The following is a 42,115-nucleotide window of genomic DNA, read 5'->3' as shown; positions in this document are numbered from 1 at the left end:
CGGCGATCTGGACCGCGGTCGCGCCCGAGGCCGTGCGCACCCGCCGAATCCACACCATCCAGGCAGCCTACTGACCCAAATTAGTGCCTAGCAGGGGCACTAAGCGGAGACATCACCCCAGCTCAAGGCACCGCCACCCTACAAAACTGACCAAAGTGACCCAACTCAGGTCATGAAACTTGTACTTCTTTCTCGTGAGGCCCGGCGCTCCGAGCGCGCCGACAGTGTCGAAGACACCGAGAAAGCGAAAGCCGGGTTCGTCGGAGCCGCGGTAGGTCGAGGCACGGAACTCCTCGATCTCGGTGGTGGTGGTGCCGTCGCGAGGCCGTCGACGGTAGATCTCCATTGCATTCAACAGGCGGTTTTGCACGACGCCCGGCGGGTTCAGCAGACCGATTCGGGCGATCATCCCGACCAGGCTTCGCGCGGTGTATGCGCCACGGCTGAAACCGAAGACGAAGATCTGATCGCCCGGCCGATAGTTCAAAGCCAAGAACCGGTAGGCGCCGATGATGGCATTGTCCAAGCCCACCCCGAACGCGCCGCCAACGATACGATCAGCGAATCCATTGGTGCCCACTCCATTGGAGGAGAAGACCAACTGGTTTGTGCCATCGGTGGCTTGAGTCCGTACCGCGCGGGCGATCTTCTCGATATTGGACACCAGCGGGTCGTCTGAACGCTTCCAGGTGCCGTCGCAGCAGATTACGAGCCGTCGCATAGCGTGTTCTCCCGTCCTCTCCAGGACCAGCATCCGCGCTCAAGCCACTGTCGTCGCAAGTAGTGCGCTACCCGAATCTGCCTGGCGTTTCGACGGAGTCTGTGCACAGCGGGGAGGGGCATCAGCGTCGCGCCATCCCGGCGGGGTACTAGGTGTTCGTCACTGTGCCAGTTGGGGGAAGGGCTCATTGAGGGTATGGTTCGCCAACTGACCGACGGCGAACGTCGCCGCCTGGTCCGCCATACCGTCGACCGCGTACTGCTGGTGCGGCGCGCTGGAACCGGACGGCGGGGCACCCGAGCAGACGGTGTCGCCGGGTGCGCACAACTCGAGGGCTCTGGAGGCATATGCGGGCCCGACATCGATGTCGAGGGCACCGTACTTGACTGCCGACCAGCCCGCCGGCATGCCGAACAGCACCACCGCGGCGACATTGTCGGCGACGTCGGCAGGTATCGGAAGGGGAGCGGCTCCGGCGGGCACGCCTGCGGGCAGCACACCTGAAGTGGTCAGCGCCGTCACAACGGCGCCCTGTGAATATCCACCCAGAATCATGTGGGTGTTCGGGCATGCCGAGACCACGCCGCGCAGATGGTCGGCCTCGTCGCGCACGCCTTCGGCGACGTTCATCGTGAAGACGGAGCCACCGGTGAAGTTGCTGCTCGCCGGATAGTTCACGCCGTGGACGCCCACCGTCCGGGGAACCACCTGCGCTCGGAGTGCGTCGACGAATCTCTGGCCGACGCCACCGACCCCCGGCGGCTCGGCGGTGCCCCGGGCGAACACGACACCGATGTCGGGGCACGGTTGCGAGCCCGCCACGGGAATCATGATCGGTAACGCGGCCACAGCCAGGGCCATCGCGCCGACGAGGCGCCCCAAGGTCCGCAGGCAAACTGTCATAGATTCCCCCTACCCCTGCACAGAACTATCTCAGAAGCGGACTCCGTGCGGAGCGTTCTCGCGCGCCCGATTCGACAGTGCTCACGATGCTGTGACCGCCGGCCACCGGTAATCTTCATCGGCACCCGCGTCGGGGGTGTTACACCTGGCGTGTCCCATCTCACGACACGTTCAACGGCGCTGCGGTTCCTCGAGCCAGGCCCCGGATTCGTCGAGGCGGCGATGTCGATTCGTTGCCGGAGAACATCATTGGCCGGTGTTGGCAGGTTATCCCGGATTTTCCGGTTGTCACCGCCGGTCAGTGGATCACTTGGGTGGCATACGGATTCCGCCGTCGACCCGGACCACTTCGGCGTTCATGTACGAGTTGGTGATCAGCTCGACGACCATCGAGGCGAGTTCCTCGGGTTTGCCCAGCCGGCGCGGGTAGAGAACCGATTCGCCGAGTTTGGCTTTGAACGCCTCTGACTCCGGCCCTTCGCCGTAGATGGGCGTGTCGATCAGGCCCGGGGCCACGGTGTTCACCCGAATTCCGACGGCGGCGAGGTCGCGGGCCACCGGCAGGGTCAGCCCGACGACGCCGCCCTTGGACGACGAGTAAGCGGCTTGGCCGATCTGCCCGTCGAATGCCGCCACACTGGTCATGTTGACGATGGCGCCGCGTTCGCCGGACTCGGTGAGATCGAGCCGGCTCATCGCCGTCGCCGCCAGCCGAATGCAGTCGAACGTGCCGACCAGGTTGATGGCCAGCACCTTCTTGTAGGCGTCGAGGTTGTGCGCCGACGCGAACTCGCCATCCTTACCGATGGTCCTCTGCGCCCATCCGATTCCCGCCGAGTTGACGAGCACGCGTAGCGGACCGAGGTCGACCGCGGTGTTCACCGCGTCTTCGATCTGAGCGGTGTCGGTGACGTCGACGCTGACAAACACGCCGCCGATCTCGTGTGCCAGCTCCTGCCCACGTTCTGCCTGCAGATCAGCTACGACGACGCGGGCTCCTTTCGATGCCAGCAGCCGGGAAGTCGCGGCGCCGATACCCGATGCTCCACCGGTGACAATTGCACTTGTTCCTGTGACGTCCACGGCGTGAGTGTAGATCAGCGGTGATCCGCCCGAGCAAAGCCGAAGCCGGGAATCCTCGCCACCGGCCCGCCACCTGCCGGGGAATCGCCACGCTCGCACCGTAGGGTGCAGTAGTGGACTTGCTGCTCGGAATCGACATGGGGACGGGAAGCACGAAGGGCGTTCTGGTCGACACTAAGGGCACGGTCATCGCGTCCAAGTCCGTCCCGCACGGGATGGATCTGCCCCGCCCGGGCTGGGCCGAGGTGGATGCCGAAGCGGTGTGGTGGCGGGAAGTGTGCGCCATCAGCGCCGCGCTGGCGGCACAGGTGCCCGTCGGTGCGAGGCTGGCCGCGATGTGTGTCAGCGGTGTAGGCCCCTGCCTGCTGCTGTGCGACGCGGACTTACGTCCGCTGCGGCCGGCCATACTGTACGGCATCGACACCCGAGCCCACGCCGAGATCGCCGCGCTGACACAGGAACTGGGCGAACAGGCCATCCTCGATCGGGCGGGAACCCTGCTGTCGAGCCAGGCGGTCGGGCCCAAGATCGAGTGGGTGCGCAGCCACGAGCCACAGGTGTTCGAGACGGCGACGGGTTGGTATGGCTCCAATTCCTACATCGCCGCCAAGCTGACCGGTGAATACGTGATGGACCATCACACCGCCAGCCAGTGCGACCCGCTCTACGCCACCCGCGATTTCGACTGGAACCACGAGTGGGCCGGACGCATCTGCGGACATTTGCCGCTTCCGCGGCTGGTCTGGCCCAGCGAGATCGTCGGTGAGGTGTCGGCGACCGCCGCACGCGAGACCGGGTTACCGGCCGGGCTGCCGGTGGTCGCGGGCAGCGTGGACGCCTACTCCGAGGCCTATTCGGTCGGTGTCCGCCGGCCAGGTGACCAGATGCTGATGTACGGCTCCACCATGTTCCTGGTGCAGATGATCGACGAGTACCACAGCGACCCGACGCTGTGGACGACCGCGGGCGTGGAGCCGCGCAGCCTGGCGCTGGCCGCAGGCACCTCCACGGCAGGAACCCTGATCAGTTGGCTTCAGGCCCTGACCGGTGGGGTCTCCTTCGACGAGCTGACCGCCGAGGCGCTGGCTGTGCCGCCGGGCAGTGAAGGGCTGCTCATGCTTCCCTACCTGGCCGGTGAGCGGACCCCGGTGTTCGACCCGCAGGCTCGCGGCCTGCTGGCCGGCCTGACCCTGCGTCACGGCAGGGGGCACCTGTTCCGGGCGGCCTACGAAGGGATCGCCTTCGGGATCCGGCAGATTTTGGAACGCTTCGACGACGCGCATTCAGGCACCCGCACCGTCGCCGTCGGCGGCGGGCTGAAAAGTCCGGTCTGGGCGCAGGCGGTCAGCGACGTGACCGGTCGCTCACAGCTGGTGCCCGAACAGGCGATCGGGGCGAGCTACGGCGGCGCGCTGCTGGCCGCCGTCGGCGTCGGCCTAGTACCGCCCGATACGGACTGGGCCACTATCGCCCGGGAAATCACACCCGATCCGCGCAACCGGGCGATGTATGACCAGCTGTACCGGACGTGGGCGCAGTTGTATCCCAGCACCCGTGATCAGATGCATCGCCTTGCCGACGTCGAGTCGATCTGACCGGTCAACCCATCGTGTAGCCGCCGTCGATGGCGATCTCGACACCGTTGATCATGCTGGCGGCGTCTGACGACAGGAACACCACCGCGTCGGAAACCTCGTGGGGAACGGCGAAGCGGCCCAGAGGGATCCGGTTGAGCATCGGGGCTGCCTTGGCGGGTTCGCCCCACACCCGTTGCCCCATCTCGGTGAGCACCACCGTCGGGCACACCGAGTTGGCGCGGATCCCGTGCGGGCCCAGCTCGCGCGCGAGGACCTTGGTCGCCATCACCAGTCCCGCCTTGGATGCGCAGTAGGCGTAGTGGTCGGGGAGCGGGGCGAGCGCAGCCGCCGAAGCCACGGTGACGATCGCGCCCCCGGTGCCCTGCTCGACCATGTGCGCTCCCACCCGCGCCGCGAGCAGTGCAGGTGCTCGCAAGTTGACCGCGATCGTGGCGTCGAACAGATCCGGGTGGGTGTCGACGACCGCTTCGGGGTGCGAGATGCCGGCGTTGTTGACCAGGATGTCCAGGCCGCCGAACGCGTCTGCGGCCATCCGGGCGAGGGTCGCCGGACCGTCCCGATCGGCCAGATCGACAGCGGCCGCGAACGTTCGGATACCGAACTCGTCGTGCAGCGCCTGACCCGCGCGGTTGAGTTCGTCCTGATCGCGCCCGCTGAGCACCAGGTGCGCACCGGCCGAGGCGAACGCGCGGGCGATGTCGGCGCCGATGCCCTTGCTCGCGCCGGTAACCAACGCGCGCTTGCCATCCAGTCGTTGCACGCCGGCATACCTGGCAGCGGCCGCAGTCGTCACGAACCCTCCTCGGTCGAGTTGATCTCGTTGAGCAGTGCCTCTGCGGTGGCGGGATCGGTGACGAGCCGGTTGAAGTAGCCGCCGCGCGCCCCCGCGGTGATCGAATCGACCTTGTCCTTGCCCACAGCCACCGCGATCGTCACCGGAATATGCTGCAGCGCTTCCAGTTCCAGTGCGATCAACCGCTCCATACCTTCGAACGCGACCGGGTCGCCGTTGCGGTCGTAGAAGCGGGAGCACACATCGCCCACCGCGGAGCGAAGCGAGGTCGAGTCGGTGGGTACGAACTGCGGGATGTCGGAGCGGGTCAGAGGAGGGGCGCCGACACCCATGAGCGCGCAGCGGGCACGTGGCCACTGGTGCAGGACACGTTGGATGCTGGGGTCCTCGAGAAGTGACTGGTACAGGGCCGGGCCCGGAAGCGCCGGTGCGAAAAGGTAATTCGCGCGTCCGCCGACCCGATTGGCGACGAGCCGGGTGATCTCGTTGGTCTGGTACCACTCGTAGGGCTGGTCGTTGCCGCCGACCGTCGGTGCCACCACGACCCCGGGTAGCGGGGTGAGCTCGTACTGGGCCAGTTCGTAGACCGTCCGTCCCGAAGAGACCAGCAGGACATCCCCGGGCAGCAGGCCCGCTTCACTGAGAGCGCGGGCCGTCGCGGGTGCCAGCACCCGCCCCATCACGTCGACCACGCTACGGCCCGGTCCGGGCGCCGGCATCGGGGGCGACAGGTACACGGTGTTCAGGTTGAGTGCGCGCGCCAGCCGGTCGGCCAGCTCCTTGGGCTGGGCGTCGGCCGGTGCGACGACCTCGATCCGCACGATGCCCTGACGTTTGGCCTCGGCGAGCAATCGGCTGACCGTCGCCCGGCTGGTTCCGAGTTGCGTCGCGATCTCGGCCTGGGTCGCGTCGTCCTCGTAGTACAGCCGCGCGGCGGTGTAGAGCAACGAGGGGGAGAAGTGACTGCCTTCGCCGTCGGCCGCCACGCCATCTGTTTTCGCAGCGGAGGGGGTGGACTGAGCCGGCCGGGGCATGGCACAGAGTATGACATCGAACATCTGCTCTGAAAAGAATTTTCCTGAACAGACGTTCTGGACAGATGTGCACGGGCTCCGCTACTGTGACTGCGAACACAGATGGAGGAACCAGCGATGGCCGCTCAGATCCCGGAGAAAATGCAGGCAGTTGTCTGTCACGGGCCCCACGACTACCGACTCGAAGAGGTCGCCGTACCGCGGCGCGGGCCCGGCGAGGCCTTGATCAAGGTCGAGGCGGTCGGCATCTGTGCCAGCGACCTCAAGTGCTACCATGGCGCGGCGAAGTTCTGGGGCGACGAGAACCGGCCTGCGTGGGCCGAGACGATGGTGATCCCGGGCCACGAGTTCGCGGGCCGGGTCGTCGAACTCGACGACGAGGCCGCGCAGCGGTGGGGAATCGCCGTCGGCGACCGGGTGGTCTCCGAGCAGATCGTGCCCTGCTGGAAGTGTCGGTTCTGTAAGCGTGGCCAGTACCACATGTGCCAGCCGCACGACCTCTACGGCTTCAAACGGCGGACCCCCGGGGCGATGGCCAGCTACATGGTGTATCCGGTAGAAGCGCTGGTGCACAAGGTTTCCGGTGACATCGCACCGCAGCACGCAGCCTTCGCCGAACCGCTGTCGTGCTCGTTGCACGCCGTCGAGCGGGCACAGATCCTGTTCGAGGACACGGTCGTGGTGGCCGGATGCGGCCCGATCGGTCTCGGGATGGTGGCCGGCGCTCGCGCCAAGAACCCGATGCACGTGATCGCCCTGGACATGGCGGCCGAGAAGCTCGAGCTGGCCAAGGCGTGCGGCGCCGACATCACGATCAACATCGCCGAGCAGGATGCCGTCGCCATCGTCAAGGAGCTCACCGGCGGTTACGGTGCCGACGTGTACCTGGAGGGGACCGGGCATCCCTCGGCAGTCCCGCAGGGGCTCAACCTGTTACGCAAACTCGGCCGCTACGTCGAGTACGGGGTGTTCGGCAGTGACGTATCGGTGGACTGGAGCATCATCAGCGACGACAAGGAGCTCGACGTCCTGGGTGCACACCTGGGACCGTACTGCTGGCCGGCCGCGATCAAGATGATCGAATCCGGCGTCCTGCCCATGGACCAGATCTGCACCCATCAGCTTCCGCTCGCCGAATTCCAGAAAGGGCTGGACCTGGTGGCCAGCGGCAAGGAATCGGTCAAGGTCTCCCTTATCCCGGCGTGAACGAAGGACATTCGATGAGTCGCTTCCCCAACTCTGCGCGCGGACCTCAGTTCTCGCGCAGGCAGATGCTCGCGGCGCTCGGCGTGGCCGGGGCGGCAGCGGCCAGCGTGCCGGTGCTGAGCTCGTGCGGCGTCGGGGGCAAGGCAAGTGCGCCCAACGGCGCCGACGCCGTCACCGGCGGGTTCGACTGGCGCAAGGCCGCCGGATCCACGATCAACATCCTGCAGACCCCGCACCCCTACCAGCTGTCCTACCAGCCGCTGCTCAAGGAGTTCACCGAGCTCACCGGCATCAATGTCAATGTGGACCTGGTTCCGGAGGCGGACTACTTCACCAAACTCAACACCGAGCTGGCCGGCGGCTCCGGCAAGCACGACGCCTTCATGCTGGGGGCCTACTTCATCTGGCAGTACGGCCCTCCGGGGTGGATCGAGGATCTCGACCCATGGCTGCGCAACAGCGCGGCGACCAGCGCGGAGTACGACTTCGAGGACATCTTCGACGGCTTGCGCACGTCCACCCGCTGGGACTTCACGCTGGGCCACCCGCTGGGCACCGGCGGGCAGTGGGCGATCCCGTGGGGCTTCGAGAACAACGTGGTCGCCTACAACAAGCGCATCTTCGACGAGAAGGGCATCACGAGACTTCCCGACAACCTCGACGATTTCATCCAGCTGGCCGTCGATCTGACAGACCGCTCGGCCAACCGCTACGGCATCGCCACCCGCGGATCCAAGTCGTGGGCCACCATCCACCCAGGGTTCATGACGCAGTACACCCGCGAAGGCGCGGTGGACTACACCTGGAACGGCTCCGAGTTGGTGGCGGAGATGGACAGCGACAAAGCCATCGATTTCACGAAGAAGTGGATCGAGATGCAGCACAAGGCTGGGCCGACCTCCTGGACGACCTACGACTACCCCAATGCCACCGGCGATTTGGGTGACGGCACCGCGATGATGGTCTTCGACGCCGACAGCGCCACCTACCCCAAGAACAAGCCGGGGGCGAGCAAGGAGGCCGGCAACCTGGCCTGGTACGCCGGACCAGCCGGGCCGGATGGCAACTACAAGACCAACCTGTGGACGTGGAGTTGGGCGATGAGCGCCAACTCGCGCAACAAATTGCCTGCGTGGTTGTTCATCCAGTGGGCGACCGGCAAGGAGTCGATGAACAAGGCCGTCGAAGGCGGCACGTACGCCGATCCGGTGCGCAAGTCGGTGTTCGACACCACGTTCAAGCGGGTCGCCGCCGACCAGTTCGGCTACCTCGAGGCGTTCGAGACCGTCATCGGAGAGTCGAAGATCCAGTTCACGCCGCAGAAGAAGTTCTTCGACACCACCCAGAACTGGGCGGTGGCGCTGCAGGACATCTACGGCGGAGATGACGCGGCGACGCGCCTGCGCAGCCTCGCCAAGACCAACACGTCCAAGGTCAATCTCTAGGAGCCGCGGCACTCATGACAACTCAGACTTCCAAAGCTCCGTCGACCTCGTCGGATCAGCCACCCACGTCCAGTCGGGCAGACCGACCGCAGGTTCCGGCGTGGCGGCGCAAGCTGCGCCCTTACCTGCTGTCGGTCCCCGCCGTGGTGATCGTGATCGGCATCCTGTATCCCTTCGCGGTCGGCGCGTACTACGCCTTCCTCAACTACGCTGCGGTGAACCCGGATCCGCACTTCGTCTGGTTCGAGAACTTCGCTTCCGTGCTCGGCGACCAGGTGTTCTGGAAGAGCGTTCAGGTCACCGTCACCTTCGCGCTCCTGGCCACTTTCATCGAGACGGTGCTGGGCGTCGGCCTGGCGCTGCTGCTCAACCGGTCCTCGATCATCGGCAAGATCTTCGAGAAGGTGCTCATCCTGCCGCTGATGATCGCCCCGGTCATCGCCGGCGTGATCTGGAAGCTCATGTTCAACCCGCAGTTCGGCGTTCTCAATCATGTTCTGGGACTGGGGAACACCTTCGACTGGCTGTCGGCGTCCAACGCACTGTTCTCAGTGATCCTGGTCGACATCTGGATCTTCACGCCGTTCGTCGCGATCCTGGTGCTGGCCGGTATCCGGTCGCTGCCCCGAGAGCCGTTCGAGGCGTCCGAAGTCGACGGAGCTTCGTGGTTCTACATGTTCCGCAAGCTGATGCTGCCCATGCTGTGGCCCTACATTCTCGTCGCGGTGATCTTCCGGTTCATGGACAACCTCAAGGTGTTCGACCACATCTACGTCCTGACCGCAGGCGGACCCGGCGTGGCCACCCGCACGCTGCAGATCGGCGCCTTCGAGGACTCGATCATCAACCTGGACTACTCGCGGGGCAGCACCTACATGCTGCTGCTGTGGGTCATCGTGTTCATCACCGCGCGCTACCTGGTGAGCGTGCTCGGAAAGGCGCAGCGGCGCGCTGCCGGAGCGGAGTCGTAAGATCATGGCACTCAAACTGTCCCGCGCCGAGCTCCTTCCCGGCCAGAAGCGGTGGTCGATTTCAGCCGTGGCGGCCGACATCGGACTGGTGCTCTGGTTCCTGTTCTCGCTGTTCCCGATCTTCTGGATGCTGATGCTGGCCCTGAAGAACGCCGAGCAACAGACCACCACCTACTTCTCGTTCAGCCCGACCTGGTCGAACTTCGCAACGGTGCTGTCCGACAAGGGCACCCAGATGACCAGCGTCGACTTCAAGGCCTCGCTGCTGACCAGCCTGCTCAATTGCGGCGGCGCCGTCCTCGTGTCGCTGGTGATCGGCATTCCGGCCGCGTACGCGGCCGGACGCTGGCAGTACAAGGGCTCCAACGACCTGATGTTCACCATGTTGTCCTTCCGCTTCGCGCCCGAACTGATGGTCATCGTGCCGTTGTTCGTGATCTACAACCAGATCGGGCTGTTCGACACCAAGGTCGGCATGATCTGGGTGCTGCAGCTGGTGACCATGCCGCTGGTGGTGTGGATCCTGCGGTCCTACTTCCAGGATCTGCCTGAAGATCTCGAACAGGCGGCGCTGCTGGACGGCTACACCCGGCGGCGCGCGTTCCTGATGGTCGCGCTGCCGATCGTGCGGCCAGGCATCGCCGCGGCGGCGCTGCTGGCGTTCATCTTCGCCTGGAACAACTACGTCTTCCCGCTCATCCTGGCCGACAGCAATGCCGGCACGGTGACCGTCGCCATCACGAAGTTCCTCGGCGGCGGCGGGCAGGCGTACTACAACCTCACGGCGGCCGCGGCGCTGATCGCCGCGCTGCCACCACTCATCCTCGCGCTGACCATTCAGCGGTATCTGGTGCGGGGCCTGTCATTCGGGGCGGTGAAGGCCTGATGGCCACGGTATCGATTGCGAACATCCGCAAGACGTACGGGAAAACGGTTGCGGTCGAGGGTCTGTCGCTCGACATCGCCGACGGCGAGTTCTTCGTCATCCTCGGTCCCAGCGGAGCCGGGAAGACAACCACGCTGAAGTCGATCGCCGGCCTGGTGGACGTCGACTCCGGCGCGGTGTCGATCGGCGGAGCCGACATGACGCAGGTGGAGCCCTACCACCGCAACGTCGCGATGGCCTTCGAGAGTTATGCGCTCTATCCGCAGAAGACGGTGGCAGAGAACCTGGCCTCTCCGCTGAAATCCGGGCGCACCGGCAAGTATTCTGCGGCCGATCAGGCTGAGCGGATCGATCAGGTCACCACCACGCTCGGCATCAACCAGCTCAAGAACCGGCTGCCCAGGGAGCTGTCGAACGGCCAGCGCCAGCGGGTCGCATTGGGCCGCGTGCTGGTGCGCCCGGCCGATGTCTACCTCCTCGACGAGCCGCTGAGCCACCTCGACGCCAAGCTGCGCGCGTCGATGCGCGCCGAACTCAAGCAGCTCGGCGCCATGTCGAACACGACGACGGTCTACGTCACCCACGACTACCAGGAGGCGCTCGCGCTGGGTGACCGGATCGCGGTGATGCGCGAGGGCCGCCTCATGCAGATCGGCACCCCCGACGAGATCTGGCGACGGCCCGCGGACACCTTCGTGGCCCGCTCGCTGGGGCAACCCGAGATCAACCTGCTCGACGGGGTGGTCGACGACGGCCGTATCCGGCTGGGGGACGGGTCGCTGGACGTTCCGATTCCGGCTGACGCGCGCTGCGATCGCGGTGACCGCGTCCGGGTCGGCTTGCGGCCCTGCGATCTTCACGTCACCAGCCGGGAGGGTTCGCTACGTGGCCGGGTGATGCTGGCCGAGCGGTTGGGCCGCAACATCGAGCTGACCGTCGACGTCGGCGGCTCCCAGCTGATCGCGCTGACCTCGGGCCGGCACGGTGTCGGCGAAGGAGACACCGTGACGTTGCGGATCGCCGAATCCGACGTGCACGTGTTCGGGCCGGGCGACGGGGACACCAGCCGGCTGAGCGACGAGACCCTGGAGGCGGTTCAGTGAGCGTCACGATCGACAAGACCACCCGGCAAAGCGCACAGAGCCTGACACTGCGCGACCTCGTCAAGACGTATGCGTCGCGCGGGAGGGACACCGTCACCGCCGTCAAGGGCATCAACCTCGACATCGAGCCGGGCGAACTGGTCGCGCTGCTGGGCCCGTCCGGCTGCGGCAAGACGACCACGCTGCGCATGATCGCGGGGCTGGAAACGGTCACCAGCGGATCCATCAAGATCGGTGACCGCGAGATCTCCCAGCTGCCCGCGGCCAAACGCGGCATCGGCGTCGGCTTCGAGAGCTACGCGCTGTACCCGCCGATGTCGGTCCGCGACAACCTGCTGTACGGCCTGAAGGCCCGCAAGGTCAAAGGTGCGGAGAAAATGGTGGCCTCGATCACCGATCGGCTCGAGATGAACGACCTCATGGACCTGCGGCCGGCGGGGCTGTCCAGCGGTCAGAAGCAGCGCGTCGCGTTGGCCCGGGCGCTCGTGCGCAATCCGCCGGTGCTGCTGCTCGACGAACCCCTGAGCCACCTGGATGCGTCCGCACGCAACCGTGTCCGACGCGAATTGAAGGTGCTGCAGCGCGAATTCGGCTACACCACCATCGTGGTCACCCACGACCAGGTCGAAGCCCTCTCGCTGGCCGACCGGCTGGCCGTCATGGACGGTGGCGTGGTCCAGCAGTTCGGCACCCCCGACGAGGTGTTCGACGACCCGGCGAATCTGTTCGTCGCCGAGTTCGTCGGTGAACCGCAGATCAATGTCCTGTCCGGAGTCGTCCGCCGCGACGGGGACCGGGTGCGGGTCGAGGTCGGCTCGGGGGCGGGCGCCCTGGACACCACGGCCACGGACGTGGCCGACGGGACGCGGGTCACGGTGGGAATCCGGCCGCAGGACTGCGGGCTCGCCGCCCGGGGGACCGTAAGCTCCGGTGGTGTCGCGGCGACCGTCGCGTACTTCGAGCACCTGCTGGAATTCGGCCTGGCCACCAGCACGGTGGCCGGTATCGAGGAGGGCATCGTCGTGCAGACCCCCGCCGAGCAGGACTACGAACCCGAGCAGGAGGTGTCGGTGACCGCTCCCGCCGAGCGGGTGTACCTGTTCGACACCGACACCGGACAGCGGCTGCGATGACCAAGCTCTACAACGACCCTGCCCGCTTCACCGAGGACATGCTGAACGGCTTCCTGGACGCCAACGCGCGCTATGTCGTCGGGGTGCCCGGCGGTGTGGTCCGCGCGCACCGCACCCGACCGGGGAAGGTGGCCGTCGTCATCGGCGGCGGTTCCGGCCACTATCCCGCCTTCTGCGGGACGGTCGGTTTCGGGTTCGCCGACGGCGCGGTGGTCGGCAACATCTTCACCTCGCCATCGGCGGAGGAGGCCGCCTCTGTGGCCCGGGCGGCGCACGGTGACGCCGGGGTGCTGCTCACCACCGGCAACTATGCGGGCGATGTGATGAACTTCGGCCTCGCCGTCACTCAACTGCGTAGCGAGGGCATCGACGCGCACTACTTCGCCGTCACCGACGACATCGCCAGCGCCCCCAAAGGTGAAGAGTCGAAAAGACGCGGCATCGCAGGCGATTTCACGGTGTTCAAGTGTGCCGGCGCAGCAGCCGAGGACGGGCTCGATCTCGCGGGCGTGGTCCGGGTCGCCGAGGCGGCCAACGCCGCGACCCGCACGCTCGGGGTGGCGTTCGACGGCTGCACGATGCCCGGGGCGGACCATCGGCTGTTCACCGTCCCCGAGGGCAAGATGGGCGTCGGGCTCGGCATCCACGGTGAGCCGGGCGTCGCCGACGAGCCCATGCCCACCGCGGCTGCGCTGGCCGAGACGCTGGTCGACGGGGTCCTCGCCGACCATCCGGACACCGAATCGAAGCGAATCGCGGTGATCCTCAACGGGCTCGGACGCACCAAGTACGAAGAGCTCTTCGTCGTGTGGGGCACGGTCGCCCGGCTGCTGCGCGACCGTGGCTACGAAATCGTCGAACCCGAGGTCGGCGAGCTGGTCACCAGCCTGGACATGGCGGGCTGCTCGCTGACCCTGATGTGGCTCGACGACGAACTCGAGCGGTACTGGACCTCGCCTGCCGACACACCGGCATACCGCAAAGGTGCGGCAGCCGGCGAGATCACCGGCGCCGCAGGCGAACTCCGCACCGAGGCCGAACTGCAGTCCGCAGCACAGACCCCGGACCTGGCCGAGCGCTCCGACGACGACGGACGCCGCGGGGCCCAGGTGGTGGCCCGCGCTCTGAGCGCGATGGCGGCGATGCTGGCCGACGCGGAGGATGAGCTGGGCCGCATCGACGCCGTGGCCGGGGACGGTGACCACGGCCGCGGCATGGTCAAGGGCTCGGCGGCGGCGTCACAGGCCGCGGACAAGGCGGTGGCCGCAGGCGGTGGACAGGGCTCGGTGCTCACCGAGGCGGGCAAAGAATGGGCGGCCAAGGCAGGCGGGACGTCCGGCGTGCTGTGGGGCGCTCTGCTGTCCGCGCTCGGCACCCGGCTCGGTGACACCGGCCGACCCGACCCGGTGACCGTGGCCGCCGGAATGCGGGACGGGTACGACGCGTTGGTCAGCCTCGGGGGCGCCGCCCCGGGAGACAAGACGATGCTCGACGCGCTGCTGCCGTTCGTGGACGAGCTGCAGCGCCGGGTGACCGACGGGCAGGAACTGCAGGACGCGTGGCGGGCAGCAGCCGACGTCGCCACCGACGCCGCGAAAGCCACGGCGGATCTGCGGCCCAAGGTCGGCCGGGCACGGCCGCTCGCCGAGCGCAGCATCGGCACTCCCGACGCCGGCGCCACCTCACTGGCGATGTGCGCGAGCACCGTCGCCGACAGCCTCATCGCGAAAGGGAAGTGACCGAGATGGCCTCAGGTTCTGGTCAAGGACTGCGCATCGTCGTCGGCTCCGACGACGCCGGATACGAGTACAAGGAAGCCCTCAAAGGTGATCTGCAGGCCGACGACCGGGTCGCCGACGTGATAGACGTCGGCGTCGGCACGGACGAGAACACCGCGTATCCCCATGTCGCGGTCGCGGCGGCGCGCGTGGTGGCCGAGGGCAAGGCCGATCGTGCGCTGCTGGTGTGTGGCACCGGACTGGGCGTGGCGATCAGTGCCAACAAGGTGCCGGGCATCCGGGCGGTCACCGCGCACGACGGCTTCTCCGTCGAGCGTTCGGTACTGTCCAACAATGCGCAGGTGCTCTGCTTCGGCCAGCGCGTGATCGGACTGGAGCTGGCCCGCCGGCTCGCCCGGGAGTGGCTCGGCTACGAGTTCGATCCGCAGAGTGCGTCGGCAAGCAAGGTTGAGGCCATCAACACCTACGACTCGGCGCCGGACGCCTGCTGACGACTATGTGGACAGGTTCCGGCCTCCTGGCTTGACGGCCAGAGAGAAGCTGCGCTACGTCGCCGGGGTGAGCCGGATGGCGGCGATGCCGAGACGCGTTGCTGCCGACTGGAACTCCTCTCTCGTGGGGACGGTGTCGCCGCCGAACTTCAGGCCCATGCTCTGTTGGGCCTTCTTGACGCCGTAGGACGCTGCGATGCGGTGCACGATGTCTGCGACGGCCGCGGGGTCGGTGATGAGCTGACCGTGCATCCGTGTCGTCTTGCCGTTGTGGGTGACCTCGGCGGTGGCTCCGTCGCGGAAGTTGTGCTTCCAGCCCGCCTCGAGAATGACGTAGAGGTCACCGTCGAGATGGTGGGCACTGACGGGCACGGTGAAGCGGCGGCCAGTCTTGCGTCCGGTGAAGCTGACGAGCATGAACTGTTTGAGCGCGCCACCCAGGGGTGTACGCAGCGCGAACCGCAGCGTGGGGTTGACGACCTTGAGCAGCGCTTCCGGTGGATGGGCGACATCGATGGTTTCGGGCATGGGTTTCACGGTAGGACGGTCAGCCCGCCAGGGAAACTAGATCAGCCCGAGCAACTCCAGATCGGTCAGGTATTGACGATCACCGATCGGGTGTTCCGGCCGCTGGTAGTTGTGGATCAGCGGCAGCAGCGAGGCCGTTGCCGCCCCGGCAGGGCTCATGACGTAATAGGTCTCGAAACCGTCGAGCACCTCCGCACCGATGGTGGAGATGGCGTCGGCGATGAATTCGACTGGCAGGACGTCGAAGTCGGCACGCTGTCGGCTGCCGCCCTCGTCGAGCTCGTAGAACGAGTTGCCGGTCAGCGCCAGGCTCAGCATCGGGCGGGTGAACATGTCGACGATGGCGCAGTCGACGCTGGTGAAACCCAGCGTCGCGACCCAGTCCGCGGGGCGGAAAGGATCGTCGATCAGCGCCTGCGCCGGCGCCCGGACCCGCGCCCAGGTCTCGCCGTAGGTGAGGGTCTCGAAGCGGGGCTGTAGGTCGGACGGCCGGATCCGGCTGGGCGGCAACCAGTTGCGCATCACCGGAGCTCGGCGGTCCCCACAAGTACCGACCGCAGGCGATCAGAGATGACACGGTCGCCGCTGATGCGGCCTAGCCTGGGATCAGGTGCGGAAGGAGGCGCACATGAACCGCGCAGATCTGGTGTGTGAAGGCGGGGGTGTCCGCGGCATCGGCCTGGTCGGAGCCGTGCATGTACTCGCCGCCGCAGAATACGAGTTCCCCAGGGTCGCCGGTTCGAGCGCGGGTTCGGTAGTGGCCTCGTTGATCGCGGGACTTCAAGCCGCAGGGGAGCCGTTGTCGCGTCTCGACGCGCTCGCGCAGGAGATCGACTACTCCAAGTTCGCCGACCCGACTCTGCTCACGCGGATACCGGTGGTGGGCCCGGCGTTGTCGCTGGCCGCCAACAACGGGCTGTACCGGGGCGACTATCTGGAGAACCTGCTGACCGAGCTACTCGGAGGGTTGGGCGTTCGCACGTTCGGTGATCTGCGTACCGGCGAAGAGTCGGAGCGCAATGCGTGGTCGTTGGTGGTCACGGCCAGCGATCTGTCACGACGTCGGTTGGTCCGCATTCCCTGGGATCTGCCCAACCACGGCCTGGATCCTGACGACTTCCCAGTCGCGCGGGCGGTGCGTGCGTCCTCGGCGGTGCCGTTCGCGTTTCAGCCGGTCGAGGTCGGCGGGGCCACGTGGGTCGACGGTGGTCTGTTGTCGAACTTCCCGGTCCAATTGTTCGACAGCTCCGACGACCAGCCGCGCTGGCCGACGTTCGGGATCCGACTCTCGGCGCCGGCCGGGCGCGCGCCGACCCACGAGATCTACGGTCCGCTGTCGTTGGCGTTCGCGGCCTTGGAGACGTTGATCAGCGATCAGGACGCCGCCTACATCGACGACAGGTGCACGGTCCAGCGGACGATCTTCGTACCCACCGAGAACGTCGGCCCCCTCGATTTCGGCATCAGCGCCGAGGAACGCGACGCGCTCATTCAACGCGGAGTGCGCGCTGCCGAGGAGTTCCTGCGGACCTGGGACTACCCGGCGTATCTGCATGCGTGTCGTGGTGGGCCTGCACCGCCGGAGGCGCCACCGTCTACCGCCGACGCAGGAGCGTGACGCCGGCGAGCACTTCCCAGGCGATGATCGGATACACCGATCCCCGCTCCACGAGGCCGGCCGGTAACACGCGAGAACCGGTGGCGCCGTCGATGATCAGGGTGGTCAGGCACACCAGGCCGAAGGTTCCGAGCGCGAAGCTCGTCCGGATCGCCCAGGAAGGCGCCCGCAGCGCGCGGCCGGCGAACCCCGCCGCGATTACCGCGACGTTGCCGCCCACGATGGCCAACCCCGCTCCCACGACGTGCCAGCGCGCGTCGGGCGCCCCGCTGTGAAACGTGCCCACCAGGACGTTGCCCACCGTATTCGCCACGGCGGCAACCACGAACACCCTCGCCGCCATCGCCGCGCAACCGCGGGCCGACACCACCGCTGCGAGCCCGAACAGGATTCCGTGCACCACGAACGCGCCGACGTTCATCACGTCGCTGACACCCAGATCGCTGATGTAGTCGGCGAGGTAGCTGTAGCCGGGAAAGCCCGCCGCCGCGACGGCCTCGCACACCAGATAGACGGTCGCGCCGAGCACCCAGATCACCGCGGCGGTGCGGGCGGAACCCACTACCAGTTGCCCGGCGAATAGTCCTTCAGGAAACAGCCGTAGAGGTCCTCGCCGGCCTCCCCGCGCACGATCGGGTCATACACACGCGCGGCTCCGTCGACCAGATCCAGTGGGGCGTGAAAGCCTTCGTCGGCCAGGCGCAGCTTTGTCGGATGCGGGCGCTCGTCGGTGATCCAACCGGTGTCCACCGCGGTCATCAAAATGCCGTCCTGCTCCAGCATTTCGCCGGCGCTGGTCCGCGTGAGCATGTTCAGCGCGGCCTTGGCCATGTTCGTGTGCGGGTGTCCGGGCCCCTTGTAGGCCCGGCTGAACTGACCTTCCATCGCCGAGACGTTGACGACGTACTTGCGGCGCGCCGACGAGGCGGCCATCGCCGGCCGCAGTCGGCTGACCAAGATGAACGGAGCCGTCTGGTTGCACAGCTGGACTTCGAGAAGTTCCATCGCATCGACCTCATGCACCCGTTGGGTCCAGCTGTTGACCGGCGCGGTGTCGGGCAGCAACCCGCCCGCGTCGATGGCCGTGCCCGCCGCGATCCGTTCCGGCGAGGCGCTGCGTGCCTTGAGCGCGAGCTCGGTGACCGCGTGCGGGGCGTCCTGCTCAGCCAGGCTCCCGGCGAGAGCCGCGGGGTGGGCGTCGCTGACTCGGTCGAACGAGATGACGTCGACGAGTTCGAGTTCGGTCGGCGCGGTGCGCTCGGCCTCGACGAGGGCTGCGTACGAACCCGGAGACCGGCGCACGGTCTGGGCGGCGTTGTTGATCAGGATGTCCAGCGGACCCTCCGCGGCGACGGTGTCGGCCAGCGCCACCACCTGCGCGGGATCGCGCAGGTCGATGCCCACGATGCGCAGCCGGTGCAGCCAGTCGGCGCTGTCGGGCATCGCGGCGAAGCGCCGCACGGCGTCGTGCGGAAAGCGCGTCGTGATGGTCGTGTGCGCGCCGTCGCGCAGCAGCCGCAACGCGATGTACATACCGATCTTGGCTCGGCCGCCGGTGAGCAGGGCTCGCCGGCCGGTCAGGTCGGTGCGGGCGTCGCGCTTGGCCCTGTTGAGTGCCGCGCAGGTCGGGCAGAGCTGGTGGTAGAACGCGTCGACCACGGTGTGGTGGGTCTTGCAGACGTAGCAGGCCCGGGACCGCTGCAGGGTGCCGGCGGTGGCTCCATCGGCAGTGGACACCAAGGGCAGCCCGGCCGTCTCGTCGTCGATGCGGCCCGGTGCGCCGGTGGCGGTGGCGGCGATGACGGCGCGGTCGGCCGCAGTGATGGCGTCGCGTTTGGCGTGCCGGCGGGCCTTACGGACCGACTTGAAGATGCTCGCCGTTGCCCTGCGCACGGCGACGGCGTCGGGGTGTTCGGGCGGCAACGCCTCAATGTCGGAGAGCACCTGCAGGCAGGTTCTCAGCTTGTCGGGGTCGATGGCGCTCACGGGGGAAGGGTACGGACTTCACCGCTGATCGGCGAATTTCACACGCTACACGCCGCCGCGCCGCAGCATCCGGCCCTGCGGGGTCTTCAAGTCGATTCGCTTGCCGCGCAACCACGTTCCCGTCACGACGCCGGCGAGTGCACGCCCGTCATACGGGCTGATCGGGTTCTTGTGATGCAGTTTGTGTACGTCGACCACGTGCGCAGACTCGGGCTCGAAAATCGCGAAATCGGCGTCGTAACCCAGCGCGATCTTGCCCTTGTTGTTCAACCCGGCGAGCTCGGCGGGCTTGGCCGCCATCCAGTCGATCACCCGGGTAAGTGCCACGCCACGGCGCTTGGCCTCGGTCCAGATCAACGACAGCCCCAGCTGCAGCGAGGCGACACCACCCCACGCAACGCCGAAGTCGCCGTTCTCGACGTCCTTCAGATCGATCGTCGACGGTGAATGGTCGGAGACGATGCAGTCGATTGTGCCGTCGAGCAGGCCCTGCCACAGCAGTTCCCGATTCGACGCCTCACGGATCGGTGGGCAGCACTTGAACGCGGTCGCGCCGTTGGGGATCTCCTCGGCGAGCAGCGTCAAATAGTGCGGGCACGTCTCGACCGTGATCCTGACGCCGTCGCGCTTGGCGGTTGCGAGCATCGGCAGAGCGTCCGACGACGACAGATGCAGGATGTGCGCGCGGGCACCGGTCCACCGCGCGCGCTCGATCACCTCGGCGATCGCCACGTTCTCGGCGCCGCGCGGCCGGGACGCCAGGAAGCGGCTGTATCGGTCACCCTCGGCAGTGGGGGCATGATCGATGGCGCGGGAGTCCTCGGCGTGCACGATCATCATGGAGTCGAACTCGGCCAGCACCCGCATGTCCTTCTCCATCTCGTCGGCGTCGAGATGCGGGAATTCGTCGACCCCGGAGTGCAGCAGGAAGCACTTGAAGCCGAAGACGCCGTCGTCGTGCAGGCCGCGCAAATCCCCGGTGTTGCCGGGGATCGCGCCGCCCCAGAAACCGACGTCGATGTGTAGCTTGCCCGAGGCCGCCGCGCGCTTGGCATTGAGCGCTTCGACGTTCACCGTCGGGGGAATCGAGTTGAGCGGCATGTCGATCAACGTGGTCACGCCGCCCGCCGCCGCGGCGCGGGTGGCGGAGTCGAACCCCTCCCATTCGGTGCGGCCCGGCTCATTGACGTGCACGTGCGTATCGACCAGGCCGGGGATCATGACCTGCTCGTCGGTGAGTTCGACGATCTTCGTGGCGGCGAGGCCGCTGCCCAAGGGCTCAATCGCGACGATGCGACCTTCGCGAATACCGATCTCGCGGGCGACGATTCCCGCCGTCGTCAGCGTGCGTTTGCCGCGGACCACCAGGTCGAGATCGGAGTGGTTCGACTGCTCGCGGGTGTCGGCGGTCATGGATGGTCTCCGTTGCTGCGAGAATTCCTCATCGTGGAACTGGAGCTCCACTTTTTGGTGACTCTAGAGGTGGTGCTGAACGCAGTCAATCGCGCCGAGGGTTGACAGCCGGTGTTCGGATGCGCGTTACTAAGCAAACTTGTGGAATATTATTTCCGCAAGGTGGAATTCTAGCGGCGACGCGGAGCGTCGGCGCTCCGACCGTGACAGGCGTGTCCATGAGCACAGAGTCCACCGGACTGATCGGCGACTCCAGCCGTAACGATCCGACCGCGTTCGCCGGCGTGAGTCCGGATCTGTACAACCCGGATCTCGCACCCACCCAGCGCGAAGGCCGACGGTGGGGCGCCTACAACATCTTCACGCTGTGGGCCAACGACGTTCACAGCCTCGGCAACTATTCGTTCGCGATCGGCCTGTTCGCCCTTGGCCTCGGCGGCTGGCAGATCCTGCTCGCCCTGGGACTCGGCGGAGTCTTCCTCTTCCTGTTGCTCAACCTGTCCGGGTTCATGGGGGAGAAGACCGGTGTCCCGTTCCCCGTGATGAGCCGCATCGCGTTCGGCGTCCGCGGCGCGCAGATCCCGGCGCTCATTCGCGGAGCGGTCGCGATCGCCTGGTTCGGCATCCAGACCTACCTCGCGTCGGTGGTCCTGCGGATCATGATCATCGCGCTCGCACCGTCGGCCGAGACCCTGGACGCGAACAGCTTCCTGGGATTGTCGACACTCGGATGGATCTCGTTCGTCGTGCTGTGGGTGATCCAGGTGATTATCGTCAGCTACGGCATGGAGATGATCCGCAGGTACGAGGCGTTCGCGGGCCCGGTCATCCTCGTCACGATGATCGCGCTCGCGATCTGGATGCTCAACAACGCCGACTGGAGCATCGCGTGGAGCACGCCCGACTCGTTGACCGGCCTCGACATGTGGCTCAAGATCATCGGCGGCGCCAGCCTGTGGGTCGCGATCTACGGCACGTTCGTCCTGAACTTTTGCGACTTCACGCGTAATGCGACATCGAAGCGGGCCATCGTGACGGGGAACTTCTGGGGCATTCCGCTCAACATGCTGGTGTTCGGCGGCATCGTGATCACCATGGCCGGTGCGCAGTTCCGTATCGACGGACGCATCATCGAGGCGCCCGCCGACATCGTGCAGGAGGTGCCGAACACCCTGCTGCTGGTACTCGCGGCGCTGGCGTTGCTGATCCTGACCATCGCCGTGAACCTGATGGCGAACTTCGTCGCGCCGATCTACGCGCTGAACAACCTGTTCCCGAAACACCTCAATTTCCGTCGCGCAGCGTTCATCTCGGCCGTCATCGGTCTGGTGATCCTGCCGTGGAACCTCTACAACACCCCCGCGGTGATCAACTACTTCCTCGGCGGTCTCGGTGCGATTCTCGGTCCGCTCTTCGGCATCATCATGGCCGACTACTGGCTGGTGCGTCGCTCCAAGATCAATGTTCTGGCCTTGTTCACGACCGATGCCGACGGCGAGTACCACTACACGAAGGGAGTCAGCGTGCGTGCCGTCATCGCCCTCGTCATCACCGCTGTGGTGGCGTTGCTGCTGGCGTTCGTCCCGGCGTTCGCGATCGTCTCCGAGTTCTCCTGGTTCATCGGTGCCGGACTCGGTGCGATCGTGTACCTGGCGGTCGCCGACCGTCGTGGACCGTTCACCGATGTCTCCGGTGAGCCCATCGCCGTACCCAGCACGCACTAGGGGAGCGCCATGAGAGTCCTCGTCGCCAATGTCAACACCACGGCCTCGATGACCCGGGCGATCGCCGAGTCGGCGCGCGGCGTCGCGTCACCGGGTACCGAGATCGTCGGGATCACACCGCGATTCGGCGCGGACTCGTGTGAGGGGAACTTCGAGAGCTACCTCGCGGCCATCGCCGTGATGGACGCCGTCACCTCGTACGCCGAACCGTTCGACGCCGTGATCCAGGCCGGCTACGGCGAACACGGGCGCGAAGGTCTGCAGGAACTGCTCGACGTGCCGGTGGTCGACATCACCGAAGCGGCTGCGTCCACGGCGATGTACCTGGGGCACAAGTACTCGGTGGTCACCACGCTCGACCGCACGGTCCCGCTGATCGAAGACCGCCTCAAGCTCGCAGGACTCGACGTGCGGTGCGCGTCGGTACGGGCGTCCGGACTCGGTGTGCTCGAACTCGAATCAGATCCCGATCGGGCGGTCGAGGCGATCGTGGGCCAGGCGCGAGAGGCGGTCGAGTACGATCGCGCCGAGGTGATCTGTCTCGGCTGCGGCGGCATGGCCGAACTTGAGGCGAAGGTGAAGGCCGCGACCGGCGTCCCGATCGTCGACGGAGTCCGCTCGGCCGTCACCATCGCCGAAGGTCTGGTTCGGATGGGTCTGACCACATCGAAGGTGCGCACCTATGCGGCGCCCCGGGTAAAGAAGGTCACCGGCTGGCCATTCCGCGTGTAGGCCAACCGAATCGCCTCAGAGCATGATCTGGCGGTTGACGTCCTTGTAGAGCAGGTAGCGGAAGTTCGACGGTCCGCCCGCGTAGCACGCCTGCGGGCAGAACGCGCGCAGCGCCAGGAAGTCACCTTCCTGAACTTCGACCCAGTCGCCGTTGAGGTGATAGACGGCTTTGCCTTCGAGCATCAGCAGGCCGTGTTCCATCACGTGGGTTTCGGCGAACGGAATGGTGGCGCCGGGCTCGAACGTGACGATGTTGACGTGCATGTCGTACGCGAGGTCCTGGGGGTCGAGCATGCGCGTCGTGCGCCATTTGCCGTCGGTCCCCGGCATCGCTGACGGTGCAATGTCCTGCTCGTTGCCGAATTTCACCGATGCGGTGTGGCCCTCGATGGCCTCGTAGCGCTTGCGGATCCACACGAACGTCGCGTCGGCGTCGCCGTTGTTGTGGGCCGACCAGTCGGTACCCGCCGGAAGGTAGGCGAAGCCGCCCTCGGTGAGGGTCTGCGACTGGCCCGCTGCGTCCACGCTGAGTGCCCCGGAAGTGACGAACAGGAAACTCTGCACCTCGGGTTGCGGCTCGGGCCGCTGCGCTCCGCCGCCCGGCTTGACCTCGACGATCGCCTGGAAGTACGTCGTCGCACCCCCGGCGACCGGTCGGTTGAGGATCCATGCGCGCGTATCGCTCCACTCGGGGAACACCGAGGTGACGATGTCGGAGAGGACGCCGCGCGGGATCACCGTGTAGGCCTCGGTAACGATGGCGCGGTCGGTGAGTAGGTCGGTCTGCGGAGGCAGGCCGCCGCGGGGCGTGTAGTACGGGGCTTTCGTCACTGGTTGCTCCTGGTTGGGCGGCCGAGCGCGATGTCGCGCACGGTGGTCAGGGGAAGATCGGTGGCCGTCTCGATCTCGTCGACGGTCAGGGCGCCGCACACGCCGCCACGATGGATCACGTTGGCGAGCGCGCGCGCGGTGGCCGGCTCGTCCATCACGGTGGAGTCGAGCTGGTGGACGTAGTTGCGCAGGCGCGTGGCTGCGGGTGCGAAGGCGCCACGGTAGAAGGCGTAGGTCGCCAGGTACCGGGTGACGAGCTGGGCGGGGTGCATGTCCCAGCCCTGGTAGATGCCGCGCTCCAGGTGGCGGCGGACCAGTCGGGCGTGCAATTTCCACGCCGTGGCGACGTTGTCGGGGTCACCGACCGGCAGGATGTTGGTCGAGCCGTCGGACATGTGCACACCGGTGCCCGCGACGGCGAGTTGCATGACGTTCTTGGCGTGATCGGCCGCCGGATGCTCCATCGACTGGTAGGCGGCCGCGATACCGAGGGACGCCGAGTAGTCGTAGGTCCCGTAGTGCAGCGAGCTGACGCGGCCCTGGCCGGCATGGATGAACTGGGCAACCGGTGCGCGGCCGTCGGCGCTCAGGATCGCCTGCGGTGTCTCGACCTGCACCTCGAAGCGGATCCGGCCTTGTGGTATCCGGTTGGCGGCTTCGAGGGCTTCGGCGACCGCGACCATGGCCTCGACCTGGTCGACGGAGGTCACCTTGGGAAGGGTGAGGGTGAGACCGTCGGGGAGGCCACCGGAGTCGACGAGCCCGCTGACGAACATGTCGAGCGTGCGCAGTCCGCGTGCGCGGGTGCCTGCTTCCATGCACTTGAAGCGCGTACCGACGAACGGCGTCGAAGTGCCGGCGTCGAGCGCGCTGCGCAGTGCGGCGACCGCTCGCGCGACATCGGCATCCTCGGTCGCATCGTCGAAGGTGCCGTACCCGTCCTCGAAGTCGATGCGGAGGTCTTCGATCGGCTCGGTGCTCAGCTTGTTCTCGACCAGGGATGCGAGAGTCTCTGGCGCGCAGTCGCATCCGTCGCTCGCACCGACGAGCGCGGCCACGGCGTCGAGGCCGCCCGCGTCGCGTGCGGCGGCGAGAGCGGCGGATCCCCACTCCGCCGGCATCGTCGCCGAGTACCGGTTGCCCGGGATGTAGACGGTGTGCACCGGCTGCCGGCGGCCGTCATCGCCGGGGTATCGAGCCATCAGTTCGGCGTCGGTCGCCGCGAGGCGACGGTCGATATCGGTCAGCACCGCATCGTCGAGGCATCGCGTCACGTGTGGCCCCCTATCCGGGGGTGGAGATGAAATTCCACATTGTGGAGTTTAGTTCGCATGCTGCGATAAGTACACGCAGGGTTATCCAGCCCCATGAAAGTTCCATATTGTGGAATGAATTCTGGCCATGTTGAATGGAATGCACATTCGGCGGCCGGGAGTAAATGTATGGCGGAGAAATCAGGCGGTGTGCAGTCGGTCGGGCGCGCATTCGAACTGATGGAGTTGATCGGACGTGCGGGAGGGGAGTGCTCACTGACGGAGTTGTCCGCGGAATCCCCGTTGCCGCCGCCGACGATCCACCGTCTGCTGCGCACACTGGTCGGCCTTGGCTACGTGCGTCAACTGCCCAATCGTCGCTACGCGTTGGGCCCGCGGTTGATTCGGCTTGGCGAAGTCGCGAACCGCCAGTTGGGCGCCGTCGCCGGTCCGGTGTTGGAGTCGTTGGTCGACGAATTGTCGGAGACGGCGAGTCTCGCGGTGCTCGACGGTGACATGGTGATCTACACCGGGCAGGTCCGGTCTAGGCAGATGGCGCGGACGAACAATGAGGTCGGCAAGCGCGTCGGTCTGCACACATCCGGTGTGGGCAAGGCCGTGCTGGCCGAATTGGAGGACGCGCGCATTCTGAAACTGGTGACGCAGTCCGGACTTCCGGCACCTACGAAGAACAGTGCGTCGACCCTTTCTGCGGTGTTTGCGAACGTCGAGCGCGTGCGCGCCGACGGCTTTGCGATTGATGATGAGGAGTTCGAGATCGGTGTTCGTTCTGTCGCGATGGCAGTGCCGGGTGCTCCGACTCCGATGGCAATCGGCATCTCCGGTCCCTTGGGACGTATGGGCAAAGATCTGATCGCCCGCGCTGTTCCCGCCCTGAAGAAGGCGACCGGCGTGATCTCTGAAGCTCTGATCGGGGCGAAAGAGGCGTAGGCGAACAGCCAATACAGCTCGTCGCGCGCGGCGAGGCGGCCGTATCCGAGCACGCGGCCGGGTGCGGCTGGCCATCTGGTGCTTGAAGGCCGTGCGCCGCCGCAGGAGACATGGGAATCTGCCGGCGAAGCGCTGTTTTACACAAGCTAACCGTGTGACTGGGAAGGGTGCTGGGCAAGCGTATTGCCAAGCCCGTCCTGGTCGCGCTTCTGTGTAATCGACTACTTGACCAGTGAGTTTCTTGATGCTTCTGCGCGTCTTCAAACGACGCCCCTCGGTCCCGACAACACCCCTTTCCGATAGCCCACCAGCAAGCCCGTGGCGCGCCTTGCGCAGTTCCAGCATGCGGCTGTGGGTGATCGCCAACACTGTCAGCAACGCCGGCGCCTGGATGCAGATGGTCGCGCAGAACCTCCTGATCCTGCAGCTCACAGGGTCCGTCGCGGTGACCGGCCTCTCCTTGTCGATTCAGGCCCTGCCGGGTCTGCTGCTCGGTGTTTCCGGCGGCGCGCTGGTTGATCGCTGGCCACGGCGCCTGACCGGCGGGTTGGGCCAGGTTGTGATGGCGGTGATCGCCTTCATCACCGCTGCGCTCGCCGCGACCGACATGTTGAATGTTCCGCTGTTGATGGCGCTCGGCCTGATGACCGGCCTCGGGGCGACCGTCGATGGTCCCGCCTGCACCCTGCTCGGCAACGACCTCGTGCCGCGACGCGACGTGCCGTCGGCGATCGCCATCGGATCGGTCGTCGGCAACGTCGGCCGACTGGCCGGCACGGCCGCGGGTGCGCTCGTCGCCTCGATGGGGGTGTCGGTCGCCTACGCGGCCAACGGGCTGTCGTTCCTCCTCGTCGCGCTCACCATTCCGTTCCTCAAACTGGTCCACGAGCCTGGTGGCGACGACGAGGAAGTTCCCGAGCATGGAGGTCGCCGAGATGGGTTGTCGTACCTCGCGAAGAACCGCGTGCTGCTCGCTCTCGCGGCAATCGGGGCGTTCACCAGCCTGTTGGGCCGCAACTACTCGTTGAGCATGGCTGACCTTGTGACGGGACCGCTCGGTGCCACCGGCACCATGTACGGCGTCGTGGCCTCCGCGCTGGCGATCGGGGGGATCGTGGGCTCGATCATGACTGGCCGGGCACAGGCGCCGCAGTTGCGGACGGTCGTATTGCTGTTCACTGCCGCGGCCCTTCTTCAGGTGCTCGGTGGGCTCTCGCCTCTGGTCCTGATCCTGATCGCCGTGGTGATCCCCATGGCGGCGGCTGAAGCCGCGGCGGCGACGATCGCAGCCACCATGCTTCAGACCGTCCCGCCGCGGCACCTTCGCGGTCGAGTGCTGGGGGCTTGGCGAACGGCCAGTACCGGCTGGGGGCTGGCCGGCCCGCCCGTACTTGGGCTGATCCTCGAAACACTAGGGACTCGCACCGGACTGGTTGTCACTGGTATCACCGTTGCGGCCGTGCTCACCCTCGGCGGTGCGGCATACCGGCGTCGCCACGGCGTACCGGACGACTCGATGCCCACGTCGGTCGAGCGGACCCTGGAACTCGTCAGCGCGGTTGGGGTCGAATCTGAACGCGATGCGCGCAAGCAGGGTTTGGCTGCTCGCGCTCCCGAGTTGAGCGCGGCCTGACGCCGAACATATCAATGGTGTCTCAGCTGGAGAAGTGACGCGCTGTGCTCTATGTGACGGTCTCTTCGATAATGCAGTGGGTCCGAGGTTGATTCGGCTTGGCGAGGTCGCGAACCGCCAGTTGGGCGCCGTCGCCGGTCCGGTGCTGGAGTCGTTGGTCGACGAATTGTCGGGCAAGCGCGTCGGTCTGCACACGTCCGGTGTGGCCAAGACCCCTTAACCCAAGCTGGCGATCTCCGACTCGCTGAACCCGAACTCGGACAACACCTCCCGGGTGTGTTCACCTAACATCGGCGGATGCCGGTCCGGTTCGGTCACCGCGGGGTCGAACTGCAATGGGGTGCGTACCAGGGTGGTGGAGCGGGACCGGTTCTTGGTCAGGGTGAGTAGTCGTCCCGTCGGGCCGGGCAGGACGTCGCCCAGTCCGGCGACGCGCACGGCGGCGACACCGCGGGCGGCGGCGACGGCCAGCACCGACTCGACGCCATCTGCAGGCAGGTATGGGCCGCTGTGCGCGCACGGCTCGTCCACCCACACCGCACCGTCCGGACACTGGAGTACCTGGCCGCCGGCGTGGTGATCCGCCCCGGCGATCAGGTCGGTCTGTGCATACAGTTGCGCATCGAGGAGATTGAGCGTGATCACGCTTCCGGATCCGGTAAGCCTGCGCCGCCGGACGGCGGCGAGCACCGCGATCCCGGCGAGTATGCCGCCGGCGAAGTCAGGCAGGCTGACTCCGAGCCTGACGGGGCGATCCGGATCGGTGGCCAGCATCGCCCCGCTGATGCCCTGGATCAGCGGATCGTTTCCCGGCGCAGTGGACAGCGGCCCCGACTCCCCGAATGCGCTTACCGCACAATGGATTAACGCTGGATTGTGCCGCGTCACGGTCTCGGCGTCGAGGCCGAGCCGCGTCGCAGCATCCGGCCGGAAGTTGTGTATCACGACATCGCAGTTCGTCACCAGCCGGGCGACGACCTCTCGGCCTCGCGGGGTTTTGAGATCGAGTTCGACGCTGCGCTTGCCCCGGTTGAACCCGAGAAAGATGGCACTGTCTTCCTCGGAATACACATTGCCCATGGAGCGGCTGATCTCGCCGCGTCCCGTCGGTTCCACCTTGATGACGTCGGCGCCCAGATCAGCCATCAGCATGGTGCACCACGGCCCGGCGACGAAGTGGGTGAAGTCCAGGATCCGCAGACCAGCCAGTGGCGCCGTCATGACGACAGTGGGGCCAGTGACAACGGGGTCCAATCGGGGTGGCACAGCCGCCACGCTGCTTCCACCGTCCAGTAGTTCCCGTAGGGCATGACGTCCTCCTGCGGGAAGCGGGAGAAGCCGGCGCCGGCCTTGTCCTCGGGCAGTCGGCCCCAGCTGCTGTGCAGCACCACCCCACCCGTGGTCATATGGCGAGTGAACAGCGCCTCGGCGATGTCTTGGCCGGCCTGCCGTGCCCACGTCGCAGACTCGGCATCCAGATCGGCCAGCCGCAACAAGGCGTTGGCTGCGATGGAGGCGCTGCAGGAGTCCTGTGGGATGTCCGGGGCGGCGGGGTCGCCGAAGTCATAGAACGGCACGTGTCCTGCGGGTAGGTGGTCGACGTACCACCGCGAAGCCGCCCTGGCGACGTCCAGGAACCGCTGATCGCCGGTGGCCTCGTAGGCATTGACATGACCGTGCATGGCCCAGGACTGACCGCGTGCCCAGGTTGTGGTGTCGTTGAGCGCCTGCATGTTGAACCGCTTGCGCACGGTCGCCGTCTCGAGATCGAATTCTATTGCCTGGTAGGTTGATCCGTCCTCGCGGATGATGCCGCAGTCGAGTAGTCGCCGGGTGTGTCGCAGCGCGTACTCGGTGACCTCAGGATCCTGCGGGTAGGCCCAGTAGAACGGCAACAGGTTCAGTCCGGTGTCGATGACCGCACGATTGACGCCGGCAACCTGCAGGAAAACCCCGAGATGCTCGTCGAAGTTGCGTGCGTACTGGCGCACCGCCCGCAGCCCCAGTTCGGCCAGCTGCGAGTCCCCGGTCAGGCGGGCGCCCAGACACACCGCGTAGAACAGGTCGCTGCCTGCTGCGGAGAAGCGCGGCGGCCGCTCCGACAGCGTCCGCCCCACGATGTTCGCGAGCGTCGAGGCCGCCGAACGTATCTCGTCATCGCCGAAATGGTCGGCGAGCAACCACAACCGGCCGGCCAGGAAACCGGTCCACTGGAACTCCCGCCAGGTGTCGGGCAGATACTCCGACTGGCGCAGATAGCCTCCGGTGTCGTAGGTGAACCGGGGGACCGCACCCGGCTCGCGCAACATGTCGAGCACCGGCTCGGCACCTCGGCGCGCGGCGGCCAGTGCGAGTTCGGCGGCGGTTTGCGGGGTTACCAGGGTGGTCATCTCTACGACTCCTCCAGCCAGGTCAGGATTTCTTCGTTGTGTTGACCGAGTGCGGGCGCGGTGCGTCGGACGTCCGGCCGTTCTCCGTCGAATCGCATCGGCAGACCCACGGTCGGCACCGCGGGCCCGTCGGGGCCGGCCGCAAGTGTGCTGATCAGTTGGTTGTGCACCACCTGGGGGTCGGTGAGTGCCTCGCCCAGTGAGTTCACCGGCCCCACAGGCACTCCGGCGCGCTGTAGCCGCTCGAGCCACAGGTCGCGGTCGGCGGCGGCGAACAGGGGATTGAGGACGGCGATCAACTCCGGGCGGTTGGCCACCCGGTCACGATTGGTGACGAACCGGCTGTCCTCGGCCAGATCGTCGCGCTCCAGTGCGGTGCACAGCAGGCGCCAGAACTTGTCGTTGATGACCGAGAGGTAGAACCACTTGCCGTCGGCGCACTCGAAGGCCTGGTACGGCGCGAACTGCGGGTGCGCGCTGCCCAGGCGGGGTTGTTCCTCGCCGTTGATCAGGTACTCCTGAGCGCGGGGCCCCAGCGCGAAGACCTCGACATCGAGCAGGTTCAGCGAGACCCGGCAGCCCCGGCCGGTGCGTTCCCGGCCGTGCAGGGCCGCCATGATGGCGTAACCGGCCATCATGCCGGCCCCGAAGTCCGGGACACTGACTCCCTGGCGTGCGGGCGGCCCGTTCTCGGCGCCCGTGATGGCCATGGCGCCCGACATCGCCTGGATGATCGGGTCGTTGCCGGGCAGCTCCAAGCCGGGACCGGACTCGCCGAACGCGGAGATGGAGGCGTACACCAGTCGCGGGTTGATCGCCGAGAGGGTGTCGTATCCGGCACCGAGTTCATCGGCCTTGCCCGGGCGCAGGTTCTCGACCACGACGTCGGCGCGGGCGGCCAGCCGGTGCAGTGCCGCCCGTCCCTCGTCGGATTTCAGGTCGAGCGCGATGCTGCGCTTGTTGCGGTTGAGCGCCAAGAACACCGCGCTGCGCTCACCGGCGTACACCGCCCCGGCATCGCGGGACATGTCGCCCTTCGGTGGTCGTTCCACCTTGATGACGTCGGCGCCCAGATCGGCGAGCACCATCGTGCACCACGGTCCCGCGGCCAGGTGGCTGAGATCCAGGACGACAAGCCCGGACAGGGGTTGCGTTGGTTCTGGGGACGTCATTGCCTCTTCCATCGAATATGTGCGGAGGCAGCGTCCCGTCGAACTAGCCGGTCGGATGGAGCGCTGCCGAAATTCCTTGTGCCGCAGTGCGAACCTGGGCGCCGAGTTCGGCCAGGTCGGCGTTGGGATCGAGATTGGTCAGACTCAGTGCAGCGACCGGTTCGCCCTTGGCGTTGAGGATCGGGGCCGCGACACCCCAGATCGCCGGATGGAACTCGTGGCGATCGGTGGCCCACCCGGTGCGGTTGGCCTCGTCCATGGCAGCTTCGAAAGCCGCAGCATCGGTGATGGTGTCGGTCGTGACGGCCACGAAATCGTGCTCGGCCAGCCACTGGCTGCGATACGCCGCCGGAAGCCCGGCCACCAGTGCCTTCCCCAGTGATGTCGCATGCGCGGGCAGCCTGGTTCCGACGTGCGTGATCACCCTCACCGGGCTGCTCGGGTCCTCGACCTTCTCGAGGTACATCACGTCGTGTCCGTCGAGCACCGCCAGGTTGCAGGTCGATTGCGTCTGTCGGGACAGCTCCTCCATGATGGGACGGGCCAGTTCGCGGAGTTCGCCCACCTCCAAAGCCGTTGCAGCCAGGGCAAACAGACGCATGCCCATCCGGTAGCGCTGAGTGGTCTCGTCTTTGACCACCAACCCTCTGGCCACCAGCGTCTGGAGCAGGCCGTGTGCGGTGCTCTTGGGGATGTCGAGGGCCTGTGCGATCTCCATCAGGCGCAGCGGGGTCTTGCGTTCGCCCAGGAGCTCGAACAACGAGATGACCCGATCCACCGAGCGGACTGTGCCGTCCTGACCGACCACCGATTCCGCCTCTCGTCAATACTGTGAGCTGGATCGAGACTAACGTCGCGCCGCGACCGACGCGATGGTCACCCGGCGCGCGGCTCATGTCGCCGTCACCTGGGTCAACGGCGCCTCACCGGCCAGCACGGCCAGCACGTTGTCCGCTGCCAGCAACGCCATGGCGTCGCGTGTCTGCACACCGGCACTGCCGAGGTGCGGCGTCAGCACCGTGTTGGGCAGTGCGGTCAGTCCGTCGGTCACGGCCGGCTCGTACTCGTACACGTCCAGCCCAGCGCCGGCGATGCGCCCCTCCGACAGCGCTGTGACCAGCGCGGCCTCGTCGACCAACGGACCCCGAGAGGTGTTGATCAGCACCGCACTCCGTTTCATGGCGCGCAGTTCGCTGCTGCCGATCAGGTGATGCGTCTGGGGCGTCAGCGGGCAGTGCAGACTGACCACATCCGATGTAGCCAGCAGCTGATCCAGTTCCATCGTCGCGACACCCGCGGCAGCCGCTGACTTGCCCTCCAGGGCAACGACGTTCATACCGAACGCCGTTGCCCTGCGGGCGACCGCCTGCCCGATGCGGCCGTAACCCACGACGCCGAGTTGCAGGCCAGCGAGATCACGGCCCAGCATCCACCGCGGTTCCCAGCGCCACGGCTGTCCGCTACGCAGAAACGCATCTGCTTCGACGATCCTGCGTTCGACGGCCAGCAGCAGTCCCATCGTCAGGTCCGCGGTGGACTCGGTGAGCACGTCGGGGGTGTTGGTCACGATCACCGAGCGCGCGGCCGCCTCGGCCAGATCCACGTTGTCAAAACCGACGGCCAGGTTGGCCACCACTTGAAGCTGCGGCCCGGCGGAGTCGAAGAACTCCGAATCCACCGAGTCGGTCAGCAGTGTCACCGCGGCTGCGGCGCCCGACACCGCGTCGAGTACCTGCGGCCGGGTGGCCTGGGGGCCTGGTCCGATCAGCACCGGCAACCGGCCTTCGGCCAGGCGGGCCATCGCGGGGTCCCCCAGATGGCGTGAGACGAAGACGTGCGGTGCCGTCACAGCAGATCGACCAGTCCGGCGATGCCCAGCAGGCCGGCGAAAATGACGGCGAAGACGGTGAAGTTGGCGAGCAGGTGTTTGATCATGTCGGTTCCTCCTAGAGTCCGAACAGTTGGCCGCCGTAGTACGTGACCAGGCGCAGGGAGAAATATCCGTAGAAACAAGCCGCGAAGATCATCACGCCGAGCCGGAATCCGCCGAGCCGAATGGGTACCGGCAGCGCGCGCCGGTTCAGCACCATGACCAGGATGGTGTAGACGAACATGACCACACCGCTCAGTGCGGCCGAGACCACCAACAGCACCAGCGGCTGGTTGAAGCCCGCCAGGATGATCGTGCATCCGCAGGTCACCAGGATCCACACCGACAGCGCGTAGATCTTGCTTTCTGACCAGCGCGGGTTGTCTTTCAGGTACACGGTTTTCAGCACGTCGGCGACGATGCGGCAGGGGTAGTCAACGTTGGCCAGGGCCGTCAGCAGCAGCCCGCCGCCCCCAACCACCCAGAACAGGGTGCCGAACCAGCCGCCGACGGTTTCCTTGAGCGCCTCACCCATGCCCTGGATGAAGACCAGATCGCCCGACCCGGGGACCTCGCGGTTGAACACCGTCTGGTAGGCGACCATCGACAGAACGAAGATGGACAGGATTGTCAACAGCCAGAACGAGATCAGCTGTTCGACGTTGGCTACTCGCCACCAGCTACGGAAGCGGCGCAGGTTTTCCTCGTCTTGGCGGACCATGCTGCCGGTGGCCGCCGCGGCCACGTCCTCACCGGTGACCGGCGAGACCACACGCGGGATGTGGGCTCCCATGCCGAAGCCCTTGTCTCGAATCCAGTTGCTCTGCGCCAGATTCGACAACGCACCCGCACCGGCGAAGGCGATGGCGCCGAGCACCACGGCCGGGCTGAGACCCTCCGGGATGGCGCCGAGGCCGGTGCCGATACCGCTGACCGCAGTGTGCAGGTCACCCCAGGCCTGCGGTCCGATGGCTGTGGTGAGTGCGACGATGAGAAAAGCGACAACCGCGACCACCTTGAAGGTCTCGATCTTTTCCACCGTGTTGTAGACGACAGGGGAGAGGGTCAACGTGATGGCCATGGCTATGAGCGCTATCACCGCCACCCAGGAGGCGGTCCGGCCTTCATAACCGAGGGCGAAACCCAGGGTGGCCGCACCACTGGTGGCCCAGCCCGGCCAGACGATACAGATGAACGCGCAGACCGCCATGATGGCGCCCCACGGTTTCCACAATCGGACGAATCCGGCGATTGCCGTCTCGCCGGTGGCCAGCGTCCACCGCTCGATTTCCATGTTGAGGAAGTACTGGACGGTGACACCCACGATGGCTGCCCACAGCATCACCAGACCGACCTTGGAGGTGATGTACGGCCACAGGATGTATTCGCCGGAACTGACGGCCAGCGCCGTCATGATGATCGACGGTCCGATGACCTTTTTCAGCTTGGGCGCCTCCGGGATGTCCTTGTAGGGCATCGGCGGCAGGAACTTCGACGGTGGTTCGGGCGCGTAGGTGGTGTCCGTGTGGGACATGGCTTGTCCTTTGTTGGGAGGACCGCCCGGTCGCGTCGTCACAGGCCCGGGGCGAGGTAGACGGTCTTGGTCTGGGTGAACGCGGCCGCACTGGTGTAGCCGATCGAGAATGCGCCCACCCCCGATTGTTTCACCCCTCCGAACGGCACGTGCGGTTGCGAGATCGTCCCGTGGTTTACGTGCACCATTCCGGCACGGGCCTCACGCGCGAAGCGCATCGCCACCGACATGTCGCGCGTGAAAACGACTGCGGCCAAACCGAAATCAGTGTCGTTGACCACGTGAATGGCCTCGTCGACGTCGCTGACTCTGGTCACGGTCAGCACAGGACCGAAGATCTCCTCGCGGGCCACCCGCATCTGCGGAGTCACCTGGTCCAGGACCGTCGGCGCATAGTAGAGGCCGTCGGGGACGGGGCGGACCGCCGAGGTGCGCACCGCACCGTCGGACAGTCCCAGATCGACGTAGCCGCTGACCCGCTCGTACTGGTTGCGGCTCACCAGCGGGCCCACCTGGGTGGCGGGGTCGGTGGGATCGCCGACCACCAGGCCGTCCCACACTGTGCTGACGGCCTCGACGAACCGGTCGGCGATGGCGTCGGCGACGATGACCCGGCTGATGGACGTGCACCGCTGACCGGCCGCCTGCACCGCGGCAGAGGTGATGTGGCCGATCACGGCGTCGAGGTCGTCGGCGGATTCGACGAATGCGGCGTTCTTGCCGCCGAGTTCGAGCTGCACCTGCCCGAGGCGGGCGGCCACGGCCAGGTTCACGGACCGGCCGACGGCGGTGGATCCGGTGAACGACACGGCGTCGACGCGGCGGTCGTTGACCAGCGCGTCGCCCACCGTGGCGCCGTTACCGCACACGACATTGAGCACGCCCGCGGGGATGCCGGCCTCACGCGCCAGATCGGCCAGGGCCAGTGCCGTCAGTGACGTCTCCAGAGCCGGCTTGAGTACCACGGTGTTACCGGTGACCAGGGCAGGGGCGAGTTTGCGCAACGGCGCCACGGCGGGGAAGTTCCACGGCGTGATCGCGGCCACCACACCCAGCGGTTCGAGCTCGGTGTAGATCAGCTGACCGGGGGTGCGACTGGGAATGGTGGCGCCGGACAGCCGGGTGCCTTCGGCGGCGGCGAACTCGGCCTCCATGCGGGCACGGCCCAGCTCGCCGCGCGACTCGGCCAGCGGCTTGCCCATCTCGCGGGTCATCAACGACGCCAACTCCTCGGCGTGCGAGGCGATGAGGGCCATCCACTCACGGATCAGGTCGCCCCGCACGGGCGCGGGCGTAGCCTGCCACTGCCCCGTGGCCGCCACAGCGGCGTTGAGGGCCGAATCAATCTCTGCGGCAGTGGCTTCCGGTACCAGGCCTACCAGGTCGTCAGGGTCGGCGGGATTGCGGCACTCGTGGGTGATGGTGGCCGGTGATGGTCGGTTGTCGATGAAGTTGGCCGGCGTCTTGATCCGCTCGGCGATGGATGTGGTCATGCGTCGATCCTTTCGGCGTCAGTGGCGGGAACGAGGTGAAGCTTGTCGGCCCAGGGGCGTACCCAGTGGCCGTTGTCGATGTCGCGGGTGAAGGACTCCTCGCGAGCGGCGATGGCGCGGGCCTCGGCCACAATGTGGTCGGCGTCGGCGACCGGCACCACCACCACGCCGTCGCGGTCGGCGACGATCAGATCGCCCTGATGAATCACACTGCCGCCCACCGTGATCCGGCCACGAATCTCACCCGAACCGTCCTTCCACGGGCCGTGCGGGCAAACCCCTCTGGCGTACACCGGCAAGTCGATGTCGCGCAGCTCGGGCAGATCGCGGATCACGCCGTCGATCACCACCGCCTTCGCGCCCTTGGTCGCGGCGTAACGCAGCAGCAGTCCGCCTGCGATGGCGCGGTCCAGCGCGCCGCCTGCGTCGACGACCAGAATGTCACCGGGGCGGACCAGATCGGTGGCCCGGTGCACCACGACGTTGTCGCCGGGCTCGGATCGCACGGTGTGGGCCGGACCCACGACATGAGTCGCGTCATCGACACCAGAGAGCGGCACCAATCCCACGGCGCACCCGCTGCGTCCGCGCGCGTCGGAGACGCAGCCGGTGGGCAGGCCGTCGAATAAGGCGAGCACCGCGGGGTCGGGCGGGTCCACCTCGGGATACAACAGGGCGCTGCTCATCGGTCCAGTCCCGGGTTGATGACGGCCTTCATGACGGAGCCGGCCCGGACATCGGCCATAGCCCGGTTGACGTCGGACAGGGCGTACTCCGTGGCGATGCTGCGGACGTCGAACCGTTCCTGGACCGCAGGCAGCAGCTGCACGTAACGGATGTAGTGCCGGGCCGAGAACCCCCAGGAACCATGTACCCGCAGCTGCTTTCGCGTGATGTAGTGCGGATTGATCGGCGTGGCGCCGTTGTCGGTGTACTGGCCGATCACGCTGTACTGGGCTCCCGGGCGGCACAGGTCGATGCCCTGGGCAACCGCCGCGGGCACACCCGCACACTCGAGCACCACGTCGGCACCGAGTCCGCCGGGGGTCAGCGCGCGGACGGCCTCGGCGCGTTCGGCGGCATCACTGCCGTCGGTGACATCGAAGTAGTCGTCGGCCAGTCCCAGCGCTTCGGCCTGTTCCAGCCGGGCGGCGGGCCCGCCGAGCATGATGATCCGCTTGGCGCCGACGAGGCGGGCATAGATCGCCGCGGCGACGCCGACCGGTCCGCTGCCCTGCACCACCACTGTGTCGCCGACCCCGATGGTGACCTCGTCCAGAACACCGTGCACCGCGGTCGGGCCCGCGCAGCCCAGCGGGATGACATCGCGCGGCTCCACCCCGGACGGCAGCTTCACCAGGACGGTGCCGGGCTGGAGATAGATCTGATCGGCCCAGCCGCCGGAAAGGTGGGGGAAAACATCTGCCGACTGGTTGATGCCGTAGATGCGGCGCGAACCCACGCACAGCGTGGGCTGCATCTCGACCAGGCAGTACTTGCAACGCCCGCAGGAGATGTTGTTCAGCCACGACACCGCGTCGCCCGGGGCCAGCGGTTGGCCGAGCACGTCATGGGTGAGTCCCTCGCCGAGGGTGTTGATATAGCCCGTGGCTTCGTGGCCGAGCACCACGGGAACCGGAATCGGCAGCTTTCCTCGCTGTAGATGGAGGTCGGTGCCGCAGATGCCCGCGTAGGCGATGTCGACGATCGCCGACATCGGTTGGGGCTCTGGGACATCGAACATGGCGACTTCGACGTCGGTCTCGAACTTCTGCAAAACCGCGGCACGGCTCTTGGTCATGTACGCCCCTCCAATTTGTTCCTATGTACGAACCCGGTTCGAAATAAGGTACCATCGCTGTGACGCGGGGCACAAGCCAGGAACGCCGGCATCAACCATCACAGGAGGAGGACAGACCTATGTCTCAGTGCATCGACTCAGCTCAGGTACTGCTGGAGGTCGCGAGGCGACATCTCGGCACCGCGGTCGACACGCTGGCGGACAGCACCCGGAACGCCGATGGCCGCGTCGATCAGCAGGCGCTCGACGCCCACCAGGTGGACCTGGCCGACGTGGCACTGGTGGCGTGCCTGCTGGGGGCCGGGGAATCGCTGGCCCGCCGTGCCGCCGCCGGCACCGCCGGGCCGAACGGTGACGCGTTGGCCCTGGGCTTCGCCGGATATGTTGCCGGCGAGGTGCTGTCGAAGTCTGCAGGGCGCCACACGTTGTGGGGTGGCGGGGTGGAGTTCCCGGCCCGCGCGCTGGCGGAGGCCCGCGACGTCGGGCTGCTGACCGCGATTGCCGCCGGGCTACCACCGCAGGGATATCGTGACCTGCCGATCGGGGAGGATCTGGACACCGCACGCGCGGTGTTCCGCGATTTCGCCCGGGATCGGATCGAACCCTTCGCGGAAGCGCTGCACCGACACGACCAGGACATCCCCGATGCGATCATCGGCGAGCTGGCTGCCATGGGGTTCTTCGGGATGGGCATCCCCGAGGAGTACGGCGGTTCGGCTACCGGGGGAGACTCGGCGCACAGCCACGACGACCTGCTGGCCATGCTGGTGGCCACCGAGGAGATCACCCGCGCCTCGATGGGACTGGCGGGCCCGTTTGTGACCCGCCCCGAGATTTTGGCCACCGCGTTGATGAAGGGTGGAGACCCCGCCCAGGCCAAACGGTGGCTGCCTGATGTGGCAGCCGGCGAGAAGATGGTTGCGGTGGCGGTCACCGAGCCCGGATACGGTTCTGACGCAGCAAATCTCACGGTGCGCGCCATCCGCGACGGTGACCACTACGTGATCAAGGGGGTCAAGACCTGGTCGACATTCAGCGGCCGCGCCGAACTGTTGCTCGTGATGGCTCGTACGGGGACTGCCGAACAGCGGCACAAAGGCTTGTCGCTGTTCGTGGTGGAGAAGCCCGCATTCACCGGTCACGCCTGGACCTGGGACAGCCCACACGGCGGACGTCTCGAGGCGCAGGCAATCCCCACCATCGGCTACCGGGGTATGCACAGTTTCGAGATCAGTTTCGATGACCTACGGGTGCCGGCGGACTGCCTGATCGGCGGCGACGACGGACTGGGGCGGGGCTTCTATCTGCAGATGAACGCCTTCGCCAACGGCCGGACCCAGACGGCGGCTCGTGGCGTCGGGCTGATGAAGGCAGCTCTGGGTGCGGCATTCCGCTACAGCCACGAGCGGGCGGTGTTCGGCCAGCTTCTCTTCGATTACCAACTGACGCAATGGAAGTTGGGCATGATGGCCTGCCACGCGGCGGCCTGCCAGGCCTACGCCTACGACGTAGCCGACTTGTTGGCGGCAGGCGGTGGCCAGCTCGAGGCCTCGATGGTCAAGTCGGTTGCCTGCCGCTCCGCCGAGTGGGTGACTCGGGAGGCGCAGCAACTGCACGGCGGCTACGGCTATGCCGAAGAGTACCCGGTGTCGCGATACTTCCTCGACGCGCGGGTGCTGGCGCTGTTCGAGGGGGCCGACGAGACGCTCGCGCTGCGGGTCATCGGCCGCGGGCTCGTCGAGCGTGTGCCGGCGCGGTGAACCCCGCTGCCATGAGGGTGTTGATCGCCCTTGACAGTTTCAAAGGAAGCATTGATTCGGTGGCGGCGGGGGTCGAGATAGCCAACGGCTGGTCGCGCCGCCGGCCACGCGACATCCTCGAGGTCCTCCCGACCGCTGACGGCGGGGAAGGTTCTGCCGCAGTGATCGAAACCGCGAACCCTGGCTCGCAGTGGTTTTCGACGCCGGTCGAAGGTCCGGACGGCACCATGGTCGAGGGCTCCTGGCTGCTCACACCGTCCGGGACAGCGGTGGTGGAGGTGGCCTCGGCGTGTGGCCTCCCGCAGCGAGGGTCGGCCTCCGCGCTGACGGCCTCGACGTACGGGGTGGGTGAATTGCTCCGGCACGCGCTGGATCACCCGAGTGTGCGGCGAATCCTTGTGCCACTGGGTGGATCAGCGGCCACGGACGGTGGAGCTGGGGCGCTGGAAGCCCTCGGTGCGCGTTTCCTGAATGCCCGCGGTGAGGCGGTGCCGAGAGGCGGAGCGGCCCTGACAGAGGTCTGCCAAGTGGCCGGCGGCATCGTCGCCCCGCCGCCGGCAGGTGTGACGTGCCTGTACGACGTGGCCTCACCGCTGCTGGGAAACAACGGAGCGGCGCGACAATTCGGTCCGCAAAAGGGAGCATCGCCGGACGAGGTGGTGCAACTGGAACGCGGACTGTCCCGATGGGTCCAACTGCTCGGCGGTGGAGCCGACAAGCCCGGAACGGGGGCAGCCGGTGGCACGGGCTACGGACTAGCGCAGCTCTGGGGGGCAGAGCTGCGAGCCGGTGCGCCGGCCCTCGGGGATATCGTGGGTCTTCCGGATGCCATCGACAGAGCCGACATCATTGTCTGTGGCGAAGGTCGATTCGATGATCAATCGTTCCAAGGCAAAGCAGTAGGCCACATCCTCGGCCTAGCGGCTCCCACCCGTCGCCGGGTCATGCTTGTTGCCGGCTCGGCTGACCAAACAGCCCTCGACCGGGTGCAGCAGCACAATCGGGGCGGGTTCAGTGACGCTGTATGTCTGGCGGATCTCGCCGGCGGCGTGCAGATGGCCATTGCCGACCCGGTTACGTGGCTCAATCGGGCCGGCGAAGCATTGGCCGTCGCCGTCGAGCAGGGTTGCGGGAATGGAGCATCGAGGTGAGTCGACGTAACCGATCGGACCAGGGGCATCTCGGATGGTTTCGACATGCTGTGGCCGAGTACCTGGCAGGCTGGAAATGCACGCCAAATGTGCTGCAGTCAGTGGCTGTCGGCGAGTTCGTCCCCGCCCGTGTAAGCGGATCCGCGACACCCGTTGGGCGAGTTGAATGTCGACCACGATGAGTCATTCACGAATGCCATTGGTCGGAACTGACGGTAACCTCGAAATCGGTTACGTCGCGCGCCATTACGGCGATACGTCACAGTGACGTAATCGTGCCCACGGATCCATGACAATAGTCGGGCTGGGAACCTCGGCGCGGTTCGAGCTGTGGCCTCAGAACTCTCAGTGCGTCTGCGCCGCATCGCCGAAGGGGCGTTAACGTCACAGTGACAAATTGATCGAGCGGCCCCAGGTTATCCCGGGGGCCGTGGTTGTCGGCCCGTGTAGGATTGTTCTCGACCCTCAGTCGTCCCGGTCCGGTGCTCTCAGTTACGCCGGCCGAATGAGCGCAGGCATCGGGCATTGAGCTAGGTGGGCGGCACTGTCGGAAGTTCTGGACCGCAGGCGAGAAGTCGGACAACCGGACTGTCAGTTTGCAGACGACCGATGCCGCTGACGGGGGTTGACCTGCATCGCAGCGATCAACTGAAAAGGTGCATCGCCACCAATTTCGGTTTACCTCCGTCGACGAGCTGTCCTGATCTCAGGAATATGTCTCGACAGTTACAGAATTGGATAGATCCTGCAGCACCCTACGAATCCCTCGCGGTGGGTTGCCACGACGGTAGAGTTGCCGACGAACTGGTCCGAAAAATGGTCGGGGAACGGGGTGAAGCGCCCCAGGTTTGATGCCGCATCTTTCTGAGTTGGAAGGATGCAAACCATGCCGAAGAAGATCGACCCGAACGTCAGGGAGCGCTGTGTGCGGCAGGTGCTGGATACCTTGCCGCTGTACCCGTCGGTGACTGCCGCGTGTGAGGCCGTCGCGCGGCGTGAGGGCGTTGGGAAGGAATCGGTGCGCCGCTGGGTCGTGCAGGCTCAGATCGACGGGGGTCAGCGTCAGGGCGCTACGAGCGAGGAGCTCGCTGAGATCAAGGAGCTCAAGGCCAAGGTGCGCCGGCTTGAGGAGGATAACGAGATTCTGCGGCGGGCCTCGATTTTCTTCG

Annotated in this window: 36 protein-coding genes and 3 pseudogenes; 18 read left to right on the top strand and 21 right to left on the bottom strand. The window is 66.6% G+C overall.

The window, feature by feature from the left end:
• Nucleotides 1-163 precede the first annotated feature (163 nt).
• The 3 genes and pseudogenes from ACXMYJ_RS22045 to ACXMYJ_RS22035 all read right to left on the bottom strand — a co-directional run.
• Nucleotides 164-721, bottom strand: a pseudogene (locus tag ACXMYJ_RS22045) (phospholipase effector Tle1 domain-containing protein); the annotation flags it as partial.
• Nucleotides 722-880: 159 nt separating this feature from the next.
• Nucleotides 881-1,624 carry a cutinase family protein gene (locus ACXMYJ_RS22040; protein ID WP_443189027.1) on the bottom strand — a complete coding sequence of 248 codons (744 nt, stop codon included), beginning with the start codon at nt 1,622-1,624 and terminating at the stop codon, nt 881-883.
• 306 nt (nt 1,625-1,930) lie between these two features.
• Nucleotides 1,931-2,707 carry an SDR family NAD(P)-dependent oxidoreductase gene (locus tag ACXMYJ_RS22035; RefSeq protein ID WP_260753144.1) on the bottom strand — a complete coding sequence of 259 codons (777 nt, stop codon included), beginning with the start codon at nt 2,705-2,707 and terminating at the stop codon, nt 1,931-1,933.
• 113 nt (nt 2,708-2,820) lie between these two features.
• On the opposite strand from ACXMYJ_RS22035, the gene ACXMYJ_RS22030 reads away from it, so the two are divergent.
• Nucleotides 2,821-4,302 carry an FGGY-family carbohydrate kinase gene (locus ACXMYJ_RS22030; protein WP_443189028.1) on the top strand — a complete coding sequence of 494 codons (1,482 nt, stop codon included), beginning with the start codon at nt 2,821-2,823 and terminating at the stop codon, nt 4,300-4,302.
• A gap of 4 nt (nt 4,303-4,306) precedes the next feature.
• On the opposite strand, the gene ACXMYJ_RS22025 is transcribed toward ACXMYJ_RS22030, so the two are convergent.
• The gene (locus ACXMYJ_RS22025) at nt 4,307-5,098 is read right to left on the bottom strand and encodes an SDR family NAD(P)-dependent oxidoreductase (protein WP_443189029.1); all 792 of its coding nucleotides are present in this window, start codon (nt 5,096-5,098) and stop codon (nt 4,307-4,309) included.
• The gene (locus tag ACXMYJ_RS22020; RefSeq protein ID WP_443189030.1) at nt 5,095-6,132 is read right to left on the bottom strand and encodes a sugar-binding transcriptional regulator; all 1,038 of its coding nucleotides are present in this window, start codon (nt 6,130-6,132) and stop codon (nt 5,095-5,097) included. Before ACXMYJ_RS22020 ends, ACXMYJ_RS22025 begins: the two co-directional genes overlap by 4 nt.
• A gap of 117 nt (nt 6,133-6,249) precedes the next feature.
• Here ACXMYJ_RS22020 and eltD point away from each other — a divergent pair, with 117 nt between their 5' ends.
• The 8 genes from eltD (at nt 6,250) to ACXMYJ_RS21980 (ending at nt 15,106) form a co-directional block, all read left to right on the top strand.
• Entirely contained in the window at nt 6,250-7,338 is a 1,089-nt protein-coding gene (eltD, locus tag ACXMYJ_RS22015) for an erythritol/L-threitol dehyrogenase (protein ID WP_260753138.1), read from the top strand.
• Nucleotides 7,339-7,403: 65 nt separating this feature from the next.
• Nucleotides 7,404-8,783, top strand: coding sequence for an extracellular solute-binding protein (locus ACXMYJ_RS22010; RefSeq protein WP_260758141.1), 1,380 nt, complete (start codon nt 7,404-7,406; stop codon nt 8,781-8,783).
• Between the two features lie 14 nt (nt 8,784-8,797).
• Nucleotides 8,798-9,754: a carbohydrate ABC transporter permease gene (locus ACXMYJ_RS22005; RefSeq protein ID WP_260753137.1), complete on the top strand. Its 957-nt coding sequence runs from the start codon at nt 8,798-8,800 to the stop codon at nt 9,752-9,754.
• Between the two features lie 4 nt (nt 9,755-9,758).
• The gene (locus tag ACXMYJ_RS22000; protein WP_260753135.1) at nt 9,759-10,640 is read left to right on the top strand and encodes a carbohydrate ABC transporter permease; all 882 of its coding nucleotides are present in this window, start codon (nt 9,759-9,761) and stop codon (nt 10,638-10,640) included.
• Nucleotides 10,640-11,743: an ABC transporter ATP-binding protein gene (locus ACXMYJ_RS21995; protein ID WP_460358874.1), complete on the top strand. Its 1,104-nt coding sequence runs from the start codon at nt 10,640-10,642 to the stop codon at nt 11,741-11,743. Before ACXMYJ_RS22000 ends, ACXMYJ_RS21995 begins: the two co-directional genes overlap by 1 nt.
• On the top strand, nt 11,740-12,876 hold the full coding sequence (locus ACXMYJ_RS21990) for an ABC transporter ATP-binding protein (RefSeq protein WP_260753133.1): 1,137 nt from the start codon (nt 11,740-11,742) through the stop codon (nt 12,874-12,876). Before ACXMYJ_RS21995 ends, ACXMYJ_RS21990 begins: the two co-directional genes overlap by 4 nt.
• Entirely contained in the window at nt 12,873-14,615 is a 1,743-nt protein-coding gene (derK, locus tag ACXMYJ_RS21985) for a D-erythrulose 4-kinase (RefSeq protein ID WP_460358873.1), read from the top strand. The genes ACXMYJ_RS21990 and derK overlap by 4 nt, the downstream gene beginning before the upstream one ends.
• Nucleotides 14,616-14,620: 5 nt before the next feature.
• Entirely contained in the window at nt 14,621-15,106 is a 486-nt protein-coding gene (locus ACXMYJ_RS21980; protein WP_260753131.1) for a ribose-5-phosphate isomerase, read from the top strand.
• A gap of 54 nt (nt 15,107-15,160) precedes the next feature.
• Here ACXMYJ_RS21980 and ACXMYJ_RS21975 read toward each other — a convergent pair whose 3' ends face one another.
• Complete coding sequence (locus tag ACXMYJ_RS21975) at nt 15,161-15,634, bottom strand: hypothetical protein (RefSeq protein WP_460358872.1); 474 nt, start codon at nt 15,632-15,634, stop codon at nt 15,161-15,163.
• Nucleotides 15,635-15,670: 36 nt separating this feature from the next.
• A pseudogene (locus ACXMYJ_RS21970) lies at nt 15,671-15,970 on the bottom strand (hypothetical protein); the annotation flags it as partial.
• Between the two features lie 292 nt (nt 15,971-16,262).
• Here ACXMYJ_RS21970 and ACXMYJ_RS21965 point away from each other — a divergent pair.
• Nucleotides 16,263-17,252 (top strand): patatin-like phospholipase family protein, encoded by a 990-nt coding sequence (locus ACXMYJ_RS21965; RefSeq protein WP_443189036.1) that lies wholly within the window; start codon nt 16,263-16,265, stop codon nt 17,250-17,252.
• On the opposite strand, the gene ACXMYJ_RS21960 is transcribed toward ACXMYJ_RS21965, so the two are convergent.
• Genes ACXMYJ_RS21960 through allB form a run of 3 tightly spaced genes read right to left on the bottom strand, consistent with a single transcriptional unit; the run spans nt 17,230 to nt 20,651 of the window.
• Nucleotides 17,230-17,814 (bottom strand): DUF998 domain-containing protein, encoded by a 585-nt coding sequence (locus ACXMYJ_RS21960; protein WP_443189037.1) that lies wholly within the window; start codon nt 17,812-17,814, stop codon nt 17,230-17,232. The two genes, ACXMYJ_RS21965 and ACXMYJ_RS21960, sit on opposite strands and share 23 nt — an antisense overlap.
• Nucleotides 17,814-19,238 (bottom strand): SDR family NAD(P)-dependent oxidoreductase, encoded by a 1,425-nt coding sequence (locus ACXMYJ_RS21955; protein WP_443189038.1) that lies wholly within the window; start codon nt 19,236-19,238, stop codon nt 17,814-17,816. The genes ACXMYJ_RS21960 and ACXMYJ_RS21955 overlap by 1 nt, the downstream gene beginning before the upstream one ends.
• A gap of 45 nt (nt 19,239-19,283) precedes the next feature.
• The gene (allB, locus tag ACXMYJ_RS21950) at nt 19,284-20,651 is read right to left on the bottom strand and encodes an allantoinase AllB (protein WP_460358871.1); all 1,368 of its coding nucleotides are present in this window, start codon (nt 20,649-20,651) and stop codon (nt 19,284-19,286) included.
• A 218-nt stretch (nt 20,652-20,869) separates the two neighbouring features.
• Here allB and ACXMYJ_RS21945 point away from each other — a divergent pair, with 218 nt between their 5' ends.
• Nucleotides 20,870-22,375 carry an NCS1 family nucleobase:cation symporter-1 gene (locus ACXMYJ_RS21945; protein WP_460358870.1) on the top strand — a complete coding sequence of 502 codons (1,506 nt, stop codon included), beginning with the start codon at nt 20,870-20,872 and terminating at the stop codon, nt 22,373-22,375.
• A 9-nt stretch (nt 22,376-22,384) separates the two neighbouring features.
• A complete protein-coding gene (locus tag ACXMYJ_RS21940) occupies nt 22,385-23,107 on the top strand; it encodes an aspartate/glutamate racemase family protein (RefSeq protein WP_460358869.1) in 723 nt (240 codons plus the stop codon).
• 15 nt (nt 23,108-23,122) lie between these two features.
• Here the strand turns inward: ACXMYJ_RS21940 and ACXMYJ_RS21935 are convergent, their stop codons facing one another.
• Nucleotides 23,123-23,938, bottom strand: a complete 816-nt coding sequence (locus ACXMYJ_RS21935) for a bifunctional allantoicase/(S)-ureidoglycine aminohydrolase (protein WP_443189040.1) — start codon at nt 23,936-23,938, stop codon at nt 23,123-23,125.
• Entirely contained in the window at nt 23,935-25,212 is a 1,278-nt protein-coding gene (locus ACXMYJ_RS21930; protein WP_460358868.1) for a DUF6986 family protein, read from the bottom strand. Before ACXMYJ_RS21930 ends, ACXMYJ_RS21935 begins: the two co-directional genes overlap by 4 nt.
• Nucleotides 25,213-25,380: 168 nt before the next feature.
• Here ACXMYJ_RS21930 and ACXMYJ_RS21925 point away from each other — a divergent pair, with 168 nt between their 5' ends.
• The 3 genes and pseudogenes from ACXMYJ_RS21925 to ACXMYJ_RS21915 all read left to right on the top strand — a co-directional run.
• A complete protein-coding gene (locus ACXMYJ_RS21925) occupies nt 25,381-26,142 on the top strand; it encodes an IclR family transcriptional regulator (protein WP_460358867.1) in 762 nt (253 codons plus the stop codon).
• Between the two features lie 244 nt (nt 26,143-26,386).
• Nucleotides 26,387-27,775 (top strand): MFS transporter, encoded by a 1,389-nt coding sequence (locus ACXMYJ_RS21920; RefSeq protein ID WP_460358866.1) that lies wholly within the window; start codon nt 26,387-26,389, stop codon nt 27,773-27,775.
• Nucleotides 27,776-27,848: 73 nt separating this feature from the next.
• A pseudogene (locus ACXMYJ_RS21915) lies at nt 27,849-27,986 on the top strand (IclR family transcriptional regulator); the annotation flags it as partial.
• Between the two features lie 5 nt (nt 27,987-27,991).
• On the opposite strand, the gene ACXMYJ_RS21910 reads toward ACXMYJ_RS21915, so the two are convergent.
• The 9 genes from ACXMYJ_RS21910 to ACXMYJ_RS21870 form a co-directional block, all read right to left on the bottom strand.
• The gene (locus ACXMYJ_RS21910; RefSeq protein WP_460358865.1) at nt 27,992-28,996 is read right to left on the bottom strand and encodes a CaiB/BaiF CoA transferase family protein; all 1,005 of its coding nucleotides are present in this window, start codon (nt 28,994-28,996) and stop codon (nt 27,992-27,994) included.
• The gene (locus tag ACXMYJ_RS21905; protein WP_460358864.1) at nt 28,993-30,165 is read right to left on the bottom strand and encodes a hypothetical protein; all 1,173 of its coding nucleotides are present in this window, start codon (nt 30,163-30,165) and stop codon (nt 28,993-28,995) included. The genes ACXMYJ_RS21910 and ACXMYJ_RS21905 overlap by 4 nt, the downstream gene beginning before the upstream one ends.
• Nucleotides 30,166-30,167: 2 nt before the next feature.
• Nucleotides 30,168-31,337 carry a CaiB/BaiF CoA transferase family protein gene (locus ACXMYJ_RS21900; protein ID WP_260753104.1) on the bottom strand — a complete coding sequence of 390 codons (1,170 nt, stop codon included), beginning with the start codon at nt 31,335-31,337 and terminating at the stop codon, nt 30,168-30,170.
• Between the two features lie 43 nt (nt 31,338-31,380).
• Nucleotides 31,381-32,115 (bottom strand): IclR family transcriptional regulator, encoded by a 735-nt coding sequence (locus tag ACXMYJ_RS21895; protein WP_260753103.1) that lies wholly within the window; start codon nt 32,113-32,115, stop codon nt 31,381-31,383.
• 114 nt (nt 32,116-32,229) lie between these two features.
• Nucleotides 32,230-33,186, bottom strand: a complete 957-nt coding sequence (locus ACXMYJ_RS21890; protein WP_460358863.1) for a 2-hydroxyacid dehydrogenase — start codon at nt 33,184-33,186, stop codon at nt 32,230-32,232.
• 97 nt (nt 33,187-33,283) lie between these two features.
• Nucleotides 33,284-34,741: an Nramp family divalent metal transporter gene (locus ACXMYJ_RS21885; RefSeq protein ID WP_443189048.1), complete on the bottom strand. Its 1,458-nt coding sequence runs from the start codon at nt 34,739-34,741 to the stop codon at nt 33,284-33,286.
• Between the two features lie 38 nt (nt 34,742-34,779).
• A complete protein-coding gene (locus tag ACXMYJ_RS21880) occupies nt 34,780-36,234 on the bottom strand; it encodes an aldehyde dehydrogenase family protein (protein ID WP_460358862.1) in 1,455 nt (484 codons plus the stop codon).
• The gene (locus tag ACXMYJ_RS21875) at nt 36,231-36,920 is read right to left on the bottom strand and encodes an RraA family protein (protein ID WP_460358861.1); all 690 of its coding nucleotides are present in this window, start codon (nt 36,918-36,920) and stop codon (nt 36,231-36,233) included. Before ACXMYJ_RS21875 ends, ACXMYJ_RS21880 begins: the two co-directional genes overlap by 4 nt.
• Nucleotides 36,917-38,035: a zinc-binding dehydrogenase gene (locus ACXMYJ_RS21870; protein WP_460358860.1), complete on the bottom strand. Its 1,119-nt coding sequence runs from the start codon at nt 38,033-38,035 to the stop codon at nt 36,917-36,919. The genes ACXMYJ_RS21875 and ACXMYJ_RS21870 overlap by 4 nt, the downstream gene beginning before the upstream one ends.
• A 119-nt stretch (nt 38,036-38,154) precedes the next feature.
• On the opposite strand from ACXMYJ_RS21870, the gene ACXMYJ_RS21865 reads away from it, so the two are divergent.
• The 3 genes from ACXMYJ_RS21865 to ACXMYJ_RS21855 all read left to right on the top strand — a co-directional run.
• On the top strand, nt 38,155-39,795 hold the full coding sequence (locus ACXMYJ_RS21865; protein ID WP_460358859.1) for an acyl-CoA dehydrogenase family protein: 1,641 nt from the start codon (nt 38,155-38,157) through the stop codon (nt 39,793-39,795).
• A gap of 20 nt (nt 39,796-39,815) precedes the next feature.
• Nucleotides 39,816-40,946 carry a glycerate kinase family protein gene (locus tag ACXMYJ_RS21860; RefSeq protein WP_460358858.1) on the top strand — a complete coding sequence of 377 codons (1,131 nt, stop codon included), beginning with the start codon at nt 39,816-39,818 and terminating at the stop codon, nt 40,944-40,946.
• An 886-nt stretch (nt 40,947-41,832) separates the two neighbouring features.
• Nucleotides 41,833-42,115: transposase (locus ACXMYJ_RS21855; RefSeq protein ID WP_460358857.1), on the top strand; the 283-nt coding region annotated here is incomplete at its 3' end.

The sequence above is a fragment of the Mycobacterium sp. ZZG genome (assembly GCF_054786995.1).
This window is presented reverse-complemented; position numbering and strand designations above follow the sequence as displayed.

Coding starts and splice junctions, on each gene's coding strand:
- ACXMYJ_RS22040 (WP_443189027.1), bottom strand. CDS start 1,624: ATGACAGTTTGCCTGCGGACCTTGGGGCGCCTCGTCGGCGCGATGGCC.
- ACXMYJ_RS22020 (WP_443189030.1), bottom strand. CDS start 6,132: ATGCCCCGGCCGGCTCAGTCCACCCCCTCCGCTGCGAAAACAGATGGC.
- eltD (WP_260753138.1), top strand. CDS start 6,250: ATGGCCGCTCAGATCCCGGAGAAAATGCAGGCAGTTGTCTGTCACGGG.
- ACXMYJ_RS22010 (WP_260758141.1), top strand. CDS start 7,404: ATGCTCGCGGCGCTCGGCGTGGCCGGGGCGGCAGCGGCCAGCGTGCCG.
- ACXMYJ_RS22005 (WP_260753137.1), top strand. CDS start 8,798: ATGACAACTCAGACTTCCAAAGCTCCGTCGACCTCGTCGGATCAGCCA.
- ACXMYJ_RS22000 (WP_260753135.1), top strand. CDS start 9,759: ATGGCACTCAAACTGTCCCGCGCCGAGCTCCTTCCCGGCCAGAAGCGG.
- ACXMYJ_RS21995 (WP_460358874.1), top strand. CDS start 10,640: ATGGCCACGGTATCGATTGCGAACATCCGCAAGACGTACGGGAAAACG.
- derK (WP_460358873.1), top strand. CDS start 12,873: ATGACCAAGCTCTACAACGACCCTGCCCGCTTCACCGAGGACATGCTG.
- ACXMYJ_RS21980 (WP_260753131.1), top strand. CDS start 14,621: ATGGCCTCAGGTTCTGGTCAAGGACTGCGCATCGTCGTCGGCTCCGAC.
- ACXMYJ_RS21975 (WP_460358872.1), bottom strand. CDS start 15,634: ATGCCCGAAACCATCGATGTCGCCCATCCACCGGAAGCGCTGCTCAAG.
- ACXMYJ_RS21965 (WP_443189036.1), top strand. CDS start 16,263: ATGAACCGCGCAGATCTGGTGTGTGAAGGCGGGGGTGTCCGCGGCATC.
- allB (WP_460358871.1), bottom strand. CDS start 20,651: ATGACCGCCGACACCCGCGAGCAGTCGAACCACTCCGATCTCGACCTG.
- ACXMYJ_RS21945 (WP_460358870.1), top strand. CDS start 20,870: ATGAGCACAGAGTCCACCGGACTGATCGGCGACTCCAGCCGTAACGAT.
- ACXMYJ_RS21940 (WP_460358869.1), top strand. CDS start 22,385: ATGAGAGTCCTCGTCGCCAATGTCAACACCACGGCCTCGATGACCCGG.
- ACXMYJ_RS21925 (WP_460358867.1), top strand. CDS start 25,381: ATGGCGGAGAAATCAGGCGGTGTGCAGTCGGTCGGGCGCGCATTCGAA.
- ACXMYJ_RS21920 (WP_460358866.1), top strand. CDS start 26,387: ATGCTTCTGCGCGTCTTCAAACGACGCCCCTCGGTCCCGACAACACCC.
- ACXMYJ_RS21910 (WP_460358865.1), bottom strand. CDS start 28,996: ATGACGGCGCCACTGGCTGGTCTGCGGATCCTGGACTTCACCCACTTC.
- ACXMYJ_RS21905 (WP_460358864.1), bottom strand. CDS start 30,165: ATGACCACCCTGGTAACCCCGCAAACCGCCGCCGAACTCGCACTGGCC.
- ACXMYJ_RS21900 (WP_260753104.1), bottom strand. CDS start 31,337: ATGACGTCCCCAGAACCAACGCAACCCCTGTCCGGGCTTGTCGTCCTG.
- ACXMYJ_RS21885 (WP_443189048.1), bottom strand. CDS start 34,741: ATGTCCCACACGGACACCACCTACGCGCCCGAACCACCGTCGAAGTTC.
- ACXMYJ_RS21880 (WP_460358862.1), bottom strand. CDS start 36,234: ATGACCACATCCATCGCCGAGCGGATCAAGACGCCGGCCAACTTCATC.
- ACXMYJ_RS21875 (WP_460358861.1), bottom strand. CDS start 36,920: ATGAGCAGCGCCCTGTTGTATCCCGAGGTGGACCCGCCCGACCCCGCG.
- ACXMYJ_RS21870 (WP_460358860.1), bottom strand. CDS start 38,035: ATGACCAAGAGCCGTGCCGCGGTTTTGCAGAAGTTCGAGACCGACGTC.
- ACXMYJ_RS21865 (WP_460358859.1), top strand. CDS start 38,155: ATGTCTCAGTGCATCGACTCAGCTCAGGTACTGCTGGAGGTCGCGAGG.